The organism is Afifella sp. IM 167, from assembly GCF_020144925.1.
In the GTDB taxonomy this organism is placed as follows: domain Bacteria; phylum Pseudomonadota; class Alphaproteobacteria; order Rhizobiales; family Afifellaceae; genus Afifella.
Window position 1 is genome coordinate 387,111 of sequence record NZ_NSLC01000004.1, and the last position, 54,564, is coordinate 441,674.

At 67.3% G+C, this 54,564-nt stretch carries 53 protein-coding genes (1 of these 53 cut by a window edge); 26 read left to right on the plus strand and 27 right to left on the minus strand.

The genetic code is table 11. The annotated features are described in order from the left end of the window. The 3 genes from CLD20_RS09425 to CLD20_RS09435 form a co-directional block, all read left to right on the plus strand. On the plus strand, window positions 1–274 hold the 3' portion of the coding sequence (locus CLD20_RS09425) for a VOC family protein (protein ID WP_224406361.1). 209 nt of this gene lie to the left of the window's left edge; the window shows 274 of its 483 coding nt (coding positions 210–483); its start codon lies off the left edge, out of view; it ends in the stop codon at window positions 272–274. Then, the gene (locus CLD20_RS09430; protein ID WP_224406362.1) at window positions 271–624 is read left to right on the plus strand and encodes a DUF1428 domain-containing protein; all 354 of its coding nucleotides are present in this window, start codon (window positions 271–273) and stop codon (window positions 622–624) included. Before CLD20_RS09425 ends, CLD20_RS09430 begins: the two co-directional genes overlap by 4 nt. A gap of 82 nt (window positions 625–706) precedes the next feature. Beyond that, entirely contained in the window at window positions 707–1,705 is a 999-nt protein-coding gene (locus tag CLD20_RS09435; protein WP_224406363.1) for a MerR family transcriptional regulator, read from the plus strand. 3 nt (window positions 1,706–1,708) lie between these two features. Here CLD20_RS09435 and CLD20_RS09440 read toward each other — a convergent pair whose 3' ends face one another. Then, the gene (locus tag CLD20_RS09440) at window positions 1,709–2,161 is read right to left on the minus strand and encodes a nucleoside deaminase (protein ID WP_224406364.1); all 453 of its coding nucleotides are present in this window, start codon (window positions 2,159–2,161) and stop codon (window positions 1,709–1,711) included. A gap of 44 nt (window positions 2,162–2,205) precedes the next feature. On the opposite strand from CLD20_RS09440, the gene CLD20_RS09445 reads away from it, so the two are divergent. Then, the gene (locus tag CLD20_RS09445; RefSeq protein ID WP_224406365.1) at window positions 2,206–3,279 is read left to right on the plus strand and encodes a pseudouridine synthase; all 1,074 of its coding nucleotides are present in this window, start codon (window positions 2,206–2,208) and stop codon (window positions 3,277–3,279) included. Beyond that, window positions 3,254–3,808: a 16S rRNA (guanine(966)-N(2))-methyltransferase RsmD gene (rsmD, locus tag CLD20_RS09450; RefSeq protein WP_224406366.1), complete on the plus strand. Its 555-nt coding sequence runs from the start codon at window positions 3,254–3,256 to the stop codon at window positions 3,806–3,808. The genes CLD20_RS09445 and rsmD overlap by 26 nt, the downstream gene beginning before the upstream one ends. A gap of 21 nt (window positions 3,809–3,829) precedes the next feature. Here the strand turns inward: rsmD and mutL are convergent, their stop codons facing one another. The 6 genes from mutL to CLD20_RS09480 form a co-directional block, all read right to left on the minus strand. Beyond that, a complete protein-coding gene (gene mutL / locus CLD20_RS09455) occupies window positions 3,830–5,656 on the minus strand; it encodes a DNA mismatch repair endonuclease MutL (RefSeq protein ID WP_224406367.1) in 1,827 nt (608 codons plus the stop codon). Between the two features lie 123 nt (window positions 5,657–5,779). Continuing rightward, on the minus strand, window positions 5,780–6,448 hold the full coding sequence (locus CLD20_RS09460) for a hypothetical protein (RefSeq protein ID WP_224406368.1): 669 nt from the start codon (window positions 6,446–6,448) through the stop codon (window positions 5,780–5,782). A 190-nt stretch (window positions 6,449–6,638) separates the two neighbouring features. Then, the gene (lspA, locus tag CLD20_RS09465) at window positions 6,639–7,124 is read right to left on the minus strand and encodes a signal peptidase II (RefSeq protein ID WP_224406369.1); all 486 of its coding nucleotides are present in this window, start codon (window positions 7,122–7,124) and stop codon (window positions 6,639–6,641) included. Between the two features lie 40 nt (window positions 7,125–7,164). After that, on the minus strand, window positions 7,165–10,083 hold the full coding sequence (gene ileS, locus CLD20_RS09470) for an isoleucine--tRNA ligase (protein ID WP_224406370.1): 2,919 nt from the start codon (window positions 10,081–10,083) through the stop codon (window positions 7,165–7,167). Window positions 10,084–10,289: 206 nt separating this feature from the next. Next, window positions 10,290–11,309: a bifunctional riboflavin kinase/FAD synthetase gene (locus CLD20_RS09475; RefSeq protein WP_224406371.1), complete on the minus strand. Its 1,020-nt coding sequence runs from the start codon at window positions 11,307–11,309 to the stop codon at window positions 10,290–10,292. An 8-nt stretch (window positions 11,310–11,317) separates the two neighbouring features. Then, complete coding sequence (locus CLD20_RS09480) at window positions 11,318–12,187, minus strand: TIGR01459 family HAD-type hydrolase (RefSeq protein ID WP_224406372.1); 870 nt, start codon at window positions 12,185–12,187, stop codon at window positions 11,318–11,320. A gap of 315 nt (window positions 12,188–12,502) precedes the next feature. Here CLD20_RS09480 and CLD20_RS09485 point away from each other — a divergent pair, with 315 nt between their 5' ends. From CLD20_RS09485 to CLD20_RS09500, 4 genes are all read left to right on the plus strand, one after another. Beyond that, window positions 12,503–13,945 carry a pitrilysin family protein gene (locus CLD20_RS09485; RefSeq protein WP_224406373.1) on the plus strand — a complete coding sequence of 481 codons (1,443 nt, stop codon included), beginning with the start codon at window positions 12,503–12,505 and terminating at the stop codon, window positions 13,943–13,945. Then, on the plus strand, window positions 13,945–15,273 hold the full coding sequence (locus tag CLD20_RS09490; protein ID WP_224406374.1) for a pitrilysin family protein: 1,329 nt from the start codon (window positions 13,945–13,947) through the stop codon (window positions 15,271–15,273). The genes CLD20_RS09485 and CLD20_RS09490 overlap by 1 nt, the downstream gene beginning before the upstream one ends. A gap of 122 nt (window positions 15,274–15,395) precedes the next feature. After that, window positions 15,396–16,028, plus strand: a complete 633-nt coding sequence (locus CLD20_RS09495) for a hypothetical protein (RefSeq protein WP_224406375.1) — start codon at window positions 15,396–15,398, stop codon at window positions 16,026–16,028. A 2-nt stretch (window positions 16,029–16,030) separates the two neighbouring features. Beyond that, the gene (locus CLD20_RS09500; protein ID WP_224406376.1) at window positions 16,031–16,723 is read left to right on the plus strand and encodes an SDR family NAD(P)-dependent oxidoreductase; all 693 of its coding nucleotides are present in this window, start codon (window positions 16,031–16,033) and stop codon (window positions 16,721–16,723) included. Here the strand turns inward: CLD20_RS09500 and CLD20_RS09505 are convergent. Then, entirely contained in the window at window positions 16,698–17,093 is a 396-nt protein-coding gene (locus CLD20_RS09505) for a DUF427 domain-containing protein (protein WP_224406377.1), read from the minus strand. The genes CLD20_RS09500 and CLD20_RS09505 overlap by 26 nt on opposite strands. Before the next feature lie 172 nt (window positions 17,094–17,265). Then, window positions 17,266–17,865, minus strand: a complete 600-nt coding sequence (wrbA, locus tag CLD20_RS09510; RefSeq protein ID WP_224406378.1) for an NAD(P)H:quinone oxidoreductase — start codon at window positions 17,863–17,865, stop codon at window positions 17,266–17,268. 282 nt (window positions 17,866–18,147) lie between these two features. Here wrbA and groES point away from each other — a divergent pair, with 282 nt between their 5' ends. Continuing rightward, window positions 18,148–18,459: a co-chaperone GroES gene (gene groES, locus CLD20_RS09515; RefSeq protein ID WP_224406379.1), complete on the plus strand. Its 312-nt coding sequence runs from the start codon at window positions 18,148–18,150 to the stop codon at window positions 18,457–18,459. 51 nt (window positions 18,460–18,510) lie between these two features. Next, entirely contained in the window at window positions 18,511–20,148 is a 1,638-nt protein-coding gene (gene groL, locus CLD20_RS09520) for a chaperonin GroEL (RefSeq protein ID WP_224406380.1), read from the plus strand. 95 nt (window positions 20,149–20,243) lie between these two features. On the opposite strand, the gene CLD20_RS09525 is transcribed toward groL, so the two are convergent. After that, on the minus strand, window positions 20,244–20,630 hold the full coding sequence (locus CLD20_RS09525; protein ID WP_224406381.1) for a hypothetical protein: 387 nt from the start codon (window positions 20,628–20,630) through the stop codon (window positions 20,244–20,246). A gap of 159 nt (window positions 20,631–20,789) precedes the next feature. Further along, on the minus strand, window positions 20,790–21,374 hold the full coding sequence (locus CLD20_RS09530; RefSeq protein WP_224406382.1) for a hypothetical protein: 585 nt from the start codon (window positions 21,372–21,374) through the stop codon (window positions 20,790–20,792). 384 nt (window positions 21,375–21,758) lie between these two features. Here CLD20_RS09530 and CLD20_RS09535 point away from each other — a divergent pair, with 384 nt between their 5' ends. After that, window positions 21,759–22,148 (plus strand): DoxX family protein, encoded by a 390-nt coding sequence (locus CLD20_RS09535; protein WP_224406383.1) that lies wholly within the window; start codon window positions 21,759–21,761, stop codon window positions 22,146–22,148. Window positions 22,149–22,152: 4 nt separating this feature from the next. Here CLD20_RS09535 and hisG read toward each other — a convergent pair whose 3' ends face one another. The 4 genes from hisG to CLD20_RS09555 all read right to left on the minus strand — a co-directional run bounded on the left by hisG (window position 22,153) and on the right by CLD20_RS09555 (window position 27,454). Continuing rightward, window positions 22,153–22,869, minus strand: coding sequence for an ATP phosphoribosyltransferase (gene hisG / locus CLD20_RS09540; RefSeq protein ID WP_224406384.1), 717 nt, complete (start codon window positions 22,867–22,869; stop codon window positions 22,153–22,155). After that, complete coding sequence (locus CLD20_RS09545; RefSeq protein ID WP_224406385.1) at window positions 22,866–23,963, minus strand: ATP phosphoribosyltransferase regulatory subunit; 1,098 nt, start codon at window positions 23,961–23,963, stop codon at window positions 22,866–22,868. The genes hisG and CLD20_RS09545 overlap by 4 nt, the downstream gene beginning before the upstream one ends. A 46-nt stretch (window positions 23,964–24,009) precedes the next feature. Further along, window positions 24,010–25,596 (minus strand): histidine--tRNA ligase, encoded by a 1,587-nt coding sequence (gene hisS, locus CLD20_RS09550; RefSeq protein WP_224406386.1) that lies wholly within the window; start codon window positions 25,594–25,596, stop codon window positions 24,010–24,012. Between the two features lie 1,207 nt (window positions 25,597–26,803). Further along, window positions 26,804–27,454 carry a DNA-3-methyladenine glycosylase I gene (locus CLD20_RS09555; protein ID WP_224406387.1) on the minus strand — a complete coding sequence of 217 codons (651 nt, stop codon included), beginning with the start codon at window positions 27,452–27,454 and terminating at the stop codon, window positions 26,804–26,806. Between the two features lie 79 nt (window positions 27,455–27,533). On the opposite strand from CLD20_RS09555, the gene CLD20_RS09560 reads away from it, so the two are divergent. The 4 genes from CLD20_RS09560 (at window position 27,534) to CLD20_RS09575 (ending at window position 31,066) form a co-directional block, all read left to right on the plus strand. Next, window positions 27,534–28,259: a DUF2927 domain-containing protein gene (locus CLD20_RS09560; RefSeq protein WP_224406388.1), complete on the plus strand. Its 726-nt coding sequence runs from the start codon at window positions 27,534–27,536 to the stop codon at window positions 28,257–28,259. Between the two features lie 538 nt (window positions 28,260–28,797). Then, window positions 28,798–29,451, plus strand: coding sequence for a L,D-transpeptidase family protein (locus tag CLD20_RS09565; protein WP_370636852.1), 654 nt, complete (start codon window positions 28,798–28,800; stop codon window positions 29,449–29,451). 194 nt (window positions 29,452–29,645) lie between these two features. After that, window positions 29,646–30,281, plus strand: coding sequence for a L,D-transpeptidase (locus CLD20_RS09570; protein ID WP_224406389.1), 636 nt, complete (start codon window positions 29,646–29,648; stop codon window positions 30,279–30,281). 155 nt (window positions 30,282–30,436) lie between these two features. Next, window positions 30,437–31,066, plus strand: a complete 630-nt coding sequence (locus CLD20_RS09575; RefSeq protein WP_370636848.1) for a L,D-transpeptidase — start codon at window positions 30,437–30,439, stop codon at window positions 31,064–31,066. 84 nt (window positions 31,067–31,150) lie between these two features. Here CLD20_RS09575 and CLD20_RS09580 read toward each other — a convergent pair whose 3' ends face one another. Further along, window positions 31,151–32,173 carry an AI-2E family transporter gene (locus CLD20_RS09580; RefSeq protein ID WP_224406390.1) on the minus strand — a complete coding sequence of 341 codons (1,023 nt, stop codon included), beginning with the start codon at window positions 32,171–32,173 and terminating at the stop codon, window positions 31,151–31,153. 198 nt (window positions 32,174–32,371) lie between these two features. On the opposite strand from CLD20_RS09580, the gene CLD20_RS09585 reads away from it, so the two are divergent. Next, window positions 32,372–32,779, plus strand: coding sequence for a helix-turn-helix domain-containing protein (locus CLD20_RS09585; protein WP_224406391.1), 408 nt, complete (start codon window positions 32,372–32,374; stop codon window positions 32,777–32,779). A gap of 4 nt (window positions 32,780–32,783) precedes the next feature. Here CLD20_RS09585 and CLD20_RS09590 read toward each other — a convergent pair whose 3' ends face one another. The 4 genes from CLD20_RS09590 to CLD20_RS09605 all read right to left on the minus strand — a co-directional run bounded on the left by CLD20_RS09590 (window position 32,784) and on the right by CLD20_RS09605 (window position 37,392). After that, window positions 32,784–33,236, minus strand: coding sequence for a hypothetical protein (locus tag CLD20_RS09590; protein WP_224406392.1), 453 nt, complete (start codon window positions 33,234–33,236; stop codon window positions 32,784–32,786). Between the two features lie 68 nt (window positions 33,237–33,304). Then, window positions 33,305–34,636, minus strand: a complete 1,332-nt coding sequence (glcF, locus tag CLD20_RS09595) for a glycolate oxidase subunit GlcF (RefSeq protein ID WP_224406393.1) — start codon at window positions 34,634–34,636, stop codon at window positions 33,305–33,307. A gap of 2 nt (window positions 34,637–34,638) precedes the next feature. After that, entirely contained in the window at window positions 34,639–35,853 is a 1,215-nt protein-coding gene (locus tag CLD20_RS09600; protein ID WP_224406394.1) for an FAD-binding protein, read from the minus strand. 45 nt (window positions 35,854–35,898) lie between these two features. Beyond that, complete coding sequence (locus tag CLD20_RS09605) at window positions 35,899–37,392, minus strand: FAD-linked oxidase C-terminal domain-containing protein (protein ID WP_224406395.1); 1,494 nt, start codon at window positions 37,390–37,392, stop codon at window positions 35,899–35,901. 211 nt (window positions 37,393–37,603) lie between these two features. Between CLD20_RS09605 and CLD20_RS09610 the strand changes: the two genes are divergently transcribed. Further along, a complete protein-coding gene (locus CLD20_RS09610) occupies window positions 37,604–38,038 on the plus strand; it encodes a cytochrome c family protein (protein WP_224406396.1) in 435 nt (144 codons plus the stop codon). Between the two features lie 160 nt (window positions 38,039–38,198). Here the strand turns inward: CLD20_RS09610 and CLD20_RS09615 are convergent, their stop codons facing one another. Together CLD20_RS09615 and CLD20_RS09620 are read right to left on the minus strand one after the other, a co-directional pair. Further along, window positions 38,199–39,662, minus strand: coding sequence for a TRAP transporter large permease subunit (locus CLD20_RS09615; protein ID WP_224406397.1), 1,464 nt, complete (start codon window positions 39,660–39,662; stop codon window positions 38,199–38,201). Next, window positions 39,662–40,279: a TRAP transporter small permease subunit gene (locus CLD20_RS09620; RefSeq protein WP_224406398.1), complete on the minus strand. Its 618-nt coding sequence runs from the start codon at window positions 40,277–40,279 to the stop codon at window positions 39,662–39,664. The genes CLD20_RS09615 and CLD20_RS09620 overlap by 1 nt, the downstream gene beginning before the upstream one ends. On the opposite strand from CLD20_RS09620, the gene CLD20_RS09625 reads away from it, so the two are divergent. Beyond that, window positions 40,278–40,421, plus strand: a complete 144-nt coding sequence (locus CLD20_RS09625; protein ID WP_224406399.1) for a hypothetical protein — start codon at window positions 40,278–40,280, stop codon at window positions 40,419–40,421. The genes CLD20_RS09620 and CLD20_RS09625 overlap by 2 nt on opposite strands. On the opposite strand, the gene CLD20_RS09630 is transcribed toward CLD20_RS09625, so the two are convergent. Then, window positions 40,409–41,440 carry a TRAP transporter substrate-binding protein gene (locus CLD20_RS09630; protein WP_224406400.1) on the minus strand — a complete coding sequence of 344 codons (1,032 nt, stop codon included), beginning with the start codon at window positions 41,438–41,440 and terminating at the stop codon, window positions 40,409–40,411. The two genes, CLD20_RS09625 and CLD20_RS09630, sit on opposite strands and share 13 nt — an antisense overlap. Before the next feature lie 326 nt (window positions 41,441–41,766). Here CLD20_RS09630 and CLD20_RS09635 point away from each other — a divergent pair, with 326 nt between their 5' ends. From CLD20_RS09635 to CLD20_RS09645, 3 genes are read left to right on the plus strand one after another with little or no spacing between them, the layout of a single operon-like run. After that, window positions 41,767–42,558, plus strand: a complete 792-nt coding sequence (locus CLD20_RS09635) for a (Fe-S)-binding protein (RefSeq protein ID WP_224406401.1) — start codon at window positions 41,767–41,769, stop codon at window positions 42,556–42,558. After that, window positions 42,555–43,970: a LutB/LldF family L-lactate oxidation iron-sulfur protein gene (locus CLD20_RS09640; protein WP_224406402.1), complete on the plus strand. Its 1,416-nt coding sequence runs from the start codon at window positions 42,555–42,557 to the stop codon at window positions 43,968–43,970. Before CLD20_RS09635 ends, CLD20_RS09640 begins: the two co-directional genes overlap by 4 nt. Continuing rightward, a complete protein-coding gene (locus tag CLD20_RS09645) occupies window positions 43,967–44,665 on the plus strand; it encodes a lactate utilization protein (RefSeq protein ID WP_224406403.1) in 699 nt (232 codons plus the stop codon). Before CLD20_RS09640 ends, CLD20_RS09645 begins: the two co-directional genes overlap by 4 nt. A gap of 12 nt (window positions 44,666–44,677) precedes the next feature. Here the strand turns inward: CLD20_RS09645 and CLD20_RS09650 are convergent, their stop codons facing one another. Both CLD20_RS09650 and xseA read right to left on the minus strand, forming a co-directional pair. Then, window positions 44,678–45,238 (minus strand): hypothetical protein, encoded by a 561-nt coding sequence (locus tag CLD20_RS09650; RefSeq protein WP_224406404.1) that lies wholly within the window; start codon window positions 45,236–45,238, stop codon window positions 44,678–44,680. Between the two features lie 86 nt (window positions 45,239–45,324). Continuing rightward, window positions 45,325–46,926 carry an exodeoxyribonuclease VII large subunit gene (xseA, locus tag CLD20_RS09655; protein ID WP_224406405.1) on the minus strand — a complete coding sequence of 534 codons (1,602 nt, stop codon included), beginning with the start codon at window positions 46,924–46,926 and terminating at the stop codon, window positions 45,325–45,327. 82 nt (window positions 46,927–47,008) lie between these two features. Here xseA and CLD20_RS09660 point away from each other — a divergent pair, with 82 nt between their 5' ends. Beyond that, the gene (locus CLD20_RS09660) at window positions 47,009–47,746 is read left to right on the plus strand and encodes a 16S rRNA (uracil(1498)-N(3))-methyltransferase (RefSeq protein ID WP_224406406.1); all 738 of its coding nucleotides are present in this window, start codon (window positions 47,009–47,011) and stop codon (window positions 47,744–47,746) included. A 3-nt stretch (window positions 47,747–47,749) separates the two neighbouring features. On the opposite strand, the gene CLD20_RS09665 is transcribed toward CLD20_RS09660, so the two are convergent. Beyond that, window positions 47,750–48,226 carry a hypothetical protein gene (locus CLD20_RS09665; protein WP_224406407.1) on the minus strand — a complete coding sequence of 159 codons (477 nt, stop codon included), beginning with the start codon at window positions 48,224–48,226 and terminating at the stop codon, window positions 47,750–47,752. A gap of 194 nt (window positions 48,227–48,420) precedes the next feature. Between CLD20_RS09665 and CLD20_RS09670 the strand changes: the two genes are divergently transcribed. From CLD20_RS09670 to CLD20_RS09680, 3 genes are all read left to right on the plus strand, one after another. Continuing rightward, the gene (locus CLD20_RS09670) at window positions 48,421–49,794 is read left to right on the plus strand and encodes a glutamate--cysteine ligase (RefSeq protein ID WP_224406408.1); all 1,374 of its coding nucleotides are present in this window, start codon (window positions 48,421–48,423) and stop codon (window positions 49,792–49,794) included. Then, complete coding sequence (locus tag CLD20_RS09675) at window positions 49,784–50,254, plus strand: PaaI family thioesterase (RefSeq protein WP_224406409.1); 471 nt, start codon at window positions 49,784–49,786, stop codon at window positions 50,252–50,254. The genes CLD20_RS09670 and CLD20_RS09675 overlap by 11 nt, the downstream gene beginning before the upstream one ends. Before the next feature lie 164 nt (window positions 50,255–50,418). Next, on the plus strand, window positions 50,419–51,606 hold the full coding sequence (locus CLD20_RS09680; protein WP_224406410.1) for a GGDEF domain-containing protein: 1,188 nt from the start codon (window positions 50,419–50,421) through the stop codon (window positions 51,604–51,606). Between the two features lie 58 nt (window positions 51,607–51,664). Here CLD20_RS09680 and CLD20_RS09685 read toward each other — a convergent pair. After that, window positions 51,665–54,564: ATP-binding protein (locus tag CLD20_RS09685; RefSeq protein ID WP_370636850.1), on the minus strand; the 2,900-nt coding region annotated here is incomplete at its 5' end.

Consider the following 54,564-nt stretch of genomic DNA (forward strand, 5'->3'; position numbering starts at 1 on the left):
CACCTCCATCTCGGTCCTAACGGAGGACCAGGCCGAAACAGACCGGCTGTGGACCGCGCTTACCGAAAGCGGCGGCCAGGAAGGCCCTTGCGGCTGGCTGAAGGACCGCTTCGGCATCCATTGGCAGATCGTGCCAAAGGCGCTGCCGGACCTCATGTCGGCCGGCGACGCGGCCGCCGCCGGGCGCGTGCAGGCGGCGCTGATGGGCATGCACAAGATCGAGATTGCGGGGCTTGAGAGGGCCTTCCGTGGCGAGGAAAGGAAATCGGCATGACCTATGTGGATGGCGTGATCGCGGCGGTGCCGACGGCGAACAAGGCGGCCTACCGGGACTTCGCAGAGAGAACCGCCGCCGTGTTCAAGGAGGCCGGCGCGCTCTCGCTGGTCGATGGCTGGGGCGACCAGGTGCCGGACGGAAAGCTCAACTCGCTCAACAGCGCGGTGATGCGCAAGCCCGACGAGACGGTGATCTTCTCCTGGGTCACCTGGCCCTCCAAGGAGGTGCGGGACGCTGCCTGGGAGAAGATCATGACCGATCCGCGGATGAAGGCGGAGAACAACCCGATGCCGTTCGACGGCTCGCGGATGATCTTCGGCGGCTTCGAGGTGATTTTCGAGGGCTAGCCCCGTCCCTGCCAGTCGCGCGCCGTTGACTCGTCCCCCGGGGCAGCCCGGATAAGGAAAGGGTCAACGAGGGAGCCGATTCGTGGGCCGTTCCATCCGATATCTGCGCGCGGCGGAAGCAGCCCGTCATCTCGGCGTCTCCGTCAAGGCGCTGCGCCTCTACGAGGCGCGCGGCCTCATCCTGCAGGGTCGCACCGGCGCCGGCTGGCGCAGCTACGGCCCGGCGGAGATGGCGCGGCTCGAAAAGATCGTCGGCCTGAGGAAGCTCGGCTTCGGCCTTTCGGCCATTGCGGCGCTCCTCGAGGCAGGACCCGAGAAAACCGGTCCCGCCCTTGCCGCGCAGGAGGAAGCGCTGGAGGCGCAGCGGCGGGAGATCGGCCGGACGATCGGCGCGGTGCGGCGTCTCAGAACCAAAGCCGCACCGAACGCCCCGCAGGCGAAGGGCGGCGTCTCCTTTTCGCTTCCCTGGCCCTGGGGAGGCGAGCCTTTCTTCCTCGACGAGATCCGGCCTCTCACTTTCATCGTCGGCCCGCTCGGCAGCGGCAAGACGCGGTTGGCGATGCGCCTCGCCGAGGCCATTGCAGGTGCCACCTTCGTCGGGCTCGGCCGCCTCGCCGAGGACGGCACGGCCGTTCGGAAGCGCCTTTCGGCCGATGCGGCGCTCGCCATGCGGGTCGAGAGACGGTGCGCCGAGCTCGCCACGACAGGCGCGAGATCGTCGGCAGCGCTGACGGCGCTTCTCGCGGCGCTCGAAGAAGAGGGCCCCGCCGCCTTCGTCGTCGACATGGTCGAACAGGGGCTGGACGCGGCGAGCCAGCGGGCTCTCATTTCGCATCTGCGCGCCCGCAAGGCCGGCGCGCGCCCGCTCTTTCTCATGACGCGATCCAGCGCCATCCTCGACCTTGCCGAAACGCCGCCGGACGAGCGGACCGTCTTCTGCCCGGCCAATCACAGCCCGCCGATTCTCGTTGCGCCCATCCCCGGCACTCCGGGCTACGAGGCCCTCGAAAGCTGTCTCGCCTCGCCTTCCGTGCGCGCGCGCACGGAAGGCGTCGTTGCCATCCGGCCGCAGATCGCCTGAGGCTCAGCCTTCCCGGCGGGCGCGGAAGAACGCCTTCAGCATCTCGCCCGCCTCGGTGGCGGCGAGGCCGGAATAGACTTCCGGCCGGTGGTGGCAGGCGGGGCTGGCAAAGAAGCGCACGCCGCTCTCCACCGCGCCGCCCTTCTCGTCCTCAGCGGCGTAATAGAGCCGGCGGATGCGCGCAAAGCTGATCGCGGCGGCGCACATGGTGCAGGGCTCCAGCGTCACGTAGAGGTCGGCGCCGACAAGACGTTCCGAACCTAGACTTGACGCAGCCTGGCGTATGACGAGCATTTCCGCGTGCGCGGTCGGATCGCGATCCTGAAGGGTGCGGTTGCCGGCGCGGGCGAGGATCTCGCCGTCCCTGACCAGAACGGCCCCGATCGGCACTTCGCCGCGGGCCGATGCGGCACGCGCCTCCTCGAGCGCCGCCGCCATGAAGGGGCTTTCTTTCATTCTGCCTTATCGCCTCGCCTTGCGGCGTCTGCTAGAGCGCTCGCATGAGTGGCGGCAAGGCGAAGAAAACACAAGCGGGGCAGGTAGCCCCCGAAAAGGGCGAGCGCATTGCCAAGGTCATGGCGCGCGCCGGCCTTTGCTCGCGCCGCGAGGCGGAGACCTGGATCGCGGCGGGGCGCGTTGCGCTCAACGGCAAGGTGCTCGCCACGCCCGCCGTCACCGTGACCGACAAGGACAGGATCCTCGTCGATGGCCAGCCGCTCGCCGCGCGCGAGCGAAGCCGCCTTTTCCTGTTTCACAAGCCGAGGGGCCTCGTCTCCACGCAGCGCGATCCGGAAGGCCGGCCGACCGTCTTCTCCGCCCTGCCGGAGGAGCTGCCGCGGCTCGTTTCCATCGGCCGGCTCGACATCAACACCGAGGGGCTCCTGCTCCTGACCAACGATGGCGGGCTCGCCCGCATCCTGGAGCTGCCCTCGACCGGCTGGCTGCGCCGCTACCGGGTGCGCGCGCACGGGCGCATCGACCAGGAACGGCTCGACGCGCTGAAGCGCGGGATTGCCGTCGAAGGCATGCTCTACGGGCCGATCGAGGCGGTGCTGGAGCGCCAGCAGGGCGACAATGCCTGGCTGCTTCTCGGCCTGCGCGAAGGCAAGAATCGGGAAGTGAAGAAGGTGCTGGAGCATCTGGGGCTTGCCGTGAACCGGCTGATCCGCATCTCCTACGGCCCCTTCCAGCTCGGCGACCTTGCCGTCGGCGCGGTCAAGGAAGTGCCGGCGCGCACGCTGCGCGACCAGCTCGGCCCGCGGCTGATCGAGGCTTCCGGCGCCGATCTCGAAGCGCCGGTGCGCGAGGCCGAGACGGCCATCAGCGAGGCGCCGAAGCGGCCGGGCCCGAAGGCGGCCGAGAAGCCGGGACAGAAGAAGCGGATGCCGCGCCCGCACCGGGCCGGGGAAAAGCCGGGCGGCGCGCGGAAGCCCGGCGGGCCGGCGGCCAAGGGGCGCACCGAGATGGCACGCCCCGAGACAGGGCGCGCCGAGACAGGCCGGAAAGGTCCGGGGCGCGGAGCTTCCGGCAAGGCCGAGAAGGGGCGCCATGCGAATCGTCGGCGGAAGGCTTAGCGGCCGCCCGCTCGCCGGCCCGAAATCGAACGCCATCCGGCCGACATCCGACCGGCTGCGCGAAAGCCTCTTTTCCATCCTGAAGCACCGGCTCGACCTGCCGCAGGATGGGGCACGCGTGCTCGACCTCTTTGCCGGCACCGGCGCGCTCGGGCTGGAAGCCATCTCGCGCGGGGCCGGCTATGCCCTCTTCGTGGAGGAAGGCGCCGAAGCGCGCGCGCTCATCCGCAAGAACGTGGAAACGCTCGGCCTCACCGGCGCGACGCGGCTCTTCCGGCGCGATGCGACCCGGCTCGGCCCGGCCGGCAACATGAAGCCCTTCGACCTTGCCTTCTGCGATCCGCCCTATGGCAAGGGCCTCGGCGAGAGGGCGCTCGGCGGCGCGCTTTCCGGCGGCTGGCTGAAGCCCGGCGCCGTCGCGGTGCTGGAGGAAAGCGCCAAGGCGGAAGTGGCGCTGCCGGAGGGCTTTGAAATCATCGACGAGCGCGAGGCGGGCGAGAGCCGGCTCCTCATCCTGAAGGCGGGCTGAGCTCCCCTCGCCTTTCGGTCCTCACCTTCGCCCGAAAAGCCGCTCGATATCGGAGAGCTTCAGTTCGACATAGGTCGGCCGGCCGTGATTGCACTGGCCGGAATTGGGCGTTTCTTCCATCTGGCGCAGAAGCGCGTTCATCTCGTCCGGCTTCATGCGCCGGCCCGAACGCACCGAGCCATGGCAGGCCATGGTCGCGGCCACATGGTCGAGCTTTTCCTTCAGGCGCGTGGAGGCGTCGAATTCGGCAAGGTCGTCGGCAATGTCGCGTACCAGGCCCCTGGCATCGACCTCGCCGAGGAGAGCCGGCGTCTCGGTGACGGCGACGGCGCCCGGCCCAAAGGGCTCGATCCCGAGACCGAGCTCGGCGAGTTCCCCGGCGCGCGCGGCGATGCGCTCCACATCCTCGGCGGGAAGCTCGACGATCTCCGGGATCAGCAGCATCTGCGTCGGCACGGCGCGCGCGCCGAGCGCCGCCTTCAGCTTCTCGTAGACGATGCGCTCATGGGCAGCGTGCTGGTCGACGATGACCAGCCCGTCCCCGGTCTGGGCAACGATGTAGTTCTCGTGCAACTGCGCACGCGCCGCGCCGAGCGGGTGGGCAAGGAATGCTGGGGCGGCTTCCTCTTCTGGCTCAACGGCGCGGAATTCCGCACTCGGACGGTCGTCCACGAAGACGGCCTGGGCCGGCTCGGCAAAGCCGTGTGCGGCGGCGGCGCCTGCCGCAGCAGGCTCCGGCGCGCCCCAGCCGCGCCAGGCGGCGCCCTCTGAGGCGCTGCCATTCCAGCGCCCGGAGGCGGCGGGCGCGCTCTGGGGGCGAAAGGCGGCGAGCGTCTCCGTGCCCCCCGTCGAGGCGGCGCGGAAGCCATGCGCGCCGAGCGCCTCGCGGATCGCCCGGATCAGCAGGCTGCGCGCCAGGCCCGGATCGCGGAAGCGCACCTCGGCCTTCATCGGATGGACGTTGACGTCGACCTCGGCGGGGTCGACCTCGAAGAAGAGCGCCAGCACGGCATGCCGGTCGCGCGCCAGCACATCGGCATAGGCGGCGCGGATCGCACCCGACAGCATGCGGTCCCGCAGCGAGCGGCCATTGACGGTGACGTACTGGGAGAGCGAGTTGGCGCGGTTGAAGGTCGGCAGGGAAACGAAGCCCGAGATTCTCATCCCCTCCTTGACGCCTTCCACCGGCACGGCGTTCTCGGCGAATTCGGCGCCGAGACAATCGGCGAGGCGGGCGAGCGGATCCTGGCGGGCCGGCCAGTCGAGCGGCTTCCTGTCGGCGCCGGCGAGCGTGAAGCGGACCCTGGGGTGGGAGAGCGCGATCCGGCGCAGCGTGTCGGCGACGGCGCTCGCCTCGGCCCGATCGGAGCGCAGGAACTTCAGCCGCGCGGGCGTGGCGAAGAAGAGGTCGCGGACTTCCACCTGCGTGCCGGCCGCGCGGGAGGCGGGCGCCGGCTCGTCCTTCCTGCCGCCGTCGACGACGATCTGCCAGGCATGCGGTTCGCTCCCGTGGCGGCTCTCGATGCGCAGCCGCGCTACGGCGCCGATCGAGGCGAGCGCCTCGCCGCGAAAGCCGAGAGAGGCGATATGGAAAAGGTCGTCGTCCGTCAGCTTGGAGGTGCAATGCCGGTCGACGGAAGCGGCAAGATCATCGCGCCCCATGCCCTCGCCATCGTCGGTGACGCGGATAAGGCTCTTGCCGCCGCCCGCCGTCACCACCTCGATGGCGCTGGCGCCGGCGTCGATGGCGTTCTCCACGAGCTCCTTGACGACGCTCGCGGGCCGCTCGATCACCTCGCCGGCGGCGATGCGATTGACGACGTGATCTGGAAGGGCGCGGACCGGCACCTTCTTTGCCCCTCTCAGCTCTTTGGGATTCGCATGGGGCGGAGTCTGGACAAGACCGCCCCCTTTGGGAAGGGGCGGGCCCAAGGCTCCGGCAGAGCGGGGAAAAGCTTTTCGAGAACCGCCCTAGCGGAAGAGACGGGTGAAGAAGTTGCCTTCCTTCTTCTCGGTGCGGTTTTCCGGATCGACCGGCGCGTTCGGGGCCGGCTGGCGGTACTTGCCCGGCGGATCGGTGAGGTAGCGGCGCTCGGTGATGCCGATGCCCTTGGATTCGTTGAGCGCCTTCTGCACGTCGCGGCCGGCCGCCCGATCGCGCTGCGTGACGTATTTGGAGTTGATGACCTCGTTGCGGTCGGACGTGTTCGCCGGGCCGGTACGACCCCGCGACAGCGCGCCGAGCGGCTTCAGGCTCGCCACGTATTCGGGCGTGAGATCATCGCGGGCAATGTCGCGGCCGTTGCGGTCCTGCGGGCTCTCGGCCCGGATGCCGACCGGCTTGGTCTCGCCGCCACCAGGCCATTGCGCGGTGCGCACATCGGCCCCTTCCTCGGGCGCGCGCAGACCGGCATTTTCGGGCGGCATGACGAGCGGGGAGCGGGGCTTGTACTCGATATGCTCCTGCTTCTTGGCGAAGCCACCGATGCCGGCCACCTCGGAGAAGATCGCCATCTCGGGCGCCTCGCCGGTGCCATAGGTCGTCGCGGCCGGACAGCCACCGAGCAGCCCCGCGCTCCCGACGAGAACCGAGATCGCCGTCACGCGCCTCAGCGCCAGATGCGCTGCCGAATTCGCCATGAGACCCATACCCCTTCGCTCGGGCGCGTCCGCGCTTGTGCGCAGCCGCCCGTCGTCCTCTTTCGCGGACCGTCGGGCCCGCGCCTCTTCCACCCCGGTTGACAGAACCGGCCCCGCAGGGCGGCCTGGACGATGCGGCTTATCACAGACAGGCAGCACCGGTCGACACTCGGTCATCAGCCTGCCGGTTTCACGTTTTTCGGGCATTTTGAGGGCGCTCGCTCATCCAGGCGAGGATTACCCCGATCACCCCGGCCACGATCCACACATCGGCAAGATTGAAGACGTACCATTCGAAATCGCCGACATGGAACAGGAAGAAATCGGCCACTGCGCCATAGGCGAAGCGATCGAGGACGTTGCCCAGCGCCCCGCCGATGATGAGGCCGAGCGCGATCGCCGGCAGGGCGCGCTCGACCTGCCAGAGCCACCAGGAGAAGAGCGCCGCGCCCGCAAGGCCGACGCCGATCAGGAGCCAGCGGCCGCCGTCGCTGCCCTGGGAAAAGAGGCCGTAGCTGACGCCCTGGTTCCAGACGAGGACGAGGTCGAGAAACGGCGCAAGCGCGACGCGCCCCTTCGCGGCGATGTCGAAAGGCCCGAGCATGTAGAGCTTGTGGGCCTGATCGGCCGCGAAGGAGAGGACGGCGACGAGGACGCCGAGCCGAAAGGGGCTCATGCGTCCTGCCGCCTTTGCCGAGCCTGGCGCAAGATCGGCCTCACCCGACACGCGCGGCGCGCTTGAATTCGCGCATCGCCGCCGCATCGCGCGGCGTCAGGTCCGGATAATCCGGATCGGAGCCGACCTCCGGCGAGATCTTCCAGGAGCGGGCGCACTTCTTCCCCTGCGCCATCGCCGGCATGACGGCGATGCCGTCCACCTCGGCAAGGCGGAAGGCCTGGTGCGGGCCTTCGCCCTTCCTCAGCTCGACGGCCGAGGTGATGGCAATCTCGGCAAGGTCGATCTCGCCCAGGATGCGCAGCAGCCCGTCATCCTCGACATAGACGAGCGGCGCGGCTTCCAGCGAGGAGCCGATGCGCTTTTCGCGCCGCTCCACCTCCAGAGCGCCCGTCAGCACGCGGCGCACCGACCAGATCTTCTCCCAGCGCGCTTCCAGCGCTTCGTCGCGCCAGTCGGCCGGAATCCGCGGGAAAAGCTCCATGTGCACGCAGGCATCCTCGCCGTGGCGCGACATCCAGCTCTCCTCGGCGGTGAAGGGCAGCATCGGGGCGAGCCACTTCACCAGCGCGTCGAAGAGGAGGTCGATGACGGTCAGGGCCGCGCGGCGCCGGTTCGACGAGATCGGATCGCAGTAGAGCGCATCCTTGCGGATGTCGAAATATTCCGACGAGAGGTCGATCGTCATGAAGTTGAAGATGGCGAAGAAGGCCCGCTTGAAGTCGTAGACCTCGAAGGCCCGGCTCACCGTCTGCTCCAGACGGGCGAGCTCCGACAGGATCAGCCTTTCCAGCTCGGGCATGTCCTCGAAGGCAACGCTCTCCTCCGGCCGAAAATGGGCGAGCGTGCCCAGCATCCAGCGGATGGTGTTCCTCAGCTTGCGGTAGGAATCGGCGTTGGTCTTGAGGATTTCGGGACCGATCCTCAGATCCTCCGAATAGTCCGAAGACACCACCCAAAGGCGCAAGATGTCGGCGCCCGACTGCTCGATCACCTGCTGCGGCGTCACCTGGTTGCCGAGCGACTTCGACATCTTGCGCCCGTCCTCGGCCATGACGAAGCCGTGGGTGAGCACCGCGTCGTAGGGCGCCCGGCCGTTGGTGCCGCAGCTTTCCAGGAGCGAGGAATGGAACCAGCCGCGATGCTGGTCGGAGCCTTCCAGGTAGAGGTCGGCCGGCCATTTGAGGTCTTCCCGCTCCTTCAGGACGAAGGCGTGGGTGCAGCCGGAATCGAACCAGACGTCGAGGATGTCGTCGACCTTCTCCCATTCGTCGGGATTGTAGCCTTCGCCGAGGAAGCGCTCCTTGGCGCCCTCGGCGAACCAGGCGTCGGCGCCCTCCTTCTGGAAGACCTCGACGATGCGCGCATCGACCTCTTCGTCGGCGAGGAGCTCGCCGGTCCTGGCATTGACGAAGACGGCGATCGGCACGCCCCAGGCGCGCTGGCGCGACAGCACCCAGTCCGGCCGGTGCTCGATCATACCGCGCAGGCGGTTCTTGCCGGCGGCGGGATAGAAGCGCGTCGCCTCGATCGCCCGCACGGCCCTGTCGCGCAGCGTGTCTGTGCCCTCGATCGGCTCGTCCATGTAGACGAACCATTGCGGCGTGTTGCGGAAGATCACCGGCTTCTTGGAGCGCCAGGAATGCGGATACTGGTGCTTCAGCCGGCCGCGGGCGAGCAGCCGGCCGGCGGCGACGAGCGCTTCGATCACCAACTTGTTGGCGTCGCCCTTCCTGCCCTTGTCGTCGATGACGCGCACGCCCTCAAAGCCCGGCGCATCGGCGGTGAAAGCACCGTCCGCGTCGACCGTGTAGGGGATCGTCGTATCGATGCCGCGGCCGCGCAGATCGTGGGCGTTCTCCATCCACGCCTCGAAATCCTCGCGGCCATGGCCGGGGGCGGTGTGGACGAAGCCGGTGCCAGCGTCGTCCAGGACATGCTCGCCCTCCAGCAGCGGCACGTCGAAGGCGTAGCCGCCGAGACCTGCATCGCGGAAGGGATGGGCGCAGGCCGCGATCGTCGCCGGATCGACATCGGCGACGCGCTCATAGCCCGAGACGCGCGCCCTCTCGAAAGTGTCGGCTGCGAGATTGTCGGCGAGGACCAGCCTGTCGCCCTTCTTCGCCCAGTTCTCCTCTGGCGCTTCCGTCACCTCGTAAAGGCCGTAGGCGATGCGCGCCGAATAGGCGATGGCGCGGTTGCCCGGCATCGTCCAAGGCGTCGTCGTCCAGATGACCACCGAAGCCCCGGCAAGCGGGCCCTCTCCGAGGACCGGGAACTTCACCCAGACCGTGTCGGATTCATAGTCGTGGTACTCGACCTCGGCCTCGGCCAACGCCGTCTTCTCCACCACCGACCACATGACCGGCTTGGAGCCGCGGTAGAGCTGGCCGGAGCGGGCGAACTTCAACAGTTCGCCGGCGATGATCGCCTCGGCCGGAAAGCTCATCGTCGTATAGGGCTTCTTGAAGTCGCCGACGACGCCGAGGCGCTTGAACTCATCCGTCTGCACGGCCATCCAATGCTCGGCGAAGTCGCGGCACATCTTCCTCAGCGCGACCTTGTCGACGGAATCCTTCGACTGGCCCTTGGCTCGCAGCTGTTCCTCGATCTTCCATTCGATCGGCAGGCCATGGCAATCCCAGCCCGGCACATAGTTGGAATCGAAGCCCATCATCTGCCGGGAGCGGACGATCACGTCCTTGAGGATCTTGTTGAGGCCCGTGCCGATATGGATGTTGCCGTTGGCGTAGGGCGGGCCGTCATGCAGGACGAACTTCTCGCGGCCCTTCGCAGCCTCGCGCTGCCGGGCGTAAAGGTCCATCTCCTCCCAGCGGGAGATGATCTCCGGCTCCTTCTTCGGAAGGCCGGCACGCATCGGGAAGTCCGTCTTCGGCAGGAAGAGGGTCTTGGAATAATCCTGGGCCGCCTCTTCGACGGCCGTATCGGTATCGCTCATTGTATCGTCCTGAGCTTCAAGATGATGGAAAGGCGCGTCGCTCGCCCGCATCGGTGGCGGGCGCAAATCCCCGGCCCCTTCAGAGAGAGGCCGGGCGGCTAATTCGAAGCTGCGCTATGAAGCTGCCGTGCATGCCGGGGCTTTTAGCCGAGCCGGGCGGCAATGAAAAGCAGGCGCCGGCGCTGGCGGGCCGACGAAGCATGAGTTCAGGCAAGGCCCGCCTCCTCCGCCTGCCGCTCCGCTTCGGGCCAGGCGGCGGCAATCTTGCGGTCGAGATCGTGGAGCGGGCGGGCGGCGAGGATTTTCCGCGCCTCCTCCGCGTCGACATTCATGCGCTCCACGAGGGCATCGACGCTGCCAAACTTCTCCTCACCGCGGATCCAGCCGATCAGCGAAACGAGGCCCATCTCGCCGTAAAGGTCGCCATCGAAATCGAAGATGAAGGTCTCCAGCCGCGGCGCGCCATCATCGAAAGTCGGGCGGCGACCGAAGCTCGCCACGCCGTCATGCACGCTTCCGTCGGGCCGCGTGTAGCGCACGGCGTAGATGCCATGGGCAAGGGCGCAGGCAGGGTCGAGGACCATGTTGGCGGTGGGAAAGCCGAGATCGCGGCCGCGCCTGTCGCCCTCCACCACCCGGCCGACCAGCGACCAGTCCCAGCCGAGAAGCTCGCGCGCCTCCTCGACCCTTCCCTCGCCGAGCGCCTCGCGGATGCGGCTCGAGGAAATCGCGCCCGCCTCGTCGCCATGCTTCTCGACGACGGTGACGCCGAAGGAATTAAGGACGCCCTGACGCTTGAGGAATTCCGGCGTGCCCTTGCGCCGGTGGCCGAAATGAAAGTCGTAGCCGGTCACGACATGGCGGGCGGCGAGCCTTTCGACGAGGACGGAACGGACGAAGTCCTCCGCCTCGGTCTCGGCGAAGGCAGCGTCGAAGCGGGCGACGAGCATGCCGGAGATGCCGTGGGCGGCGGCGACGGACGCCTTCAGCACCGCCGGCGTCAGGCGAAAAAGCGGGGTTTGAGGCGCGAAGAAGCTTCGCGGATGCGGCTCGAAGGTCAGGATGATCGTCGGAACCGAAAGATGCTGCGCCTCCGCCTCGGCCGCGGCAAGCACGGCCTGATGCCCCTCGTGCATGCCGTCGAAATTGCCGATCGCGACGACGGCGCCGCGCCAGGCTTGCGGCATCTCTTCAAGGCTCTTCAGCAGGAAGGTGCTCTGGTCCATCGGGTTGTTCAGCGCGCCCGCCCGCCGCTCCAGACGAGATAGGGCAGATAGGCAACGACGTGCCTTTCCTCGTCGGCGAGCCGGTCGCGCACCTTCTGCGGATCCGGCGCATGGGCCGGGCCGAACTCGCCGGCATGAATGCCGGCCGTCACCATCAGGCAGGCGATGCCGGCCTGGTTGGCGCCGCGGATATCGGTGTTGAAGGCATCGCCGATCGCCAGCACCTTGTCGCGGGAAGGATGGCCGATGGCGGCGAGCGCGGCGTCGTACATCGGCGCAAAGGGCTTGCCGACCAGGATGACCTCCTGCCCCATCTCCTCCTCGTAGAGCCGGGCGAGCGCGCCGGCGCACCAGACATGCTCGCCGCCGCGCTCCACGATGATGTCGGGGTTGGCGCAGACCATCGGAATGCCGCGCGAGGCGAGATGGGCGAGCCGGTCGCGGTAATCGTCGGGGGTTTCGACTGTGTCCTCGGCAAGGCCGGTGCAGGAGATGGCGACGGCCTCGTCCGGGCCGACGAGCTTCACGCCGAGCCCGTCATAGAGCGACAGGTCGCGGTCCGGCCCGATATGGTGGATGCCGCCCTTCTTGCCGTATTCGGCAATGGTGGCGCGCGTGACGTCGCCGGACGTGACGATCTCGTCGTAGCTTTCGGGGCCGGCACCGAGCAGCGTCAGCTGCTCGCGCACGGGGCCGTGCGGACGCGGTGCGTTGGTGATGAGGGCAACCTTGCCGCCGCGCCGGCGAAAGGCCGCCAGAGCCTCGACAGCGCCCGGATGGGCAGCGACGCCGTTATGGATGACGCCCCAGACATCGCACAGGACCGCCTCGTAGGCGTCGGCGATTTCCGACAGGCCCGATATTTCGCTTGGTTGCATTGATCCCGCATGCGCTCGGCGCCGAGGTGTGAAGCGCCAGCCGCGCCTAGCCCCTTTGGGGGCGTTCCGTCAATCCAGCGAAGGGCGTGGGGGGCGCGCGAAGGCAGGACGAGAGGGCGGACGACACGTCCGCAACGCCATGTTCCCAGGCCAAAGCAGGCGCGCGCATGACGGCAAGATGAAGAGATGTTCATTGGGCTTCTTCCAGAGAGCGCTATATGACGATGCGCCACGGAGCCCAGCAACCTGCTCCAAAGCGGAGACTTCACCTTGAAGCATTTCCCGTCCAAACTACCGGCCCTCGTCGGAGCGTTCATGGCCACTTTCACCGTTTCCCTCGCACTCGATCAGGCGCCGGCATATGCCGAAGACAAGGCGCCGGCCGAAGCCGCGAGTGCCGCACCTGTCGCGAAGATCGCTCCCAACGCCGAAGAGTTCACACTCTCCAACGGCATGGACGTCGTCGTCATTCCCGACAAACGCGCCCCCGTCGTCACCCATATGGTCTGGTACCGCGTCGGCTCGGCCGACGAGCAGGCCGGCCAGTCTGGCAACGCCCATTTTCTCGAACATCTGATGTTCAAAGGCACGAAGGACCATCCGGAAGGCGAATTCTCCAACCGCGTCTCGGCGATCGGTGGCGAGGAGAACGCCTTCACCTCCAACGACTACACCGGCTACTACCAGCGCGTGGCCAAAGAGTACCTGCCGGAAATGATGGCCTTCGAGGCCGACCGGATGTCGAACCTCGTGCTCACGGACGAGGTCGTGGCGCCGGAGCGCAAGGTCATCCTGGAAGAGCGCCGCATGCGGGTCGACAACGATCCGGGCTCGCTGATGAACGAGGCGCTCAACCGCATCTTCTACCTCAACCATCCCTACGGGCGGCCGACGATCGGCTGGGAGCAGGAAATCAAGGCGCTCAACGCCAAGACGGCCCTCGACTTCTACCATCATTTCTACACGCCCTCGAACGCCATCCTGGTGGTGGCGGGCGACGTGACGCCGGAGGAAGTGAAGAAGCTCGCCGAGGCGACCTACGGCAAGATCGCTTCCAAGGCCGACCGGGCGCGCCCGCCGCGGCCGGCCGAGCCGGTCTCGCCGGGGCCGCGCTCCATCACGGTGCGCGACGAGAAGGTGCGCGAGCCGTACATGCTGCAGTTCTACCCGGTGCCCTCGGCCGTGACGGCCAAGCCCGGCGAGGCGGAGGCGCTTTCGGTGCTCGCCGACATTCTCGGGGGCGGCGCGACGAGCCGCTTCTACGACGAGCTCATCCGGGGCGGCGGCAAGGCGACCTATGCGAGCGCCTATTACTCACCGACCGCCGTCGATGACAGCCGCTTCATCGTCTACGGCATTCCGCGCGACGGTGTGGACCTCGGGGCGCTCAAATCGGCCATCGAGGCCTCCATGAAGAAGATCGCCGAGAACGGCGTCTCCGAAGAGGAGCTGACGCGGGCGAAAAACTCCGTCGTCGCCGATGCGGTCTATTCGCAGGACAGCCAGCAGTCGCTGGCCCGCATCATCGGCTCCGCGCTCGCCGTCGGGCGGACGCTGGAGGATGTGCAGACCTGGCCGGCGCGGATCCAGAAGGTGACGGCCGAGGACGTGCAGAAGGTGGCGGAGCGCTATCTCGATCCGGACAAGGCCGCGACCGGCTATCTGGAGCCGGAGGTGGTAAGCGGCGCCGCGGATGCGCCCAGCGCCGCCGCCCCCGACCCCGCCATGCAGGCGACGAGCGGAGCGGAGATGCGCTGATGCGAAACCTCCTTTCCCGCCCCGCCGCCCCGCTCGCCCTTCTCATCGGAGCCACCATGAGCCTCGCCCTCGCCATGCCGAGCCCGGCCAAAGCCATCGACATCCAGGAAGTCACCTCGCCCGGCGGCATCACCGCCTGGCTGGTGGAGGATTACACGGTGCCGATCGTGACCGTGCAGTTCGCATTCCGCGGCGGCTCGGCCCAGGACCCCGACGGCAAGGAAGGCACCGGCAACCTCCTTTCCGGCCTTCTCGACGAAGGCGCGGGCGACCTCGATTCCAAGACCTTCCAGACGCGGCTCGAAAACCGCAACATCAAGCTCTCCTTCGACATCGGCCGGGACGCCTTCTACGGCAGCCTGAAGACGCTCGCCGACAACCGGGAGGAAGCCTTCGACCTGACGCGCATGGCGCTGAGCGAGCCGCGCTTCGACGACGAGCCGGTATCGCGCATCAAGGCGCAGATCATCTCCAAGCTCCGGAGCGAGGAGACCGATCCGGAGGATCTTGCCCGAAAGGCCTGGTCGCACGAACTCTTCGGCGAGCATCCCTACGGCCATGACAGCGAGGGCACGCCGGAGACAGTGGAAAAGCTGACGGCAGAGGACCTCAGGGGCTTCGCCGCGAAGAACCTCGCCCGCGACAACCTCGTCGTGGCCGTGGTCGGAGCGATCGACGCGGAGACGCTGAAGGGCGATCTCGACAAGCTGTTCAGCGGACTTCCCGAAAAACCCGAGCTCAGGCCAATCCCCGATGTCGTCGCCACCAACGGCAAGAGCGAGCATATCGACCTGCCGGTGCCGCAGACGGTGATCCGCATCGGCGGGGCCGGGCTGAAGCGCGACGATCCGGACTTCATTCCCGCCTATGTCGCCGACCACATCCTCGGCGGCGGCACCTTCTCCTCGCGGCTCTACCGCGAGATCCGGGAAAAGCGCGGCCTTGCCTATTCGGTCGGCTCCAGCCTCGTGCCGCTCGACCATTCCGGCGCCTGGGTGGCGGCGGCGGCGACCCGCTCGGACGCCGCCAAGGAAGCCGTCGACCTGATGCTGGCCGAGGTGAAGGGGCTCGCCGAAAAGGGCCCGACCACGAAGGAGCTGGACGAGGCGAAGTCGTATCTGACCGGAAACTACGCCCTGCGCTTCGATTCCTCGGCCAAGATCGCCAAGCAGCTGCTCGGCATCCAGCTCGACCGGCTGGGCATCGACTATGTCGACAAGCGCAACGATCTCATCCGCTCCGTCAGCGAAGACGATGTGAAGCGCGCCGCGACCCGCGTCTATGGCGCCCCGGCAAGCGTCGTCACGGTCGGCTCGAGCTCCAGCTAAGCGCCCATTCCGCCTCTGGTATTTGACAGGGCCGCCGGCTTGCCGGCGGCCTTTTGGCGCGTGGCTTGCCCTCGCCGGGGCACTCTGCAAGTTTGGCGCAGGGGAGCGATCGGGAGCGCGGCATGCGCAGATTGGATTTACGCGGTAGCGACAGGCGTCGTCGGGCGGGGTTCGGCGGCATCCTCCTGGGGGCGGTGCTGGCGGCCGGCCTGGCCGCGCCGGCGGCTGCGGGCGAGGTGGCGCGCGCCGGCGAGGCGGCCGAGGCGGCGCTGGCCGCCGGCGACACGGTGAAGGCGCTCGCGGCGCTGGAAGGGGCAGTCGACAGCGTCTGGCGCGAGGGCCCGCTCGCCTTCCGCAAGGCGCTCGCGGTCGATTCCGTCGCCGGCTTCGCCGATTACGAGCCAAGGGACGACAAGCCCTATGCGCCCGGCGAGGCGATGCAGGTCTATGTCGAGCCGGTCGGCTTTGCCTATGCGCCGGAGGGCGGCAAGCATCGCGTTCGGATGAGCGCCGACCTTGCCATCACCAATCCGACGGGACAGGTAATCGTGGAAGGCAAGGACATGTTCTCCATCGACACGGCGCTCGCCCAGCCACGCCGCGAATTCGACCTCGTCCTTTCCTACAAGGTGCCGGAGCTTGCGCCGGGCAGCTACACGGCGGAATTCAAGCTGCGCGACGCGGCGAGCGGGAAAGAGGCCTCTTTCTCCGTGCCCTTTGAGATCGCCGCCAGCACGGCCGAGAAAACGGACTAAACATGGATGTAAAGACCGCCCTCATCGTCGGCGCCGGAGCCGGCCTTTCGGCCGCCGTGGCGCGCCGGCTCGCCGCGCGAGGGACCCGGGTGGCGCTTGCGGCCCGCTCCATGGAGACGAACCTTGCCCTGGCGGAGGAAGCCGGCGGGCGGGCCTATCGCTGCGACGCCGCGGAGCCGGAGGAGGTCGAAGCCCTCTTTGCCGCCGTCGAGGCCGATCTCGGCGCGCCGGGCTTCGTGCTCTTCAATCCAAGCTACCGGGTTCGCGGATCGCTCGTCGAACTCTCGCCGCATGAGGTCGAAAAGTCCCTGAAGGTCACCGCGCTCGGCGGCTTCCTCGTCGCCCAGCAGGCCGCGAAGCGGATGATCGAGGCCGGCGAAGGGGCGATCTTCTTCACCGGCGCTTCGGCAAGCGTCAAAGGCTTCGCAGGTTCGGCACCCTTCGCCATGGGCAAGTTCGCCCTGAGGGGCCTTGCCCAGTCGATCGCCCGCGAGCTTCAGCCGAAGAACATCCATGTGGCGCATTTCATCATCGACGGCGCCATCCTGACGCCGGCTCGCACGGAGCCTGCCGACCAGCCGCAATCGATGCTAGAGCCCGACGCGATCGCGGCGAGCTACATGTCCGTCCTCGACCAGGAACGCTCCGCCTGGAGCTTCGAGGTGGAGCTCAGGCCATGGCTGGAGAAGTTCTAGGCCCTTCCCCTGCCCGCGTGACTTCCAGCTCGACCCGGCGCGGATCGAAGGCGATGCGCGTGGCGATGCGGAAGACGGACGGATAGGGGTTCTCGTAAGACCAGCAGACGTCCGGCACGAGCCCGTCCGCAGTCTTCAGCGAATAGTAGCTGGCGACGCCCTTGTAGGGGCAGGTGGTGATGGTCGCGGAGCGATAAAGCAGCGAGAGCTTCAGATCCTGGCGCGGAAGATAGTAAACGGCGGGATAACCCTCCTCCTCCAGGAGCACCGCGCGCGTGGAGGACGCAATGGGCGTTCCGCCCTGGCTGGCGCGGACCGTGCCGGCGAAGGCGGACAGCCGAATCCTGCGTCTCCGTTCTGGTTGCGCCATGTGTGCAATTCGCCCGGTGGTGGTTCGGGCGCAATAACAAAGCGAAGCGCAGCGTTATTGCAACCACAAAAGTTAGCCGCGACATCACCTCAACGGCAAGCAGCCTCCGGGCCTCCACCATGGTCGGTCAAAGGAGGCGGCCGCCAGGTTGCCGGCGGCCGCGCAATTGCGGTCAGGCGGCGAGCTTGGCCGCGATCGTGGCCACATGCCGGCCCTGGTAGCGGGCGCCATCGAGTTCGTTCTCGCTCGGCATTCGCGAGCCATCCGCCGCCGAGAGTGTCGATGCGCCATAGGGCGAGCCGCCGGTAATCTCGTCCATCTTCGTCAGGCCCTGGAAGGCATAGGGCAGTCCGACGATGACAAAGCCCTGGTGCAGGAGCAGGACCTGCGTGGAGGTAATGGTCGTCTCCTGCCCGCCATGCTGCGTGCCGGTCGACGCGAAGACCGCCCCGACCTTGCCGACGAGGGCGCCGTTCGCCCAGAGCGCACCGGTCTGGTCCCAGAAATTCTTCATCTGCGAGCACATGACGCCAAAACGGGTCGGGGTGCCGACGATAACGGCGTCATAGTCGGCAAGCTCGGACGGATCGGCCTCCGGATAGGGCTGGTCGAGCAGATAGCCGGAACTCTCCGCCACCTCCTGCGGGACCAGTTCCTTGACGCGCTTGATGGTGACGTCGGCGCCGGCGCTCCTGGCGCCTTCGGCAACCGCCTCGGCCATCTTCATCACATGGCCCCAGCTCGAATAATAAAGGATGAGAACTTTCGCCATTTTCCAATGTCTCCTTGCGTATGGACAGGTCCAGCCGATAGGTAGACCAGTCGCCCCGATCCACCAGGGCGGTGAACGGAGTGTCGTGCCCCGCAAGGGGATGTCTGTCGCCGCACCGGCTTCAACATTTTTTCGGCAGACCGCTCCTGCGGCCAGTTGACAGGCTGCCAGGCAACACCTATCTCCGCCGCGCTTCTGGCACTCACCTTAGGCGAGTGCTAACAGCATACTCATTCCCATCATGGGGCACCGCGCCCCGCACATAGGACGCGAGGAAGAAACATGAAGTTCCGCCCTCTGCATGACCGCGTTGTGGTCCGCCGCCTTGAGTCTGAAGAAAAGACCAAGGGTGGCATCATTATCCCCGACACCGCCAAGGAGAAGCCGCAGGAAGGCGAGATCGTCGCCGTCGGCCCGGGTGCCCGTGACGAAAACGGTCAGGTGCAGCCCCTCGACGTGAAGGTCGGCGATCGCATCCTGTTCGGCAAATGGTCGGGCACGGAAGTCAAGATCGATGGTGAGGACCTCCTGATCATGAAGGAGTCCGACATCATGGGCATCATCGAAACGGATTCCATGGCGCAGGCCGCGTAATCGCGCCCGCGCCTTTTTCGTACCAGAATCAAACCGATAGAGGTTCCGAATATGGCAGCCAAAGACGTAAAGTTCTCCGCCGATGCGCGTGAGAAGATGCTGCGCGGCGTCGACATTCTCGCCAACGCCGTGAAGGTGACGCTCGGCCCGAAGGGTCGCAACGTGGTGATCGAGAAGAGCTTCGGCGCTCCGCGCATCACCAAGGACGGCGTGACCGTCGCCAAGGAAATCGAGCTTGAGGACAAGTTCGAGAACATGGGCGCCCAGATGGTGCGCGAAGTGGCGTCGAAGACCAACGACATTGCCGGCGACGGCACCACGACCGCGACGGTTCTCGCCCAGTCGATCGTGAAGGAAGGCGCCAAGTCGGTCGCCGCCGGCATGAACCCGATGGACCTGAAGCGCGGCATCGACCTCGCCGTCGCCGCCGTCGTGAAGGACCTGGAGAGCCGCTCCAAGACGATCGACACGTCCGAGGAAGTCGCCCAGGTCGGCACGATCTCGGCCAATGGCGACAAGGAAGTCGGCCAGATGATCGCCGAGGCGATGCAGAAGGTCGGCAACGAGGGCGTCATCACGGTCGAGGAGGCCAAGAGCCTTGAGACCGAGCTCGAGGTCGTCGAGGGCATGCAGTTCGACCGCGGCTATCTCTCGCCGTACTTCATCACCAATGCCGAGAAGATGGTCACCGAGCTGGAGGATCCCTTCATCCTCCTGCACGAGAAGAAGCTCTCCAACCTGCAGGCAATGCTGCCGGTGCTGGAGGCTGTCGTTCAGTCCTCCCGTCCGCTGCTGATCATCGCCGAGGATGTCGAGGGCGAGGCCCTGGCGACGCTGGTCGTCAACAAGCTGCGCGGCGGCCTCAAGGTCGCGGCCGTCAAGGCCCCGGGCTTCGGCGATCGCCGCAAGGCCATGCTGCAGGACATCGCGACGCTCACGGGCGGCACGGTCATCTCCGAGGACCTCGGCATCAAGCTTGAGAATGTCGGCCTCAACGAGCTCGGCACCGCCAAGAAGGTGACGATCACCAAGGAAGAGACCACGATTGTCGACGGCGCTGGCGAGAAGGCCGACATCGAGGCCCGTGTCGGCCAGATCAAGGCCCAGATCGAGGAGACCACCTCCGACTACGACCGCGAGAAGCTGCAGGAGCGGCTGGCCAAGCTCGCCGGCGGCGTCGCGGTGATCCGGGTCGGCGGTGCGACCGAGACCGAGGTGAAGGAGAAGAAGGACCGCGTCGACGACGCCCTCAACGCCACCCGCGCGGCGGTCGAGGAAGGCATCGTCCCGGGCGGCGGCGTCGCTCTCCTGCACGCCAAGAAGGCGGTCGAGGGTCTTTCCTCCGACAATCCGGACGTCCAGGCCGGCATCAAGATCGTCATGAAGGCGCTCGAGGCTCCGATCCGTCAGATCGCCTCCAACGCCGGTGTCGATGCTTCCGTCGTGGTCGGCAAGATCGTCGACAAGGGCGAGGCCGACTGGGGCTTCGATGCCCAGATGGAAGAGTACAAGAACCTCGTCCAAGCCGGCATCATCGACCCGACCAAGGTCGTGCGCACGGCGCTGCAGGACGCGGCTTCGATCGGCGGCCTTCTGGTCACCACCGAGGCCATGGTCGCAGAGCTTCCGAAGAAGGACTCTCCGGCTCCGGCGATGCCGGGCGGCGGCATGGGCGGTATGGACTTCTAAGCCAGTCCAGGCTGAAGAAACGGGAAAGGGCGGCTCTCGGGCCGCCCTTTTTCTTTGCGTTCTTTTCGGAGGGCGCGCGCTGCGAACGGCGGAAGCTAGATCGCCGGCCTGAGGCGCGCGTCGTAGAGGATGGTGCGGTATTCGGGCGCCGCGCCCGGCTCGGCGGGCTCCGCCGCGTCCTTCGTCTCGTCCGCCTTCGCCGTTTCCGTCTCGGCGGACTGGGCGGCGCGATCGGTCGGCACTGGCACAAGCGGGACGCTCTTGCGCGGCTGAGGGCTCGCGGCAGGCTCGCTCGCAGCGACAGGACGGTCCGGATTGGCGGCAGCCATTTCCTGGAGCGCGCGGGAGGCGCCGGGCCCGAAGACCACGCCGAGACCGATGAGCAGGGTGAGGCCGGTCAAGACGGCGATACCCGTCATCAGCCTGCCCTGGAGCTCCACGGCAATCGCGCGCTTGTCGTCCGGTTCTTTCTTCTCGGCCATGGATACGCGGCCCACTTGCGGGCCGATCACGGTTGTGACCGGCAGCTTTGCCGCAGCCTTAACCGCAATCGATTTGAAAATGGTTACTGCAGACGAAACAGAAGGGCCGGCGGCACATGCCACCGGCCCTTCCCTGTTTTTCGAAGCTCAGCGAAGTCCCTAGAGACTGGCGATGACCTCACAGACGTTCACCGTGTCGGCGGGGAAGCCGGAAGGGCTCGCCAACACCTCGCCGCAGGTCGTCTTCAGCTTCTCCACATCCCTCGTGCTGAGCCCGGCAAGGGCCGCGTTGAGGTCCGCGCGGCTGAGCGAGGCGAGATTGCCGATCGCAGCCGTGGAGGTGGAGGGGCTCGTCGCGGTCGTGCCGGTCGTCGGCGCCGTCGTGGTGGTCGTCGGCGTCGCGCCGATCGTCACGTTGGCGGTCGGAGCCGTGCCGACAGTGGCGGTAGCGGGCGTGCCGGCGGCGTTCACACCGACATTGGCGTTCGTCCCGGTCCCGCCGGTACCGACATTCGCGGTCGCATTGGCCGTGTCACCGACATTTGCCGAAGCCGTCGCGCTCGTGGGGTCGGTGGTATTGGCCGAAACATCGGCATTCGCCGTATCTCCGACATCTGCCGAGACGTCGCCAGTGACGCTATCTCCCGTGCCGATATTGGCGCTGACGCTGGCGCCGCCGACATCGCCACTGGCGCCCACACCGCCGCCGCCAGCGGAGGCGCTGGCGCCCTGCGCATTCGCCACTCCAACCCCTGCGGCATACAGCAGGAGACCCGTTGTCGCGGCTGCAATCAACCATCTGTATTCAGTGCTCATCGTCCACCTCCGTTGTTATCCGATGTCGGTGGGGCGGCTCGATTTCCTGAAACTTCCGTGCGGCCCACCATTGCGAGGGAAAGACGAGCCAGCAGCAGATCGTTGCAGGCACAATCTGGGTGTGGTTAGCAGGCTCCTAACACTTCTCAACCCAACGAATTCAATAAGTTAGCTAACAAGACGACACGCCGCACTGTCGCAGCGCGCGGACTTGCGGGCTTTGCAAGCGCGGTGAACGGCCCGTTCGCAGGCGTTTGCTTCATCCGATCCGGTCTATCTAGAAGTCCAACGCCGAATTCCTCAGGAGACCTCATGGCCCAGTTCAATGCCCTCTTCGCGCTCGTCGGGCGCGTCCTTCTCGCCTTCATGTTCGTTCTGGCTGGATTTTCGAAGATCGGCGGCTTTGCCGGCACGCAGCAATACATGGAATCGGTAGGCGTGCCGGGCGCGCTTCTGCCGCTCGTCATCCTCGTCGAGCTCGGCGGCGGGCTTCTGGTGGCGCTCGGGCTCTTCTCGCGCTGGGCCGCGCTCGCGCTCGCCGGCTTCTGCGTCGCCGCCGCCTTCCTCTTTCACTTCTCGCCGGATGATCAGATGGCGATGATCAGCTTCCAGAAGAACCTCGCCATCGCGGGCGGCTTCCTGATGCTGACGGCCTTCGGGCCGGGCGCCTGGTCCTTCGACGGCGCCTGGCGCCGCGGCTGACGCCTCAGGCGCCGCCGGCGAGCACTCCGCCGAGCGCTTCCTGAAGATCGGCCGCCGCCTTCCTGCCCGCCTCGCTCCAGGGCGCGCGGGCCGCGGCGGCCAGATGCGCCTCGGAGCGCAGGATGACGCCGTCCGAGAGCACCTTCAGATGGTTCGCCTTCAGCGTGGAACCGGTGGAGGTGATGTCGACGATGACATCGGCAAGGCCGGCCGCGGGCGCGCCCTCCGTCGCCCCCAGGCTCTCCACGATGCGGTAGAGCGCCATGCCGTGGCTCTCCAGGAAGCGCTGGGTGATGTTCCAGTACTTCGTCGCGATCCTGAGCCGGCGCCCGTGGCGGGCGAGGAAACCGGCGGCGACATCGTCGAGATCCTCCATCGCCGCGACGTCGATCCACAGTTCCGGCACGGCCATGACGACATCGGCATGGCCGAAGCCGAGCGGTGCGTGGCTTTCGATCTTTTCGCGCCAGGCCGGGATCGTCTCCTGAAGGAGGTCGAGCCCCGTCACGCCGAGATGGATACGGCCCTGGCCGAGCTCGCGCGCGATCTCGGAAGCGGACAGGAAGGCAACGTCGATCTGCGGCCTGCCGACGACCTGACCGCGATATTTGCGGGCCCCGCCCTGACGCGAAATCTCGTAGCCGGCGGCGGCGAGAAGCTCTTCGGTCTTCTCCATGAGCCGGCCCTTGGAGGGGATGGCGATGGTGATCGTCTCGCTCACGATGCCTCTCCGGCGCGCGCTGCGGCCGGACGGCCGAGATCGATGGTGAAGCCCGCGGCCGGGATCGGCCTTTCGGCACCGAGCATTTCCAGAAGCCGGTCGTAGCGTCCCCCGCCGGCGGCGGCACGGCCGGTGGCGGCATCGCGGATCTCGAAGACGAGGCCGGTGTAATAGTCGAGCGGGCGGCCGAAGCCGGCGGAAAAGAAGATGTCGAGCCCCTTGCCCCTGCGCTCCAGCTTGGCGAGGCGGCGCGTGACGCGCTCGCCGGCCTCGGACAGATCGATGCCGTGGTCGCGGCGGAATTCGGCAAGGCGCTCGGCGAGCGTCTGCGGGGCGGCCTCGATGGAAAGGAACGCCTCCAGCACCTTCACCTCGCCGCCGCGCGTCGTCGTCTCGTAGAAATCGCGCTGCTCCAGGAAGCGGGCGGCGATCTCCTGCGGGTCGCGGCCGGCAAAGGGCTGGTAGCCCTCCGCCTCGAAACGCTCGGCGAGCTGGGCGGCAAGCAGCTCCTTCTCGCCCGTCGCGGCCGCTTGTTCCAGTTCCGGCGTGAGCGCCGGCCGGGCGCCGTTGCCTCCCCCGTCCCGGAGGCGGGACAGCAGCGCGTGCATCTTTGCTTCCGCCCCGAAGGCGCGGCGCAGGCGCTGGCGCCAGGCGGCGGGAAGGTCGAGCGCGGCGAGGAGCGCGGCGAAGAGGCCGATATCGCCGACGCGCAGGCGCATCTCGGCAAGGCCGGTGCGCCGCACGCCCTCCACGGCAAGCGCCAGAAGCTCGGCATCGACGGCCGAGCGCTCGCCCTCGCCGATCACCTCAAAGCCCGTCTCGGCGCGCTCGGCCATGCCGCGGTCGTGGCGGCGGAAGACGAGGCCCTCGTAGAAATAGCGGCCCGTCTCGGCCCCGGAGGCGAGATGCGTCAGGCAGACGGGGATGGTGAAATCGGGACGGAGAGCCAGACGCTCGCCGCTCGGGCCTTCCGTCACGAACATGCGGCGGCGGATATCCTCGCCCGCCGTCTCCAGGAACGGATCGGCGGCCCAGAGAACGGGCAGGTCGACGGGCGCGCCGCCCGCCGCCTCAAAGAGGGGGCGCAGGCTCACCTTCTTAAACTTCCTTCGGCGACCATGCTCATTTCGGGGGCCATGCTCAACTCGCGCCGCGCTGGCGGGCGAGAAGGGCCCGGACTTCCTCCACGAGATCGCCCCGCGCCACCTCGAACTGGCCGGGCCGCTCGTCCTTGTAATCCTCGTGGCTGTCGAAAGCGGCGGCCCTGCGCTTGCCCTCCAGGAGATCCTTCACCTGCACCTTGCCGGCGTCGAACTCGTCGGAGCCGGCGATGACGGCGCAGGGCGCATTGCGGCGGTCGGCGTATTTCAGCTGCGCCTTCATGCCGGAGCCGCCGAGATACATCTCGACGGGGACGACCGGGCCGCCTTCGGCGTTGAGGCCGGCGCGCAGATCGGCGGTGATCTTCTGGTAGTCGGCGAGACGGCTCTTATCCATGACGGTGACGACGACCGGGCCGGTCTCTTCGCCGGCGCCGAGCTTGCCGAGATTCTTCAGCGCCGAGGCAAGGCGCGAGACGCCGAGGGAGAAGCCGGTGGCCGGCGTGTCCTCGCCACGAAAACGGCCGACAAGACCGTCATAGCGCCCGCCACCGCCGACCGAGCCGAAGACCACGGGCTCGCCCTTTTCGTTCGGCACCTCGAAGGTGAGCTGCGCCTCGAAAACGGGGCCGGTGTAGTATTCCAGGCCGCGAACGACGGAGGGATCGATCTGGATGCGGTCCATTCCATAACCAGCAGCACGAACAAGCCCCCTAATTCCCTCGAGCTCGTTGTGGCCTTCGACACAAAGATCGGAATCGTAGAAGCTTCCTGTTCCGGGTTGCAGGAAATACGCTTGATCGATCTCATTGTTGAATGCGACGCCTGAAGCTACGGTGGCATTTACATCTGCCGCAGCTTTGAAAGCTCGCTCCAAGAACTCCATCAGCGTGGCAACCTGATCGGTTCCGAGCCCCGCACCCTTCGTAAAATCCCCGCTCTCGTCCTTGCGGCCTTCGCCGAGAAGCTCGCGAACCCCCTCGATGCCGAGGCGATCCAGCTTGTCGATGGCCCGCAGCACCGTCAGGCGCCTTCCGGCGTTCTCCTCGCCGCCGAGGCCGATCGCCTCCATGATGCCGTCGAGAACCTTGCGGTTGTTGACCTTGATGACGTAGTCGCCGCGGGCGATTCCGAGCGCCTCCATCACGTCGGCGGCCATCATGCAGATCTCGGCATCGGCGGCGACTCCGGCCGGACCGGGGGGCGTGCCGACCGTATCGGCATCGAACTGCATGAACTGGCGGAAGCGGCCGGGGCCGGGCTTTTCGTTCCTGAAGACCCAGCCGGCGCGGTAGCTGCGATAGGGCTTGGGGAGCCGCTCGTAATTTTCCGCCACATAACGGGCGAGCGGCGCCGTCAGATCGTAGCGCAGCGACAGCCAGGCCTCGTCGTCGTCCTGCAGGGAGAAGACGCCCTCGTTCGGCCGGTCCTGATCGGGCAGGAATTTGCCGAGCGCCTCGGTGTATTCGAAGAAGGGCGTTTCCACCGGCTCGAAGCCGTAGCGCTCGTAGACGCGGCGGATCGCGGCGAGCATTTCTTCGCTCGCGCGAATGTCGCCCGCCTCGCGATCGACAAAGCCGCGCGGCAGGCGCGGGGTGAGCCTGTTTCTCTTCGTCTTCTCAGCCATTTTCCGGGTCGTTTCGCTAGCGGGGCGTCGCCGCGCGTCTGTTAGCGGAAGCCCGGCGAGGCGGCAACCGGCGCGACAATGGGCGACGCTGTGTGTGTCTCCGCCGGCGCCAAACCTCTCCCTCGAAGGGAGAGGTCGGCAAGACCCGAGCGGAGCGAAGGGAATGCCGGGTGAGGGTGAAGCCTCATCCGCAAAGGCGCGAGCGCGACGGAACAGTCGAGCGGCAGGGTGTTCTTCTCCCCCTTGGGGGAGAGGACTAGCAGCTGGAGCTTATTCCTGCCCGCTCGCGGGCTCCGCATCTGCTGCGGCTTCCCCCTCACCCGGCTGCCTCCGGCAGCCACCCTCTCCCTCCAGGGGAGAGGGTTGGGAGCATGCGGCGCCGCTTGGCGCTGATGAACGACACGGCGCGAAACCTCTCCCTCGAAGGGAGAGGTCGGCAAGTCCCGAGCGGAGCGAAGGGAATGCCGGGTGAGGGTGAAGCCTCATCCGCAAAGGCGCGAGCGCGACGAAAGAGTCGAGTGGCAGGGTGTTCTTCTCCCCCCTCGGGGGAGAGGACTAGCAGCTGGAGCTTATTCCTGCCCGCTCGCGGGCTCCGCATCTGCTGCGGCTTCCCCCTCACCCGGCCGGCTCCGCCGGCCACCCTCTCCCTCCAGGGGAGAGGGTTGGGAGCATGCGGCGCCGCTTCGGCGCTGATGAACGACACGGCGCGAAACCTCTCCCTCGAAGGGAGAGGTCGGCAAGTCCCGAGCGGAGCGAAGGGAATGCCGGTGAGGGTGAAGCCTCATCCGCAAAGGCGCGAGCGCGACGGAACAGTCGAGCGGCAGGGTGTTCTTCTCCCCCTTGGGGGAGAGGACTAGCAGCTGGAGCTTATTCCTGCCCGCTCGCGGGCTCCGCATCTGCTGCGGCTTCCCCCTCACCCGGCTGCCTCCGGCAGCCACCCTCTCCCTCCAGGGGAGAGGGTTGGGAGCATGCGGCGCCGCTTGGCGCTGATGAACGACACGGCGCGAAACCTCTCCCTCGAAGGGAGAGGTCGGCAAGTCCCGAGCGGAGCGAAGGGAATGCCGGGTGAGGGTGAGGCCTCATCCGCAAAGGCGCGAGCGCGACGGAAGAGTCGAGTGGCAGGGTGTTCTCCCCCCTTGGGCGAGAGGGTTGGGAGCGCGCGGCGGCGCTTCGGCCTAAATGTCCAAGCCGACCGAAGGTTCGCGCCCTAGACCGGGCGCGCGAAAGCGGCGCGGGCCTTCTCGCTCGCCTCGCGGTGCACGCAGCCCTCGATATGGTCGTTGACGAGGCCCATCGCCTGCATGAAGGCGTAGACGGTGGTGGGGCCGACGAAGGACCAGCCGCGCTTCTTCAGCGCCTTGGAAAGCGCCGCCGATTCCTCCGTATGGGCGAGCTTCATCAGCGTCTCGCGGTCGAACCTGCCCGGCCGCCGGTGCTCCTGCGGCTCGAAGCTCCAGACAAAGGCGGCGAGCGAGCCGGCCTCCTCGCGCAATTCCCGCACCCGGCGCGCATTGTTGATCGCCGAGACGATCTTGCCGCGATGGCGGATGATGCCGGCATCGGCGACGAGGCGCTCCACGTCAGCCTCGCCGAAGGCCGCCACCTTCTCCATGTCGAAGCCGGCGAAGGCGCGCCGGAAGTTTTCCCGCTTCCGCAGGATGGTCAGCCAGGACAGGCCGGACTGGAAGCCTTCAAGGCACAGTTTTTCGAAGAGCCGCCGGTCGTCGGCGCTCGGCCTTCCCCATTCTTCGTCGTGATAGCCCTCGTAGAGCGGATCGCCGAGACACCAGAAGCAGCGTGGCCGCCCGTCCGCACCCGGCCCGATCCCGGGTTTTTCCTGTTTCTCGGCAGCGGCCATTCTTCTCCCCGGCGCTTGAATCGGTGCGGGGTGACGATAAGCTGGGCCTGGCTGGAAGGCGAGCCGGGGTGGGCCCTAGATGACACTTGCTGCCACGGGCCGATACACGGCCCTCATCCTTGCGGGCCTTCTTTTGCCGCTTCTCGCCACGGCCGGAACTGCGAGCGCCCTCACCGACCGGCAGCTCAGCGAGAGCTTTCGTAAGGCCGTCCTTGGCGCCGAATATGCCAGCTGGGGCTACGACGCGCGCGTCGTGAAGAAGTTCTCCGGGCCCGTTCGCGTCTATATCGACAATCTCTCCCGCTACGACAGGCGGCGCGAGGTGATGGCCTTCGTGGCCTCGCTGCCCCGGCAGATCTCCGGCCTCAGGCTGGTCACGGCGCGGCAAAGGTGGCAGGCGAACTACCGCATCCATGTGGTCGACCGGGCGCAATACGCGCCGCTGGTGCGCGCCATCTATCGCCAGCCGCGCATGCGCGCGCCCGGCAGGTGCCTGGTGCGCGTCGTCAACGGGGCGCACGGCATCACCGGCGCCGATGCGGTGATCGTCGCGGATGAGGGCGACTATCTCTTCCATCGCTGCCTCGTGGAAGAGGTGCTGCAAGGGCTCGGGCCCCTCAACGACGACGACACGCTTGCCGATTCCGTCTTCAACGACACGACGCGCTTCACCACCTTCACCCGGCACGACCGGATGATCCTCAACATGCTTTACGATCCGCGCATCCGCGCCGGGATGAACCGGCGCGAGGTGGAAAGGGTGCTGCCGGCGGTGTTGCGCGACGTGCGCCGGAGGGTGCGCTGAAGGGCCCGAAGGCGCTTTCAGCCTTCCTTTACCGTCTCCTTCAACGGCCCGTTCACCGTGAATCCGCATCGCAAGGCTTCGTTAACCGAGACTTTTCGAGCCTCGCCTAGCGTCAGCCCCGAGCAAGCGGAAAGTCCACAATCCGCGCCAACGGTTACGGCGAGTCATGCGTATGTCGATCCAGCGTTTCCTCCCCCGTTTCGCCCTCGCGGCGAGCGTCCTGATCGCCCTTTTCTCGGCCCCGATGGCGGCGAGCGCTGCCGGCAACAAGCCGGTGGTGCCGCTGAAGCCGCGCATCCAGTCGGAATGGCTCGACCAGCTTCGCCGCGGCCCCGCCGTGGGCGGGGCGTACCGGCCCGTGATCCTGACGCAGGCGCAGCAGCCCCAGTATCGCCAGCGCAAGGGCCTGCTGCAGCTCATGTTCCAGCCACAGCCGCCGCGCCAGCCCGCCGAGCGACAGGTGGGTTCGCGGGCGACCGCCAAGCCCCGCCTCTACGCCCAGCCGCAGCCGCAGCTTTACGAGCAGCGCCAGCCGGCGATGTATCCCGCGCCGGGAACACGCGCGCCGCAGCCGCGCCAGATGCGCCCCTCGCGCCCGCCGGCCTACGCCAACTATCCGCGCCCGCTCTACCTGCAGGAGCGTCCGCGCCAGGCCCCGGTTGCAAGGGCGCCGCAGCGGGCAACGCCCGCCGCGGTCGTGCGGCCCGCGCCGGCGACCGCCGTGCGGGCAAAGCCGCGCCACGAAATCGATCCCGCCTTCCTGCCGACCATGGTCGATTATGCGAGCGACAAGGCGCCGGGCACGATCGTCATCGATACGGACAACCGCTACCTCTATCTCGTCATGGCGGGCGGCAAGGCGAAGCGCTACGGCGTCGGCGTCGGCCGGCCGGGCTTCGAGTGGGCCGGCACGCATCAGGTGACCCGCAAGGCCGAATGGCCGGGCTGGACGCCGCCGGCCGAGATGCGGGCGCGCCAGCCGGGCCTGCCCGTGCATATGGAGGGCGGGCCCGACAATCCGCTCGGCGCGCGCGCCCTTTATCTCGGCTCGACGCTTTACCGCATTCACGGCTCCAACCAGCCCTGGACGATCGGCCATGCCGTCTCCTCCGGCTGCATCCGCATGCGCAACGAAGACGTCATCGACCTTTACGAGCGCGTCGGCGTCGGCACGAAGGTCGTGGTCCTCTAGGAACGGGTTCCAAGAGCTGCGTGGTCCGGCGAGGACCCGCGGGGCCGCCGGGGTCGGGGGACGCCGGCGGCCTCCCATCGCCGGGATCACAGTCCGGCGGGAAACCGCAAGGCTCGCGGCGAGTTGTTCGAACATGCCTTGCCGATGGCCAAGGCGTTTTTTAGAAAATGTCCAACCATCCAGGGGATTGATTCGTGCGCACCGGATTTTCGCTTCGCATCGGCCGAGCCGCGCTTGCGGCCGTCATCGCTCTTTCCGTTACCGCCTTCTCGCTGACCGGCGTGGCGCAGGCGCTCACCTTTTTCGATCCGGTGAGCGGCAGCTTCAAGACCATCGACCAGCGCTATTCGACAAACCGCAAGCCGCCGGCAAAGTATAACCGCCAGACGGTCCGCTATACCGGCGGCGAGGCGCCCGGCACGATCATCATCGATTCCAGCCGGCACTTCCTCTTCTTCGTCCTGCCCGGCAACCGCGCCGTGCGCTACGGCGTCGGCGTCGGCCGGGAAGGCTTCGGCTGGAAGGGCAAGGTGCGTGTGGCGCGCAAGACGGAATGGCCGCGCTGGATCCCGCCGCGGGAAATGATCTCGCGCGAGCCCCGGCTGAAGAAATACGCCGGCGGCATGCCGGGCGGTCCGAGCAATCCGCTCGGGGCACGGGCGCTCTACCTCTTCGACGGCGGGCGCGACACGCTTTACCGCATCCACGGCACCAACGAGCCGTGGACGATCGGCCTCAACGTCTCGTCGGGCTGCATCCGCCTCAACAACGACGACATCATAGACCTCTATGGGCGGGTGCAGGTCGGCGCGCCGGTCGTGGTCCTCTGACCGGAAAAGTGCGGTGGGCGGCGCGGCAGCGCCGCCCGAATTTCGTCACATTGACGTGAAGTGGAACGTTTCCAGCGCTTGAGCATTGTTGCTCCGTTGAAACGGCGCGCGGTGGGCACCCCCCACGTCACCGCGCGGCGAAACGGAGGCACAATATGCGTTCTATCCTCGCCAGGACCCTGATGACGACGGCGGCTCTCGCGGTCGGTCTTTCGACAATCGCGCCGATCGCCGCGAATGCGCAGACGCTGCGCTATTTCGATCCGGTGGCCCGGCAGGTGGTGAACGTGGAGCCGCCGCGGCATGCGAGCCGCGGCCCGGCCCCGGAATATCGCCGCCACATCGTCGCCTATGACGGCCCCGAGGCGCCCGGCACGATCGTCATCGATTCACAGAACAAGTTCCTCTACTTCGTCCAGCCGGGCGGCCAGGCGATCCGCTACGGCGTCGGCGTCGGGCGCGAAGGCTTCGGCTGGCAAGGTGTGGTTCAGGTCGGCGCCAAGGCCGAATGGCCGACATGGACGCCGCCGGCCGAGATGATCGCCCGCGAGCCGCGCCTCGTGGAGTATTCGGAAGGCATGCCCGGCGGCCCGGACAACCCGCTCGGCGCGCGCGCCCTTTATCTCTTCGACCACGGCAAGGACACGATGTACCGCATCCACGGCACCAACGAGCCCTGGACGATCGGCCACAACGTTTCCTCCGGCTGCATCCGGATGATGAACCACGACGTCATCGAGCTGCACTATCTCGCCCGAAAGGGCGCCAAGGTGATCGTACGCTAGGACCGCCTCCCCCAAGAGGCACTTCTCTCTCTCGCTCTCGCCCCGGTTCTGGTTCGCCAGGCCGGGGCGTTTACGTTTGCGCGTCTAGACCTCCACGCCGTCGTCGCCGAGCGCGTCCTTCACGTAGAGTTCCCGCACGAAGACGATGATGACGGAGAGAAGCGGCACGGCCAGCGCCACGCCGAGGCCGCCCAGGACGGCGGCGAAGACGAGCTGGGTGGAAAGCGTCAGAGCCGGCGGCAGCGAGGTCGTCTTCTGCTGCACCACCGGCTGGGTCACGTTGCTCTCCAGCGCCTGGATCAGCACGTAGGCGCCGAGGCCCCAAAGAGCCATGGTCGGCGAAACGGAAAAGCCGGCGAGGATGATGACGACGCCGGCAATGGCCGGGCCGAGCGTCGGAATGAAGGCGAGGAGCCCGGCCTGCAGGGCGAGCAGGAAGTTGTAGGGCATGCCGATCAGCCAAAGAACGAGCCAGCTTGCCGCGAAGATGATCGACATGGAGATCGCCTGCCCCGCCATCCACCAGCCGAGGTTCTCCGCCGCGCTCTCGACGACCTCGCGCAGGCGCGCGCGCCGCTGGGACGGCACGAGATGCAGGAGGCCGCGCAGATAGGTGCGCGGATCCCAGGACAGGAAGATGCCCAGGAAGAGGACGATGACGAAGTTGGCGAGGCCGCCGAAGAAGCCGCTCAGCATGCGCCTGAAATCGCCGAACACCGACTGAAGATCGGGCATCACCTTGGAGAGCTGCATGTCTCCGGCCTGCGACATGAAGCCGAGGCCGAGATCGGACAGTTCGGCATTCCAGCTGCGCAGGAGTTCGTCGGTATGGCTCGCGAACTCGCTCGCCTGGACGACCAGCGCCGAACCTCCCCAGCCGACGACGACCCCGATCGCGGCCAGGAAGGCGAGGTAGATCACCGGCTTGACGTGTTTGCCGGACAGCCCGGTCAACCGCTCGATCGGCGCGGCGAGAAAGCTGAACGCCGCCGCGAGCACGATACCGGCGAAGACGAGAAGCAACGCCTTCGAGGCCATCCATATCAGGAACAATAACGCCGCGATCCCAAGAAATATCGCAGGGCCGCGCACTTCAACCTTTTCCATCAAATTCTCTCTTTCATCAAATCCTTCACCCGGGCCGATGCGCGCCCCGTGCGGTGGCTGGCCTTGGCCAAACGTGCGATGCTTGCCAGGGTTGCGATCCGGGCGGGCTTGTGTTTGGTCACTCGCGGCCCCGCCCGCTGCCACATGCGGGCCCAGCTTCGCTTGAACGGCGGATCGACAGCCTTGGGGGAGACGCGAATGGAAGCGGCACAGATGACGGAATCGGGAACCTTCGAAGCCGATGACGGCGACACGCTGGGCGGAAGGATCGTCCGGGCCCGCGACGCCCTCGGCCTTTCCACCGCGCAGCTCGCCCGCCGGCTGGGCGTGAAGACGGCGACGCTGGCGCAATGGGAGAACGATCGCGCCGAGCCGCGCTCCAACCGTCTGCGCAATCTCGCCGGCATTCTCGGCGTCAGCCCGATCTGGTTGCTCGTCGGCCGCGGCGAGGCGCCCCCCGAGGAGGAGCCGCTCGCCCAGGAGGCGGCGATGCTGCGCACCGAGATCGTCCAGCTTTCGGAAGAGGCGCTGGCCCTGTCGCGGCGGCTGCGGGAGACGGCCGATCGCCTCGACCGGCTGCGCGAAAGCGCCGGCCGCGGCGACTGAGAGATCAGGAGCGCTGCTGCGCCGGGCGCGGGCTTAGCCGCGCCTCGTCGAGACAGCGGAAATATCGCTCTTCGGCCTCGCCCCGCTTCAGCGTCAAGGCCCCGTCCTCGGCAAGAAGGAAGACGAGCCTTTCATCCGCCATTTCAGCGGAAGCGTCCGGAGCGCAATTGGCGAGAACGTCGAGCCGGCCCGACGCCGGGCTGAGCGCCTGCTTGAAACGGCATTGGGCGCTGCCTTTGGTGAAGCCGCCGCGCTCCACCCGCAGGAGCGGGCTCGCATCGTCCTCGCCGGCGAGGCAGGCCTGGTCGGTCGGCGCCCAGCGGCCGGTAAGCTCGGCCAGCAGCGCCATCGCCCTCTGGGGATCGTGGTCCGGCGCGGCGTCCTGGGCGGCGGCGGGAAGGAACGCCAGCAACCCCGCAGACAGGCACGCGGCCCAAACATATCCGGCTTTCCTCATCGCGGCCCTTTCGCCGTGTCTCTCCGGAAAGCAACTAGGGTAGGCGCGGACGGAAGCCAGAACGCGGCTCAGATCCGGGCGGGACGCGGCGAGCGGGATAGCGCGGCCGGCGCCGGCCCGCCGGTCGCCCAGTCGAGCAGCTCCACCGTGTGCAGGATCGGGATTTTCGTGCCGGAGCGGATCTGCATGATGCAGCCGATATTGCCGGTGGCGATCACCTCCGGCTCCACGCTCTCGATATTGGCGACCTTCCTGTCGCGGAGCCGGCCGGCGATGGCCGGCTGGAGAAGGTTGTAGGTGCCGGCCGAACCGCAGCACAGATGCCCCTCCGGGACGCCGAGCACCTCAAAGCCCGCCTTCTCCAGGATGGCGCGCGGCTCCTTCACCACCTTCTGGCCGTGCTGGAGAGAACAGGCGGCGTGATAGGCGACCTTCAGGCCGCCGCCTGCGACCGGCTCCGGCAGATCGAGCCTGGCAAGATATTCCGAGACATCCATGGCGATGGCGGCGACGCGCGCCGCCCGCTCGCGCCATGCCGGGTGAGCGGCGAAGAGATGGCCGTAATCCTTGATGGTGGTGCCGCAGCCGGAGGTGGTGATGAGGATGGCGTCGAGCCCCTCGCCTTCCATCTCGGCGATCCAGGCGGCGATGTTCCGGCGCGCGAGCGGCAGGGCCTCGTCCTCGCGGCCCATATGGTGGACGAGGCCGCCGCAGCAGCCCTCGCCCTTCGGCAGAACCACCTCGATGCCGGCGCGGTTGAGGAGCCGGATCGTGGCGGCGTTGATCCCCGGATCGAGCACCGGCTGAGCGCAGCCGGTGAGAAGCGCGACACGCCCCTTGCGCTCGCCCTTCGGCCGAAAGGTGTTGCCGGGCTCGGCCATCTTGCCACCATCCGGGATCTCGCCGGGCGCGAGCGCGAGCATCGCGGCCATCTGCCGGAAGGGGCCACCGAGCGCCTTCATCAGGGGGCCCGCCGGGCGGCCGAGCCGGGCGGCGTTGAGGGCGGCACGGAAGCGCTCGCGATGGGGCAGGATGCGCGCGAGTGCCTCGCGCATCAGCCTGTCGCGCAGCGGCCGGCGATAGGTCTTCTCGATATGGACGCGCGCCTGGTCGACGAGGTGCATGTAGTCGACGCCCGAGGGGCAGGTCGTCATGCAGGAATAGCAGGAGAGGCAGCGGTCGATATGCAGCGCCACCTCGGCCGAGGCGGGCTTTTCGGCCTCGAACATGTCCTTGATGAGGTAGATGCGCCCGCGCGGGCTGTCGAGCTCGTTGCCGAGCTCGACGTAGGTCGGGCAGGTGGCGAGGCAGAAGCCGCAATGCACGCATTTGCGCAGGATCTGGTCGGCTTCGGCGATGCGCGGGTCGGCAAGCTGGGCGGGGGTGAAGGCGGTCTGCATCGTCAGGCGCCCATCCTGCCAGGGTTCAAAATCCCCCGCGGATCGAAACTCTCCTTCAGCCGCTTCGACAGCGCCGCCAGCGCCTCCGGCTGCGGCTGGAACGGCGAGACGCCGGTCCGGAGCGCCGCCGGACCGCGCACGAGCGTCGCGTGCCCGCCACCGGAAGCGGCGAGGGCGCTGCGGATCTTCATCGCGCCGGCATCCTCGATGTCGTCCTCGACCGAGAGCCAGACGAGACCGCCCGACCAGTCGTAGAACCAACGCAGGCGGCCCGTCTCCGGCTCGCTCGCCAGCGCGCCCATGAGCGCAGCGCCGGCGCGCGGGGCGACGCTGATGCGCCAGAGCGGGCGTTCCTCGCCCTGAAACGGGGCGGCGTCGCGGATCTTCTTCCACAGATCCTCCGAGGCCGGCACGTCCAGCACTTCCACCGGGCCCTGCGGCTCCGTCAGCTTCTTCAGCGCCGCCGAGCGGTAGGCGACGGAGGTCGGAAAGCCTTCGAGGCGCAGCGCCGTCACGGCATCGGAGCCGAGGCCGAAATCGGCGACCGTCTCCGCCGGCAGATGCGCGGCGCCCGATACCTCCAGCGCCGAGCCCATGGTGGCGCACATCGCCTGGCCGGCCGCCTCGTCGGAAAGGCCCTTCACCAGAACGGTCGCCACACGCTCGGCCCTCGGCAGGACCTTGAAGGTGAGGTCCGTGACGACCGCGAGCGTGCCCCAGGAGCCGGCAAGCCCCTTGGAGAGGTCGTAGCCGGTGACGTTCTTGACGACGCGCCCGCCCGACTTGAAGGCCTCGCCACGGCCGGAGACGGCGGCAAGACCGAGAACATGGTCGCGCGCCGCGCCGGCCTTGATGCGGCGCGGGCCGGCAAGGTTCGCGGCATAGACGCCGCCGAGCGTGCCCGAGCCCGCCTCGCCGCCGAAGAGCGGGGCGTAGTCGATCGGCTCGAAGGCAAGCTCCTGGTTGGCGTCGCGCAACAGCTTTTCGACCTCGGAGAGCGGCGTACCGGCCTTGGCCGACAGGACGAGTTCGTCGGGCTCGTAAAGCGTGACGCCCGCAAGCCCGGAAACGTCGAGCGTGTACTCGGCCTGCACCGGCCGGCCGATGCCGCGCTTGGAGCCGTGCCCGAGGATTTCCAGCGGCACCTCCTCGGCGGCCGCCCAGGCGACGACGTCGAGCAGGCCGGCATCGGTCTCGGGCCGAAGACGCTCAGCCATGCCATGGCTCGAAGAACAGGCCCTGAATGCTGGATTCAAGCATCTTCAGAACCGCGGAATGTCGGGGAAGGCTAGCTCGCCCTTGTGGACGTGCATGCGGCCGAGCTCGGCGCACAGATGCAGCTCCGGAAAGACCTTGCCGGGATTGAGGAGCTGGCGCGGATCGAAGGCGCATTTGATCCGCTCCTGCTGGGCAAGGTCCGCCTCGTTGAACATGGTGCCCATCAGGTCGCGCTTTTCCACGCCGACGCCGTGCTCGCCGGTCAGCACCCCGCCGACCTCCACGCAGAGCTTCAGAATCTCCGCGCCAAAAGCCTCGGCACGCTCCAGTTCGTCGGGCTTGTTGGCATCGTAGAGGATGAGCGGATGGAGGTTGCCATCGCCGGCGTGGAATACGTTGGCGACCTTGAGGCCGTATTCGGCCTCCATCTCCTTCATGCGGGCGAGGACCTTCGGCAGCGCCTTCCTCGGGATGGTGCCGTCCATGCAGTAATAATCCGGCGAGATGCGACCGACGGCCGGAAAGGCCGCCTTGCGCCCGGCCCAGAAGACCGCCCTCTCCTCCTCGCTCTGCGAAACACGGAGATTGGCGGCGTTGTTGTCTTCCGCGATCGCCTTCACCCTGGCGATCAGCTCGTCGACCTCCTCGCCCGGCCCGTCGAGCTCGACAATGAGGAGCGCCTCCACGTCGAGCGGGTAGCCGGCATGGACGAAATCCTCCGCCGCGTGGATCGCCGGACGGTCCATCATCTCCATGCCGCCGGGGATGATGCCGGCGCCGATGATGTCGCCGACGCAGCGGCCGGCATCCTCGTTGGTGGGAAAGCCTATGAGGAGAGCGCGCGCCGTCTCCGGCGAGCGCAGGATGCGCACGGTGACCTCGGTGACGACGCCGAGAAGGCCTTCGGAGCCCGTCATCAGCCCGAGAAGGTCGAAGCCCTCGGCGTCGAGGTGCTTGCCGCCAAGGCGGATCACCTCGCCGGTGATCAGCACCATTTCCACGCCGAGGACGTTGTTGGTCGTGAGTCCGTATTTGAGGCAGTGCACGCCGCCGGAATTTTCCGCCACGTTGCCGCCGATGGAGCAGGCGATCTGCGAGGACGGGTCGGGCGCGTAATAGAAGCCGCGATGCTCGACGGCGCGGGTAACGGCAAGGTTGGTGACGCCCGGCTGCACGACGGCGACCCGGTTGTCGAAATCGACCTCCAGCACCTTGTTGAAGCGCGACATGACGAGGAGGACGCCATCGGCGAGCGGAAGCGCGCCGCCCGACAGAGAGGTGCCGGAACCGCGCGGCACGACGCGGATCGAATTGTCGTGGCAGTAGCGCAGGATGCGGCTGACCTGCGCGACCGTCTCGGGCAGAACGACGACCATCGGCAGCTGGCGATAGGCCGTGAGGCCGTCGGTCTCGAAGGGACGCATGCCGTCGGGATCGGATACGACCCCCTCGCCCGGCACGATCCGGCGCAACTCGGCGGCGATCTCCTCGCGCCGCGCCAGGATCTCGGCCTTCGGGCGAGGCATCGCTACGCTCATCTTTCCTCCACCGTTCTTCGCCTGCCGGTTGGTCCCGGTCTGATCGGCGAGCCGCCGACACTATCAGGCAAATTGAGCGCCGGTAGCAACCATAGCGCGATGTCGCATTGCCTTTGCGCGATGGCCGTCCCCTTGTAGACGATGAAGCCTTGTGCTCCATTTCAGGCCCTGAGGGGGAAACCCAAGGCCAGCGATAACAGGAGTAATCCCAATGAAAAGGATTTTGCCAGCCATCGTCAGCGTGGCGGCTATCCTGGTAGCGAGCAACGCTCTCGCCCAGGATGACCTCGTGAAAAAAGGCGAGGTCGTCTACAAGAAATGCGCCGCCTGCCACGCTGTCGGCGAAGGCGCCAAGAACCGTGTCGGCCCGGAACAGAACAACATCTTCGGCCGCGTCGCCGGAACGGAGCCGTCATTCAATTATTCTCCGGCCATGAAGGCCGCGGGTGAAGCTGGTCTGGTGTGGACTGAGCAGTCTCTATCGGAATATCTGAAGGCGCCGCGCGACTACGTGCCGAAGACCAAGATGATCTTCCCCGGCCTGAAGAAGCAGGAAGACATCGACGCGGTCATCGCGTACCTCAAGACCTTCGATACGGACGGCATGCCCGAGCCGGGCGCGAGCACCTACACGCCGCCGTCCTGATCGACGGGCCTCTCCGAGGCCGCTTGAACAAGCACATGCGACCGGGCGTCCGATGGGCGCCCGGTTTCTTTTTGAATGATTTTAGACTGCGTCGGATTGTCTCTCCCGGCCGGCGCCTTCACCGCCAGGTTGAGGCCGTTCGGCCTTTCTGCCCGGCGCTTCAGTTCAGCAGCACCCGCGGCAACCACAGCGCGATCTCCGGGAACACGATCACGGCGGCGAGTCCGAGGAGCTGCAGGAGCACGAAGGGGATGATGCCGAGATAGATCTCCTCGATCTTCACCTCCTTGGGCGCCACGGCCTTCATGTAGAAGAGCGCAAAGCCGAAGGGCGGCGTCAGGAACGAGGTCTGCAGGTTCACCGCCATCAGGATGGCGAACCAGTAGACGACCTCGAAGCGCTCCACATGGCTGCCGAAATCCATCAGCTGGATGATCGGCGTGAAGACCGGCAACACGATCAGCGTGATCTCGATCCAGTCGAAGAAGAAGCCGAGAAAGAAGACGATCCCGAGAATGAGGATCAACAGCCCCCAGGAGCCGAGGCCGCTGGCGTTCACCAGATCGACGACGACACCATCGCCGCCGAGGGCGCGGAAGACGTAGGAAAACAAAGTCGCGCCGACGAAGATGCCGAAGAGCATGGCGTTGGTGAGGCCCGTGCGCAGTACCACATCGGCCAGCACATGGCCGAAATGCCTGACCTCGGAGAAGGCGCCGCCGCCGACCGAATGGTCGTCGAGTTCGGCATGCGCCTCGCCGGAAAAGTGCATCTCCGGCACGCCCAGAACCGGCAGGACGACGAGGTTGACGAAGCCGAGGAGGAGGGCGCCCGCCGCCCCGACGCCGGCGGCCTCCGTCGGCGTCGCGAAGCCGCCGAGGATGGAGCCGAGCACCAGCACGATGAGGATGACCGGCGGCACGAAGGAACGCAGGATCATCAGGAACAGCTCTGCGCCGCTTCCCGGCCCGATATGGGCCGGCAGCGGCGGCGCCAGGCGCGGCTTCAGCGAGCACAGCACGACGATGTAGACGACATAAAGGCCCGAGAGCAGGAAGCCCGGGAAGATCGCCGCGACGAAAAGATTGCCGACCGAACGCTCCAGGAGGTCGGCCATGATGACCAGCATGATCGAAGGCGGGATGAGGATGCCGAGCGTGCCGGAGGCGGCGATGGTGCCGGTGGCGAGCTGGTGGGAGTATTTCCGCTCGATCATGATCGGCAGGGCAAGCAGCGACATCATCACCACCGAGGCGCCGATGATGCCCGTCGTGGCGGCCAGGATCGTGCCCATGATGGTGACGGCGAGCGCCAGGCCGCCCGGGACGCGGCGCAGCAGCACCTGCAGGCAGTTGAGCAGGTCGCGCGCAATCCCCGATCTTTCCAGCATCGTGCCCATGAAGATGAACATCGGGATCGCCGTGAGGATGAGGTTCTCCTCGATGCCGAAGACGCGCGAGGGCATGGCGCGAAACTGCACGAAGGCGAACTGGTCGAACGCCATGCCGAGGAAGCCGAAGGCAAGGCCGATGCCGCCGAGGACAAAGGCCACCGGATAGCCGGAGAAGAGGAGCGTCGCGAGGGCCGCGAACATGAGGAGCGGAAGGGCATCGGTGAGCGGCATCACGCGCGCCTTCCCGCTTCGGCGGTCTCTTCGGGGATGACCAGCTCGGCGATGTCGTCGTCCGTGCCGATCGTGTCGTGCAGCATTTCGGGGGGCAGCCGGCCGCTCCAGCCGGCGAGCGCCTTGAAGAAGACGGAGATGCCGGCAAGTCCCAGAAGCGCGAACATGATCGGCATGGAGATCTTCAGGAGCCAGAGATGGCTGAGCCCGACCACCGACCGCGACGCCTCGCCGGAATGGTAGGACTGCATGAAGTAGCCCCAGGAGAGGTAGGTCGCGATCACCGAATAGGGGATGAGGGCGAAGAGGCAGCCGAGCATCTCGATGAGGAACTTGGTCCTCAGCGCCACGCGGTCACGAATGAGATCGATCCGCACATGCGCCTGGCGGATATAGGCGTAGCCCATCATCAGGCAGAACAGGTAGGCGTGCAGCCAGTATTCCGATTCCTGATACTGGGTGGAGTTGAACCCGAAGAATTTCGGCACGCCGAAATAGCGGGTGACGACGTCGTAGACGATGACGAGGAGGAGCGGCACGGCGAGCCAGGCGCCGAGCCTGCCGACGACGGCCAGAAGCCCGTCGATGGCCCTTGAGACGTTGAGGAGCGCAGCCATGGCGTTACCGACCGTCCGCGAATTGAGGGATTCCGGCGCCTGCGCCGGAGAGGCCGGCCGACGCCCGAAAGCGCCGGCCGTCGTCATTCCGGAGAGACCAGCACCGGCCTTGCCGGTGCATGGCGCCGGCTACTGGATGTAGCCGACCTCGCCCCAGCGCTTGTAGTTCTCGCGGAAGGTGGAGAGGGATTCCCAGGCCTTCTTGAACTTCTCGTCCTTTGCGGCCTCTTCCTCGGCGACCTCGTTCCAGGTCGAATGGAAGGTATCGAGGATTTCCTTCGGCCAGGTGTGGATCGTGACGCCCTTCTCCTCCAGCTCGGCGAGCGCATCGACCTGGATCGCCTCTCCCTCGGCCATGCCGTTGGCGACGTTGGCGCGGCAGGCCGTGTTGATCATCGCCTGCTCCTGCTCGGAAAGCCCGTCCCAGCGCTCCTTGTTGATCATCAGCTCGAAGGCTGTGGATTGCTGGTGCCAGCCGGGGAAGTAATAGTGCTTGGCGACCTGGTAAAAACCGAGATTGAGGTCGATCGCCGGCTGGGAGAATTCCGTGGCATCGATGGTGCCGCGCTCCAGGGCGGGGTAGATGTCGCCGCCGGCAAGAAGCTGGGTATCGACACCGAGCCGCTGCATCACCTTCGCGCCGAGGCCGAAGAAGCGCATCTTCAGGCCCTTCAGATCGTCGACCGAGTTGATCTCCTTGCGGAACCAGCCGGAGGCCTCCGGCGCGATGACGGCGCAGATGATGGAGTGGATGTTATAGGGCGCGTAGATCTCCTGCATCATCTCCTCGCCGCCGCCGTTGAACAGCCAGGCGGTGTATTCACGCACGTCCGGCCCGAAGGGCACTGCGGCGAAGAGGGCGAGCGAGGGCTCCTTGCCCTGCCAGTAGCCCGGCGTCGACCAGGCGGCGTCGACGGAGCCGTTGGAGACGGCGTCGAAGACCTCCAGCGCCGGCACGAGAGCGCCCGGCTCGAAGAACTTCACCTCAAGCTCGCCGCCCGACATCTTGTCGATCGTTTCCTCGATCGCCTTGCCGAGCGTGCCGAGCTGCGTCAGCGAGCCCGGATAGGTGGATGCCATGTTGAGCGTGGTCTTCGCCTCTGCCGGAACCGACAGGGCGAGAACGGCGGCACAGGCGGCCGCCGACAATACTGCCTTCATCACTGTTCCTCCCAAGAACGGTATAGATCCTGCACCGGGCGCGCCCGGTGCAGCTGTCAGATGAGGCTGAAACGGAGAATTTTTCCCATTTCCCCTTTCGCCAACCGCTTTGGTGCGGTCTTGTCATTGTCTTTCCGGCCGCTGCCCTTCTTTTGAAGAGTTCTTGGAGCCGGCTTAATTTCGATACCAACGTTGACCGGCCATCGCAAGCACACTTATCTTGCAGTTCTTCTCGCTCCCGGCGCCTGCGAGGGCCATTCCGGCAAGCGGCAGAGGATTTCGGCCAGCGGCGAACAAGATGCCGGGAAGCCGCAGAGGATCACAGTTTGTCATCACCTGAAATCGCCGGTGGGAAGGGCAGCGGAAGACCGCGGGTCGGGCTTTTCGCGACCTGCCTCGTCGACCTCTTCCGTCCCGAGACCGGCTTTGCCGCCGCCCGGCTCATCGAGGCGGCGGGCTGCGACGTCGATGTGCCGGAGAGCCAGACCTGCTGCGGGCAGCCGGCCTACAATTCCGGCGACCGCGAGGACGCGAAGGCCATCGCCCGCCAGGTGGTCGAGACCTTCGAGGGTTTCGACTACGTCGTCGTCCCCTCCGGTTCCTGCGCCGCGACGCTCTCGCGCCATTATCCGGAGCTTCTCGCCGACGATCCGGCATTCGCCAGGCGCGCCGAGGCGCTGGCGGCAAAGACCTTCGAGCTGACCGCCTTCCTCTATGACGTGATGGGGATCACGAAGGTGAAAGCGCGCTTTGCCGGCTCCGTCACCTATCACGATGCCTGTTCAGGGCTGCGCGAGCTCTCCATCCAGAAGCAGCCGCGCGAACTCTTGCAGAGCGTCGAGGGGCTGACGCTGACGGAGATGACGGACCCCGATGTCTGCTGCGGCTTCGGCGGCACCTTCTGCGTCAAGTATCCGGAGATCTCCAACGCCATCGTCACCAAGAAGGCGGCGACGATCGCGGCGAGCGGTGCGGAGACGCTGGTTGCGGGCGATCTCGGCTGCCTGATGAACATGGCCGGCAAGCTTTCCCGCGACGGCAGGAAGGTGCGCGCGCGCCATGTCGCCGAAGTGCTCGCCGATATGGGCGAAGGACCGGCGATCGGCGAGGCGAAATGAGCCTTCACATCACCTCGCCCGCCTTCAAGGAGAACGCGGTCGACGCGCTTGCCAATGTCGATCTGCAGCAGGCACTGGCGCATGTGGAGCGCGGCTTCATCCACAAGCGCCAGGCGGCCGTCGACGCGTTGCCGGAATTCGAGGCGCTGCGGCGCGAGGCGAAGGCGATCAAGGACCATACGCTCGCCCATCTCGACCTCTACCTGGAAGCCTTTGAGGAGAATGCGCTGAAGGCGGGCGCCGAGGTGCATTTCGCCGAGACGGCGGAGGATGCCCGCCAGGCCGTCCTGGAGATCTGCCGCCGTGTCGGGGCGAAGACCGTCACCAAGGGCAAGTCGATGATCTCCGAGGAGATCGGGCTCAACACCTTCCTGGAAGCCAGCGACATCGTCCCGGTGGAGACCGATCTCGGCGAATACATCATCCAGCTGAGGGGCGAGACGCCTTCCCACATCATCGCGCCGGCCGTGCATGTGACGCGCAGCCAGGTGGAGGCGGACTTCCGGCGCGTGCACACCCATCTCGACCCGGAGCGCGACCTGACGGAGCCCGTCTCGCTGCTTTCCGAGGCGCGGGCAGCACTGCGGGAGAAATTCCTCGCGGCCGATGTCGGCATTACCGGCGCGAATTTTCTCGTCGTGGAAACCGGCTCCTCGGTCATCGTCACCAACGAGGGCAACGGCGACCTCACCCAGATCCTGCCGCGCGTTCACATCGTGATCGCCTCGCTGGAAAAGCTGGTGCCGAACCTTGAAGACGTCTCCACGCTGCTGCGCGTTCTCGCCCGCTCGGCAACCGGCCAGGAGATGTCGGTCTACACGACCTTCTCGACCGGCCCGCGCCGGCCGGGCGACCCGGACGGGCCGGAGGAGACGCATATCGTCATCCTCGACAACGGCCGCTCGGAGATGCTCGCCGACGAATACCGCGAGATGCTGCGCTGCATCCGCTGCGGCGCCTGCATGAACCATTGTCCGGTCTACCACGCCATCGGCGGCCATGCTTACGGCGCGACCTATGTCGGGCCGATGGGGGCGGTGCTGGCGCCGGCGCTGTTCGGGCTGGAGCATACGGCCAACCTTCCCAACGCCTCCACCTTCTGCGGGCGCTGCGAGAGCGTCTGCCCGGTCGGCATCCCGCTGCCCAAGCTGATGCGCCACTGGCGCGAGCGCGAATACGAAAGGCACCTGAAGCCGGCGACGGAGCGAAGCGGGCTGGCACTCTGGGCCTTCCTCGCCCGGCGGCCGAAGCTCTACAGACTGGCGACACGGATCGGGCTTGCCGCACTCTCGCCGTTCGGCCGAAAGGGCCGCTTCGCCTGGCTGCCGCTCGCCGGCGGCTGGACGCGCCATCGCGACCTGCCGGCGCCCGCGGCAAAGAGCTTCGTCGCGCAATGGAAGGCCCGCTCGTGAGTGCCGCCGAAAGGGAAGACCGGCGGCGGGCCGCCGTCTTCGGCAAGGTGCGCCGGGCGCTCGCCGGCGAGGGCGAAGGCGAGGCGCGGCGGGAGGCGGTCAGAGAGCGGCTTTCCCGCCACAAGGCAAACGTCATCCCGGCCCGCGGCCAGGTGGACGGCGAGAGCCGCGTCGCGCTCTTCGCCGAGATGGCTGAGAAGGTGAGCGCCACGGTGGAGCGCATTGCCTCGCCCGAGGACCTGCCCGAAGCCGTGGCCGAATATCTGAGAGCGAAGAACCTTCCCTCGGCGCTGCGCATGGGCGCGGATGCGCGGCTGCGGGACCTGCCGTGGCAGAAGGCGCCGCAGATCGAATTGAAGCATGGGCCTTCCGACGGACACGACCTCGCCACCCTCAGCCACGCCTTCGCCGGGGTGGCGGAGACGGGCACGCTTTATCTCGTCTCTGGCGAAGACAACCCGACGAGCCTCAATTTCCTGCCCGAACACCATCTGGTGGTGATCGCCGCTTCCGACATCGCCGGTGACTACGAGGCGGTCTGGGCGGAGCTGCGCGCCCGCGCGGAGAAAGAAGGCCTGCCACGGACGGTCAACCTCATCACAGGCCCCTCGCGCTCCGCCGATATCGAGCAAACGCTGCTGCTGGGCGCCCACGGACCGCGGGCGCTGCACATCTTCGTCGTCGGAAAAGGCTGAGCGGCCGACTTCCTACTGAGAGGGCGAATCCGGGTTCATGATGATCTCGGCAGGCTCCGGATCGCCGGGCTTTTGCCCGGCCGGATCGGGGGCTGCCGGATCGGGCATGGACGCATCGGGGGCGACCGGCGCGCGGTCGGACCGGTCGCGCCTGGGAGCCGGCTCGGCCGATGGGGGCAGCGGGGCCGGCTCGCGCTCCCTCGCCGGAGTCGTCTCGTCCGTCATCGGCTCCTGGCGCGGCGGCGTCACCGGGACGGGCTGCATCCCCTGCTCCCCGCTCGCGGCGGGCGCCGGTTCATTGCCCTCCGAACCGGCCTCGCTCGGGGCATCGTCCCCATCGTCCGGCGCGGCGGGCTCGGTTTCGTCGGGGCTGCGGAACTGGATGGTCGGATAGGAGACCGTCGCCGTCTTCCAGACGACCTCGAACTTGCCGAGCTTGAACTCGAACTTGGGCGCCTGGCCTTCGGTCACCTGCACCTCCGGCAGCCGGCCTTCCTGCACCTGGCGGATATCCACCATGAAGTAGGCGCCGATGGCGAGGACGATGATCAGAAGGACGAGAAAAACGCGCATGGGTGCCGTCGGAGGGTTGTTTCGGTGCTTTCACGGCTAAAAGGCCCGGCGCCGGGATCGGGTTCCGAGGCCGAGCGAATTGCAGGCTAGAAGAGGCTCCCCTGGCCGCCGCCAGGGGGCTTTGCACGCTGAGGGGAAGGCGCCGCGACCGGGCGCTTCGGCTTCGTCTGCGGTGCTGGCTCCGGCGCGAGGCCGGCCTGCGGCGTGCCGGCGACCATCGGAACGCGCCCGTCGGAAAACTCCACGTCATAGCCGGCTCCTGCAGCGACAGCGGAAGCGAGCGTCACCGCCCTTCCCTCGCCGTCATGCACGACGGCGTAGCCCCGGCTCAGCACGGATTTGTAGGAGAGGGTTTCCAGGAGCCTGCCGGCGCTCGCCATCCGCTCCTTTCGGGCGTCCATGCGCCGGGCAAAGACTTCGCCATGGCGGGCACAGGCCGCCAGTCGGTCGCGCTCCAGGCGCAGCATGCGCGTCAGCGTCTGCGGGCGGAGCCGCGCCGAACGCTCCAGCTCGCGCCGGGCGCGGACCGGCGCCGCGGCGGCCGCCCGGCCGAGCCGGCCGGAAAGCTCGGCGAGCCGCTCGCGGCGGCGGCGATGATCGGCCCGCAGGCTTTCGCCCGTCAGGCGCGAGGCGAGGCGAAGATAGGCTTCGGCCTTGAAGCGGCGATGCTGCGAGAGTGCGCGCAGGAGGCGCCCGCCCGCCTCGTCGAGCCGATGGCGCGGCAGGGCGAGAAGCTCGTTGAGCGAGGGCATGGCACGCGCCGCGCCCATCAGCTCGCGGCTTCTGGAAGCGGCGAGGCGGGTCCAGGCGCCCGACTGGCGCGCAGCGAGATCGGCGAGGCCCGCGGCTAGATCGGCGTGCACCGGGACGGCGATCTCGGCGGCGCCCGTCGGCGTCGGCGCGCGCCGGTCGGCGGCGAGATCGATCAAGGTCCAGTCGGTTTCGTGGCCGACGGCGGAGATCACCGGGATGGCGCTCTCGGCCACGGCGCGCACGGCGACCTCCTCGTTGAAGGCCCACAGATCCTCGATCGAGCCGCCGCCCCGGGCGACGATGAGGAGGTCAGGACGCGGGATGGGGCCGCCCGGCTCGAGCATGTTGAAGCCGCGCACCGCCCTTGCCACCTCGTCGGCGGCGCCGTCCCCCTGAACCCGCACGGGCCAGAGGAGGACGTGGCGCGGAAAGCGCTCGCGCAGGCGATGAAGGATGTCGCGGATGACCGCCCCGGTCGGCGAGGTGACGACGCCGATCACCTTCGGCAGATAGGGGAGCGGGCGCTTCCTCGCCTCGGCGAAGAGGCCCTCGGCCTCCAGGGCCTTCCGGCGCTCCTCCAGAAGCGCCATCAGCGCGCCGGCGCCGGCGGGCTCCAGGCTTTCGACGACGAGCTGGTAGTTGGAGCGGCGCGGATAGGTGGTGATCTTGCCGGTCGCCACCATCTCCAGCCCTTCCTCGGGCTTGAACTTCAGGCGCTGGAAGGTCGACTTCCACACGACGAGGTCGAGCGAGGCGCTCTGGTCCTTCAGCGTGAAATAGCAATGGCCGGAGCCATGCGGGCCGCGATAGCCGGAAACCTCGCCGCGCACGCGCACATGCTCGTAGGTGTCCTCCAGCGTGCGCTTCAGCGCGAAGGACAGCTCGGCGACGGAATATTCGCTGACGTTGCTCGCCTCGGGGGCGCGATCTGGCATGGCCCAGTCTTGACGGACGGCGCCGCTCGCTTCAAGCGGCTTTTGCCCCAGTTTCAGCGGGCATCGGCAAAGAGGGGCAAAGATGGCCTACGACTTCACCACGCGGCGCCTCTTCATCGAGGACGGGCTGAGCGACGGGGCTGAAATTCCGCTCTCCGCCGACCAGACAAACTATCTCCTCAACGTGCTGCGGCTCGATGCGGGGGCCGAGATCCTGGCGTTCAACGGCCGGGACGGTGAATGGCGCGCGCGAATCGAAAAGACCGGAAAGAAGAAGGCGAAGCTCGTCGCCGGAGAGAAAACCCGCGAACAGACGCCGCCCTCGGACCTTGCCTATCTCTTCGCGCCGCTCAAGCAGGCGCGGCTCGACTACATGGCGCAAAAGGCGGTGGAGATGGGCGCGGGAAGGCTGCAGCCGGTCATCACCCAGTTCACCCAGGTCCGGCACGTCAAGGTGGAGCGCATCCGCTCCAACGCCGTTGAAGCGGCCGAACAATGCGGCGTGCTCACCATTGCGCAGGTGGCGGAGCCTTTGCCGCTGGCGGAGGCCGTGGAGGCGCTGGAGGATGATCGCGTGCTCGTCTTCTGCGACGAACAGCATCGCGGCGACGCGGTGGCGCCGCTTACCGAGCTGCGCGGCAGGAAGCTGGCCGTTCTGGTCGGCCCGGAGGGCGGATTTTCCGAGGTCGAACGCTCCGCCCTCGCGGGGCGGAAGAGCACGGTGACCATCTCGCTCGGCCCGCGCATCCTGCGTGCCGACACGGCGGCGGTCGCCGCGCTCGCAGTGGTTCAGGCGGCAGCCGGCGACTGGAGCGCGTAGGGCTTACTTGTTGCGCAGGGCAATGTCGGTGATCGGCTGGACCGGCCCCTTGCCGACCTTGTCGTTGACGAGGACGCGCAGACGGCCATCCTTGCTCGCCGTGATCGACATGTCCGCCTTGGTGTCGCCCATGACATTCTTCGGCCAGACGAGCGTCAGACGCACGGTGTCGCCGCGGCGCTTGCCGCTCAGCCGCGCAGTGCCGGCGCTCGAGCCGACATAGGTGCCGGTATAAAGGCCAGTCTCCGGACGGTAGGTCACGTCGACCTTCACGTTGCGCGTGAAGATCAGGTAAGCGCGGCACGTGCCGGCAACATTGATGTGGTTGCCTTCGCCGGAGCCGCTCAGAGAACAGTTCACCTTGGTCGGGCCGGTCTCCTCGTCCGGAATGACGAGGCCGCCGCCGCCCCAGGCGCCGTCGAAACGGTTGATGAAGCTCTCCTCGGCCGCCAGGGCAGGCGACGCCGCGAGGGCGCCCAAGACAATTGCGGCCGGGAGCAGCATGCGTGTTTGCGTTGCGCGCATGACGCTACCTTTCAGTAACCAGAAGATGGTTTGTAAACTCCAACGCGGAAAGCGCCAAAGCGTTCAATGCGAAGCCGGAAAAGACTTTGAAAGGCGCGCGCCTCGCCACTATGTTCGCGCGCCGCCGCTGAAGAGCTGCCGAGAGACAGATGGCCCGCGATACCGCCAACGACACACTCATCGAAAGTCGCGACCAGCTCGTGGCCTCCATCGAAGTCGGCTGCAAGCCGAAGGACAGGTGGCGGATCGGCACCGAGCACGAGAAGCTGCCCTTCTACCGTGATGGCGACCGGCCCGTTCCCTATGAGGGGCCGAACGGCATCGAGGCCGTGCTGAAGGGCATGGAGAGCCTCCTCGGCTGGGAGCCCATCTACGATGCCGGCAACATCATCGGCCTCGTCGATCCGACGGGGGGCGGGGCGATCTCGCTGGAGCCCGGCGGCCAGTTCGAGCTTTCGGGCGCGCCGCTGCCGAACATCCACCGCACCTGCCGGGAGACACACGCCCATCTCGCCCAGGTGCGGGAAGTCGCCGAGCCTCTCGGGATCGGCTTCCTCGGCATCGGGATGAGCCCCAAATGGAGCCGTGCGGTCACCCCGATGATGCCCAAGCAGCGCTACCGGATCATGGCGAACTACATGCCGAAGGTCGGCAGCAAGGGCCTCGACATGATGTTCCGCACCACCACCATCCAGGTCAATCTCGACTTCTCGTCGGAGAGCGACATGGTGCGCAAGATGCGCGTCGGCCTCGCCCTGCAGCCGATCGCGACCGCCCTTTTTGCCAATTCGCCCTTTACCGAGGGAAAGCCGAACTCCTTCCTTTCCTACCGCGCCGAGATCTGGCGCGACGTCGACAACAACCGTTCGGGCATGCTGCCCTTCGCCTTCGAGGAGGGCTTCGGTTTCGAGCGCTATGTCGACTGGGCGCTGGAAGTGCCGATGTATTTCGTCATCCGGGACGGGCGCTACATCGACATGACCGACACGACCTTCGGAGCCTTCCTGAAGCGGCCGGGGGCGAACGGGCACAGCAATCTCGAGCCGACGATGGGCGACTGGCTCAATCACCTTTCGACACTCTTCCCGGATGTGCGGCTGAAGACGTTCCTTGAGATGCGCGGAGCCGATGGCGGGCCGACGCGGCGCATCTGCGCCCTGCCCGCCTTCTGGACCGGCCTTCTCTACGACGAAGAGGCGCTCGGCGCGGCCGAGGAATTGACGGCCGACTGGAGCGATGCCGAGCGCGAGGGCCTGCGCAACCATGTGCCGAAGACGGGACTTGCCACACCCTTCCGCCAGGAGACGGTGCTGCAGATCGCCCGGCGCGCGGTCGAGATCGCCCGCCTCGGGCTGAACAACCGGGGCGAGATGAGCACCGGCGGCTTCACCGAGGCCGAATACCTGGCGCCGCTGGAGGAAACGCTCGCGCTGAAGCGTACGCCGGCGGAGGAACTCCTGGCCCAGTACCGCACGCGCTGGGGTGGCTCCGTCGAGCCGCTCTTCACCGAATATGCCTACTGAAGGCAGCGGAGCGGCAATCGCCGCCTCCGCCTTCACGCCGCGCGATCCGGACTGGCGCGCGAGGGTGGAGCGTCTGTTTTCGCAAGCTCCGTTCCTCGCGCTCCTCGGCGTGGAGCTCCTCGACCTCCAGCCCGGCCGCGTCGTCACCCGCATCCCGCTTGCCACACGGCATTGCCAGCAGGACGGCTACGTCCATGCCGGTGTGCAGGCCACGCTCGCCGACCATTCCGCCGGCGCCGCTTCCTCCAGTCTGGTCTCGGCCGGCACCATCGTCCTGACGGCGGAGTTCAAGATCACGCTCCTGCGGCCGGCCAGAGGCGAGATTCTCCTGTGCGAGAGCGAGGTCGTGAAAACCGGGCGCATGCTCTCCTTCTGCCGCTCGGAGGTGATGACGCTCGACGGCACGCAGAAGCTGCACGTCGCGAGCGCCAGCGTCACCATCGCCCACGTCATGCGCTGATTTCCCGCCGCGCCATCGCAACGATCCGTTCACCACGTCCGGCCGATTGGAAGCGTTGCAGGCAACCCGGTAAGGCATGATCACGTAAGAGATATGCTCGGCGGAGCGAACCCCCGGCCTTCAGGCGCGAGGCGAGCCACAAGATTGAGGCGGACGAACCGCGTATGGTTCTCGACATGATCACGATGATGGTGATGGGCTCGTTCCTCGCCATGGCGAGCGGTACCCTCCTGATCGTGGCGCAGGTCCAGTACGCTCGGAAATTTGCGGTGTCGCTTTGGATCGCCTCCGATTTCGTCCTCGCCGCCGGCCTGATGTCGCTCGCCCTTGGAGCGGAGCACGACGTCGTGCGTCCCGGCGCGTATGTCTTTCTCACCTTCCACCCCGCGCTCATCTGGGCATCGACGCGTCTCGGCAACGGGCAGCCCATCTCCCTGCCCATCCTTTTCGCCGGGCCGGTGGCCGTGGCGGCCGCAGCCATGCTTGAGCCCGCGACATCCGTGGGCGCGAGCGCCATCACCCACGGCATGTTCGGTTGCGCCTACCTCCTGTCGGCCGCCTTCACGACCATCTTCCGGGCCGAAGAGCCGCGGCTCGGTTCGCGATGGCCGCTCGGCATACTCTGCGCCGTGCATGGCGTCACGCTCGCAGCAACCCTGACGATCCTCAACGCAACGGCCGAAGCGGGCGCGGCTCCATCGCCGCTGATGCAAATCGCCGGCGAGTTCCTCAGTCTGGAGACCTTCGTCTTCCTGCTTGGCGGAACGATCTTCGTGGCAGCGATCACCCGCGAGAGCCGCGAACAGCAGATGAAGAACAAGGCCGAGACGGACGGCCTGACCGGTACCCTCAATCGGCGTGCCTTTCTGGAAAAGGGCGAACGCCTGCTGGAGCGTTGCCGGGTGGATAGAGCCCCCTGTTCGGCGATCGTTTTCGACCTCGACCACTTCAAGGCGGTCAACGACACGCATGGCCACGGGGTCGGCGATGCCGTCCTGGAGATCTTTACCGAAGTGTCGCGCAAGTCCCTGCGGCCCAACGATCTCTTCGGACGGATCGGGGGAGAGGAATTTGCCGCGATCCTGCCCGGCGCCGATCTAGCGGCCGGACTGGCGATGGCAGACCGTCTTCGTCTTGGGCTGCGCGAGGCTGCCGTCATGGTGCGCGGGCGCGCCGTTCGGGCAACGCTCAGCGCCGGTGTCAGCACGCCGGGACCGGACGAGACGCTGGAGGATCTGTTGCGCCGGGCCGACGAGGCGCTCTACGAGGCCAAGGCAGCCGGGCGCAACCGGGTCCTGCCGGCGTCCGGCGACCGGGCTGGCACATCCGCTTCCGTGGTGCGGATCGCCTGAAGCGGTTCATCCTCGGTCAGGGCATTGCGGGGGCAATCCAGACCGCCCGCCGAAAACCCTATTCGGAAAGAACCCGCGTCGCGGGGAAGGCGATTTCTGCGATCGTTCCCTCGCCTCTGGCGCTTCTCAGCGTGAATTCGGCCCGGTTCGCTTCCACCAGCGCCTTCGTGAGCGGCAGGCCCAGGCCGGAGCCCGTGCCGCTGCCGATGGCCGAGGAAACGACTTGGCGAAACGGCTCCATCACCTTGGCGAGATCCGTCTCGCTCATGCCGCCGCCATTGTCGCGCACCCTGAGGACAAGCTCCCCGGTCTCTTCGAGCCGTGTCGAGACGATGACCTGACCTCCCGCCCCGGTGTATTTCACCGAGTTCGACAGAAGGTTGAGGAAGATCTGCCGCATGGTGCGCTCGTCGGCGACCACCGGCGGCAGATCGGGAGCGAAACTCGTGCGGATGATGACCTGCTGGCCCCCGGCCTGCGGCTGCATCAGCCCGACGCATTCGCGGGCCACGGCGTTGACGTCGACGGCGACGAAATCGAGATCGAGCTTGCCGGCCTCGACCCGCGAGATATCGAGCAGGTCGTTGACGAGGCTGACGACATGCTCCGAGGAGGAGCGGATGTCGCGCAGATACTCGCGGTAGCGCTGGTTCTCGATCGGTCCGAAGCGCTCCTCCACCATCACCTCGGCGAAGCCGATGATGGCATTGAGGGGTGTGCGGATCTCATGGCTGATGCGGGCAAGGAAGTCCGATTTCTGCGTCGATGCCCTTTCCGCCTCGCTGCGCGCCTCGCGCAGCCGCGCCTCGGTCTCCTTCCACTGGGTGATATCGCGCAAAACGGCACAGAAGCGCGGCCGCTCCGGGGTGCCGACATGGCCAAAGGTCATGAAGAGGGCGATCGGCCCGCCCGGCGTGCGGCCGAGGACCTCGCGCCCCTCGTTGATGAGGCTCTTGATGCCCGCGGTCCGGAGGCTTTCGAGGTACGCCTCGGCCATCTCGTGGCTTTCCTCCTCGAGGAGCACCGTGAAGGCCTCGCCGACGACATCTTCCTCCTCGATGCCGAAAAGCGCCTCGGCGCTGCGATTGACGCTTTCGATGAAGCCTTCGAGATCGAGGACGACGACGCCGTCCAGCGCCGTATCGACGATCGCCTGCAGCTCGGAGACCTTGGCGGCCAGGACCGGCGCGGGCGCAAGAGCCGGGCGCGCCTCGGCCGCCGGCGCCGCTTCCTCGCGCAGGACGGGCACTTCCGGCTCCGGCGCGACAGGCGCTTCCTCGGCGAGCGCATCCGCGCCAGACTCATCCTCGCCGGGCGCATCCGGCAGCATCCGCTCGATCGAGGAGGCGGCCTCTTCCTCGGGCGATGGTTCTTGCGCCTCCGACGGGTCCGGCATCGCACGGCGCTCGTCCTGCGGCGTGCCGGTGGACGGTGTGAGGTCGGAGATGCGTGCCCCGAGCGCGGAGGCGATCGTCTCGAAGGCCCGCTTCTCCTGCTGCGACAGGCGCGAGAATTCCGGCAGGCGCTCCAGATCGGCTCGGAAGGGAACCACATTGTCCTCGGTTTCAGGTTCGTCGGGCGGTTCGCCGGGCATGGCATCCTCCTCGGCCGGCGGATAGCGAAGGTCGAAAGCTTCCGCCTTCAGGGCCTCCGCGGGCCTCAGGACACCGAATCCCCGAAAGCCCTGAAAAGTTCGTTCGGCATCGAAGACGGGCAGCGCCGTCAGCTCCGCCGGAATGCGCGTCTCGCCGTTCTGCGAGGGCCACCACGCGGTGAGCCCGCTCCAGGTGTCGCGCGCGGCGAAGGCCTTCTGGATGCGGCCGGATGGGTCGAGGCGCAAGCGATCCGCCGCATCCTGCCATTTTTCGCCGACGATCTCGGCATGGCGGCCGACGAGCTGGGTCAGCCCCTGCGAGACGAAGAGAAGGCGATGGGCGGCATCGGTCTGCCAGAGGAAGCGCACCGAGACGGGCGGCAACGGCTGGCTGCGCGTCGCGGTGCGGCCATTTTCGTCGCGCGCGGCGGGCGGCAGGGCCGCATGCATGACCGGGCTCGGCTCCCGCCGCCCGGCCTCTTCCGGCTTCGGTTCTTCCCGCTCGGCGGCATCGCCGGCATGGTCATCCCCGGCCGCCTCGCCCCCATCGTCGGTCCCTTCGCCGGCCTGCTGGGCTGCCGAAAGCTCTTCCTCGGGCGGGGATTCTTCGGCGGGCGGCTCGTCCAGTACGGTTTCGGCCGGGAGGGTGTCGTGCGGATGCGTTTCGTCGCCGGCAGGCGTCTCTTCGGCGCCGATGCCGCCGCCCGGCGCGTCGCCGGTCGCGTCACCGTCGGAGAAGGCTTCGTCGCTCTCTATGTCGTCGGTCGCCGCATCGTCCTTGGCTGAATCGGCGGCCGTTGCATTGTCGGCCGTTGCATCGCTGGTGGCCGCATCGTCGGGGCCGGCATTGAGCGGCACGACAGGTGCGGTCCATTGCGGCTCTTCGCTCTCCTGCCCCTCGCCCGCCTGCGTCTCGGCGTCAGGCGCTCCGGCAGGCGCAGCCGTGTCCCGTGCCTCGGCCGACAAGTCGTCCGATTGTTCGGACGTGTCTTGAGGCCCCTTTTCCTCCGATGCCTCCACGGACGACTTTTCCTCGGAGGGCGCCGCATCGTCGGCCGGCTGAGATTGCCCGGGGTCCTCCCCTTCCACATCACCATGAAGGACGGCCGTGCGGCCCCGATCCTTCTCCGGCTCATACGTGGTGAGACGGTCGGCGATCCAGGCCGGCAGCGCCCGCCGGACGGCTTCGGCGAGATCGGCGGCGGGCTCAGGCTCGTCAGCCTCCGGCTTGGGCGCCGGGGTATCCTCGTGCGGCGGTGTCTCCTCGGCCTCCGCCGGAGCCGATGCCTCGGCCTCCGTCTCGGCAAGGCCCGCACCGTCGTCGTTGGCCGGGGGGTCGACGGAAAGTGCGGCGGGGGGGAGCG

Bases quoted from the DNA above. Each gene is read 5' to 3' on its own strand.
- CLD20_RS09430 (WP_224406362.1), top strand. From the start codon at position 271: ATGACCTATGTGGATGGCGTGATCGCGGCGGTGCCGACGGCGAACAAG.
- CLD20_RS09440 (WP_224406364.1), bottom strand. From the start codon at position 2,161: ATGAAAGAAAGCCCCTTCATGGCGGCGGCGCTCGAGGAGGCGCGTGCC.
- CLD20_RS09445 (WP_224406365.1), top strand. From the start codon at position 2,206: ATGAGTGGCGGCAAGGCGAAGAAAACACAAGCGGGGCAGGTAGCCCCC.
- rsmD (WP_224406366.1), top strand. From the start codon at position 3,254: ATGCGAATCGTCGGCGGAAGGCTTAGCGGCCGCCCGCTCGCCGGCCCG.
- CLD20_RS09460 (WP_224406368.1), bottom strand. From the start codon at position 6,448: ATGGCGAATTCGGCAGCGCATCTGGCGCTGAGGCGCGTGACGGCGATC.
- lspA (WP_224406369.1), bottom strand. From the start codon at position 7,124: ATGAGCCCCTTTCGGCTCGGCGTCCTCGTCGCCGTCCTCTCCTTCGCG.
- ileS (WP_224406370.1), bottom strand. From the start codon at position 10,083: ATGAGCGATACCGATACGGCCGTCGAAGAGGCGGCCCAGGATTATTCC.
- CLD20_RS09475 (WP_224406371.1), bottom strand. From the start codon at position 11,309: ATGGACCAGAGCACCTTCCTGCTGAAGAGCCTTGAAGAGATGCCGCAA.
- CLD20_RS09480 (WP_224406372.1), bottom strand. From the start codon at position 12,187: ATGCAACCAAGCGAAATATCGGGCCTGTCGGAAATCGCCGACGCCTAC.
- CLD20_RS09485 (WP_224406373.1), top strand. From the start codon at position 12,503: ATGGCCACTTTCACCGTTTCCCTCGCACTCGATCAGGCGCCGGCATAT.
- CLD20_RS09490 (WP_224406374.1), top strand. From the start codon at position 13,945: ATGCGAAACCTCCTTTCCCGCCCCGCCGCCCCGCTCGCCCTTCTCATC.
- CLD20_RS09495 (WP_224406375.1), top strand. From the start codon at position 15,396: ATGCGCAGATTGGATTTACGCGGTAGCGACAGGCGTCGTCGGGCGGGG.
- CLD20_RS09500 (WP_224406376.1), top strand. From the start codon at position 16,031: ATGGATGTAAAGACCGCCCTCATCGTCGGCGCCGGAGCCGGCCTTTCG.
- CLD20_RS09505 (WP_224406377.1), bottom strand. From the start codon at position 17,093: ATGGCGCAACCAGAACGGAGACGCAGGATTCGGCTGTCCGCCTTCGCC.
- wrbA (WP_224406378.1), bottom strand. From the start codon at position 17,865: ATGGCGAAAGTTCTCATCCTTTATTATTCGAGCTGGGGCCATGTGATG.
- groES (WP_224406379.1), top strand. From the start codon at position 18,148: ATGAAGTTCCGCCCTCTGCATGACCGCGTTGTGGTCCGCCGCCTTGAG.
- groL (WP_224406380.1), top strand. From the start codon at position 18,511: ATGGCAGCCAAAGACGTAAAGTTCTCCGCCGATGCGCGTGAGAAGATG.
- CLD20_RS09525 (WP_224406381.1), bottom strand. From the start codon at position 20,630: ATGGCCGAGAAGAAAGAACCGGACGACAAGCGCGCGATTGCCGTGGAG.
- CLD20_RS09535 (WP_224406383.1), top strand. From the start codon at position 21,759: ATGGCCCAGTTCAATGCCCTCTTCGCGCTCGTCGGGCGCGTCCTTCTC.
- hisS (WP_224406386.1), bottom strand. From the start codon at position 25,596: ATGGCTGAGAAGACGAAGAGAAACAGGCTCACCCCGCGCCTGCCGCGC.
- CLD20_RS09555 (WP_224406387.1), bottom strand. From the start codon at position 27,454: ATGGCCGCTGCCGAGAAACAGGAAAAACCCGGGATCGGGCCGGGTGCG.
- CLD20_RS09560 (WP_224406388.1), top strand. From the start codon at position 27,534: ATGACACTTGCTGCCACGGGCCGATACACGGCCCTCATCCTTGCGGGC.
- CLD20_RS09565 (WP_370636852.1), top strand. From the start codon at position 28,798: ATGTATCCCGCGCCGGGAACACGCGCGCCGCAGCCGCGCCAGATGCGC.
- CLD20_RS09575 (WP_370636848.1), top strand. From the start codon at position 30,437: ATGCGTTCTATCCTCGCCAGGACCCTGATGACGACGGCGGCTCTCGCG.
- CLD20_RS09580 (WP_224406390.1), bottom strand. From the start codon at position 32,173: ATGGAAAAGGTTGAAGTGCGCGGCCCTGCGATATTTCTTGGGATCGCG.
- CLD20_RS09585 (WP_224406391.1), top strand. From the start codon at position 32,372: ATGGAAGCGGCACAGATGACGGAATCGGGAACCTTCGAAGCCGATGAC.
- CLD20_RS09590 (WP_224406392.1), bottom strand. From the start codon at position 33,236: ATGAGGAAAGCCGGATATGTTTGGGCCGCGTGCCTGTCTGCGGGGTTG.
- glcF (WP_224406393.1), bottom strand. From the start codon at position 34,636: ATGCAGACCGCCTTCACCCCCGCCCAGCTTGCCGACCCGCGCATCGCC.
- CLD20_RS09600 (WP_224406394.1), bottom strand. From the start codon at position 35,853: ATGGCTGAGCGTCTTCGGCCCGAGACCGATGCCGGCCTGCTCGACGTC.
- CLD20_RS09605 (WP_224406395.1), bottom strand. From the start codon at position 37,392: ATGAGCGTAGCGATGCCTCGCCCGAAGGCCGAGATCCTGGCGCGGCGC.
- CLD20_RS09610 (WP_224406396.1), top strand. From the start codon at position 37,604: ATGAAAAGGATTTTGCCAGCCATCGTCAGCGTGGCGGCTATCCTGGTA.
- CLD20_RS09615 (WP_224406397.1), bottom strand. From the start codon at position 39,662: ATGCCGCTCACCGATGCCCTTCCGCTCCTCATGTTCGCGGCCCTCGCG.
- CLD20_RS09625 (WP_224406399.1), top strand. From the start codon at position 40,278: ATGGCGTTACCGACCGTCCGCGAATTGAGGGATTCCGGCGCCTGCGCC.
- CLD20_RS09620 (WP_224406398.1), bottom strand. From the start codon at position 40,279: ATGGCTGCGCTCCTCAACGTCTCAAGGGCCATCGACGGGCTTCTGGCC.
- CLD20_RS09630 (WP_224406400.1), bottom strand. From the start codon at position 41,440: ATGAAGGCAGTATTGTCGGCGGCCGCCTGTGCCGCCGTTCTCGCCCTG.
- CLD20_RS09640 (WP_224406402.1), top strand. From the start codon at position 42,555: ATGAGCCTTCACATCACCTCGCCCGCCTTCAAGGAGAACGCGGTCGAC.
- CLD20_RS09650 (WP_224406404.1), bottom strand. From the start codon at position 45,238: ATGCGCGTTTTTCTCGTCCTTCTGATCATCGTCCTCGCCATCGGCGCC.
- xseA (WP_224406405.1), bottom strand. From the start codon at position 46,926: ATGCCAGATCGCGCCCCCGAGGCGAGCAACGTCAGCGAATATTCCGTC.
- CLD20_RS09660 (WP_224406406.1), top strand. From the start codon at position 47,009: ATGGCCTACGACTTCACCACGCGGCGCCTCTTCATCGAGGACGGGCTG.
- CLD20_RS09670 (WP_224406408.1), top strand. From the start codon at position 48,421: ATGGCCCGCGATACCGCCAACGACACACTCATCGAAAGTCGCGACCAG.
- CLD20_RS09675 (WP_224406409.1), top strand. From the start codon at position 49,784: ATGCCTACTGAAGGCAGCGGAGCGGCAATCGCCGCCTCCGCCTTCACG.
- CLD20_RS09680 (WP_224406410.1), top strand. From the start codon at position 50,419: ATGGTTCTCGACATGATCACGATGATGGTGATGGGCTCGTTCCTCGCC.